Below are 57,671 nucleotides of genomic sequence, written 5' to 3' on the forward strand. Positions count from 1 at the left end.
CCCTTAAAGTGGTGAATAACTCTATTGCGGTTAAGTCTCTGCAAAATGGTGATTTAGATATCGCTACAGTTAATGCTGATCAAATGGATTCTGCGAAAGCACTTAAAAACATAGATGTTTTAGGGAATCTTGAGCTTGCATACACATATATCGGCTTTAAATTAGGCCGCTATGACGCAGAAAAAGAAGTAAGTGTAATGGATCGTCCGAAAATGCAAAACAAAGAGCTTCGTAAAGCGATGGCGTATGCAATTGATAATAACATTGTAGCTGAAAAGTTCTATAAAGGCTTACGTTTTGCTGCGACAAGCGTTATTCCAACCGCATTCCCTAAGTATCATAACACAGAGATGGAAGGCTACAAGTTTGACCCAGAAAAAGCAAAATCATTACTTGATGAAGCTAAATATGTAGATAAAGACGGCGATGGTCTTCGTGAAGATCCTAATGGTGAGAAATTTACAATTAACTTCGCCTCTATGACTGGAACAGATATAGCGGAACCCCTTTCTATGTTGTACATTCAGCAATGGAAAGATGTTGGCTTAGACGTTCAATTAGTTGATGGCAAGTTGGCAGAGTTCAATTCGTTCTATGAAATGCTGCAAACTGACAGCGAAAAAGTTGATATTTATCAAGCAGCATGGGGGACTGGTTCAGATCCCGATCCATCCGGTATTTGGGCTAAAGGAGCAAGCTATAACTATACTCGTTGGGTAAATGATAAAAATGACGAGTTATTGAAACAAGGTATCTCAGAGAAAGCCTTTGACGAAGCCTACCGTAAAGATATCTATAACCAATGGCAAGAGCTTATTCATGAGGAAGTACCTGTCATTCCGACATTATTCCGTTATGAATTTGCAGCAGCTAATAAACGTGTAACTGGCTTTGATTTGAAGTTATTAGAATGGGACAAAGTAGGAGTTACAGAAGCAGACCCTGTAAAATAAGTTATTCCTGCACAGGAATCCAAATAGGATTCCTGTGTTTTTCTGTTTATAAAGGCCTAACGTTTCAACTCCTGCCATTCGGGTTATATACGTAATAGAATAAAATGGAAGGTGTTGGTTGAAATTGAATAAACAAATAGAGGAAACACAGCACGAGCTTGAAATGATGTTCACAGGCGGGTTAGGGCGAACCCTTACAGCAGCGGAACAAGAAATTATATTGGATATTGTCGCTTATCCTGCAGAAAAACGAGTTGCTTTTTTAGAAATGATGAAGGAATTCATTAACCGAAATTAACAAGCGGAAATTATTGAGCCTTTCGAGGCTTTTTTTTGAGTATTCAGATTAGAATTGAATGTAACTGATTCATCCCATTTTCATCCATCCTTGTAAGCTGTATAATAAATAGGTACTTATGAAGAGGGAGATGACGGTGTGTCAGTAATTAATGAACAAGAGATTGTTACCTACATAAAAGAATTGGTTTCTATTCCAAGCCCATCAGGTTATACAGAAGATGTAATAGCTTTTGTCGCGAACATTTTGAAAAGTAAGAACGTACCATACCAGATTACAAATAAAGGGGCACTATTAGCTACACTTCAAGGGGACAATCAGGATAAACACAGATTATTAACCGCACATGTAGATACGCTTGGTGCGATGGTGAAGGAAATTAAACCGGATGGCAGGTTGAAGTTGACCATGATTGGCGGATTCCGATGGAATGCGGTAGAGGGAGAATATTGTAAGATTCATACTGCTGATGGAAAGGTATTTACGGGTACTATCCTCGTTAATCAAACATCCGTACATGTTTATAAACATGCTGGAGAAGCAAAACGGGACGATTCTACCATGGAGGTTCGTTTGGACGAACCAGTGAGGATAAAGAAAGATACCGAAGACTTGGGTATATCTATTGGAGATTTTATTTCTTTTGATCCTCGAGTAGAGGAAACGGAAAGCGGATTTCTTAAATCAAGACATCTGGATGATAAAGCGAGCGTTGGGATTCTTTTGCATTTAATAGGACTGATTAAAGAAAAGAATCTTGTATTACCGTATACAACTCATTTTTTGATATCGAATAACGAAGAAATAGGCTATGGAGGAAATTCGAATATACCAGTTGAAACGGTTGAATATTTAGCTGTTGATATGGGGGCCATAGGAGATGGGCAAGCAACAGATGAATACAGTGTATCCATTTGTGCAAAAGATTCATCTGGCCCTTATAATTATCGTTTGCGTCAGCATCTAGTGAAGCTGGCTAAGGATAATAACGTGGATTACCAAGTTGATATATATCCTTACTATGGCTCAGATGCTTCTGCTGCCATTCGGGCAGGTTATGATATTGTACATGGCTTAATTGGTGCAGGTATCGATGCGTCACATGCATTAGAACGAACTCATATCTCTTCACTTCGCCATACAGCAGATTTACTGTATTATTATCTTCAATCGGATTTAGTTTAAGAAGAAGGCCTGTCCAAAAAACTTGGACAGGCCTTTTTCAATGATATCAAAATTAAAGAGTAAGTTCTTCAGGTGGTTCTCCATTATTGTTCATCAGCCTTATCGTAGAAGGTTTAATCTGTAAAACGACAAACGTCGGATCTTCAGGTCCATCAAACCAGCTTTTTAGATGCTCATTCCAGACCTTTTTCTTTAATTCAGGCGAATCACTTACCTCAGATGTACCGCTGATCTCTACGTATGAATCGCCAAATCCTTCACCGTTATATCCTAATAAGATATGAACATTTCGATTTTTTTCAATTTCATCTACTTTTTCCGTCTCTGCACTTGTAGCGGTATACAATGTTAATTCGTCATTAAAGAAAGTCATATAGCGTGAGTATGGTTTATCATTCTCGACTGTAGAAAGGACGCCAACAAAATCTTCTTTTAATACCTTGAGTATTTTATCTTTTACTTGAGATTGTTCCATAACAGCCACTCCCTTATTTTGTAATACTGTTACTTTTCCTCAATATCTCTAAACCTAAACAAATAAATGTGCTGGTTAAGAAACTTGTCTTATTTTTGGTATTAAAACTCTGTATTTTAAGGGGAAATTGTAAGTTATTGAGAGGTATTGTCTAATGAGTTTTAGTGATGGAAGGAAGTGGTAAACTGGATATACTATTACTCCGAATATGCATCCTCATATCAGAATATAATCGGATTAGTGTATGGGTTAGTCAATAAGCCCTCATAAAATTGAAACGTAAAAGGAGATAAAGTGATGAAGATTAACCGAGTCAACTATTATAAGGGTCCAAGTCTATATTCATTTAAGCCCTCGATAGGTATTGAACTTGATATAGGAGACCTGGAATACCAATCTTCGGATACACTTCCGGGGTTTACTGAGCGCCTCCTTGCCTGTCTTTCACATTCAGAAAAGGACATTTCCCGGAAATATCAAGAGAAATTTAGCAAACGGTTGAAGGGCGGAATCTTAATGGGCCCTATTCTTGAACATCTAACAATCATTATTCAGCAAGCTGCCGGAATCAATGTTAGCAGCAGTAAAACAATAATGACTAATACTACAGGCATTTACGAGGTGATTTTCGAATATAAAGAGCCGCATTCAGGAATCTATGCTTTTAAAGCTGCACTGGAGTTAGCTGATAGGTTAATTAATCATCAGAGCGCTGTTGAGCTTAAGGAGTATATAAATCATACAGCAAGGTTATATCTTACATATAAGCTTAATCATAGTACTGAAGCAATATATAATGCGGCAGAACATGCATTCATTCCGGTTAATCGAATGGACTCAGAGATGCTTCGCTTAGGTACGGGTTCTAAACAGAAATATGTTAAAGGGACTATTACCAGCGAAACAAAATATATTTCTGTTGAAAACGCCTCCAATAGGCAATCTACAAAGGAGTTACTAAGATTGGTTCAACTGCCCGTACCCGATGGACTCATTGTTCATACGATTGAGGAGATATTCAGCGGTGCTGATTATTTAGGATTTCCACTAGTTATCAAGCCGCTTGAGAGACGTTTAGGTAAAACAATCACTAATATAAAAAATCGGCAAGAGCTATTTAATGTGGTTAACTGCCAGGATCCCCGGATTAAGACATATCTATTAGAGCGCCATTATACCGGGAATGATTTTCGTTTGCTTATTATTGATGGTAAGATGGCAGCTGCAAGTCATCGTGTCGCCCCATACATCATTGGAAATGGAAAGGATACGATCCAGCAATTGATTGAAGAAGAAAATAAAAACCCATTAAGAGGAGAAGGACTTTATAAACCGATGTCAAAGATTCCTCTTGATCATAGTATGACCTGTTTCCTAGAAAAAAGTGAACTCTCTCTGCAATCTGTGCCATCGAATGGTCAAGTTATACAGGTAATGGGAGATGTTCATATAGAAACTGGTGGTCATGCAGTTGATGTAACCGACCAAGTACATCCATCTATTGAGAAGCTTGGTATTACCGCTGCTAAGGCTGTAGGTCTTGATATCGCTGGAGTAGATATTATCTGTCAAGATATTTCTGCCCCGCTGGGTGAAATAATCATTAGTGACGTTCATGTAAATCCAAACATTCGAATGCATCATTATCCCGCTGAAGGGAAACCACGGGATGCGGGGAAGGCAATCATCGATTATTTATTTACAAATAGAGAAGATGCCGTGATTCCAGTTATTGCAATGATTGGGGGAAGCAGCGATAACCTAACCACCAAACTGTTAAAATACATCCTTGAAAAGGGTGACGTTAAAGTGGGAGTAATGTTCAAAGACCGATTATTTGATAGAGAACCTCAGCCTGATCAAGACCTTGTCTCGATATTGACTAATCCATTCGTGGATTTAGCAGTAATAGAATTGAATTCGAAAACAATCATTGATGAGGGGCTTCCGTTTTGTAGTTGTGATATTGGTATTATAAGCATGTATTCTACTATTGAAACCCAGAAAAATGAAGATGTAAGAATGAAATCGTTGGTTGTCGAAAAGGTGATCGAAACAGGAACGTGTATTCTGAATGCGAATGATGTGTATATAGAGGAATTATCTCAAACGGCGAAAGCAGAGGTAATCGTGATCTCAACTGAAGAAAACTCAGTCATTGATCGAGCAATTAGTTCTGGGAGGGCTGCTTGGTTTATAGATAAAGAGGGATGGATTATCTATACAAAGGAGCGTACACATCGCCGTTTTTTACCTTTACAGGCGCTTCCTATTGCAGCATCTAAACAGACCGTAGAACAAATGTTACAAGCACTAGCAGCAGCACACTTTCATGGAATATCTTTGGAAGAATTACGTGGAAAACTATTACGGTTTAACCAAAAAGAATCTCCTTCACAATTGGGTAATTCTACTACAAAACATTACAAAGAGTCGACAGTATACACTAGTAAGGCAAAATCGATCTATAAGTTAGTAGAGAATTCGAAGGAACTGCAAGAAATCCCACAAGCAGGATCAAGTAAATAACTATCCCTATAGGTAGACGATCAGTACTTAACAGTACTGATCTTTTTTGTATATAGAACACATTTAGATTAATTAGCCCTAGCATGAAGTTTTCATGTTATAAAACTACGGATAAATAAGTATCGTTTCTCCTATAATTCGAGCTTTGTCTATTCCTAAACCAGCCTTTCTACCTTTTTTATAACAAAAAAACGCAAAAATAAATGAATATTGCGACTTATTGTTATATTCTGTCATCTTACATACAATTAGAATCACACCAAGAGTTTCTACATAGGACAGATAAATTGGGAGGAGAGAACGATCATGAAAAAGGGCAGAAAGTTAGGCAGCGGGTTATTAGCAGCAGCAATGAGTTTTTCCTTATTTACTGGGAGCGGTGAAGCGATGGAGTTAAGTAAGGAACAGGAAGGGAAAGACGAAATTAGGGTCTTAATAAAAGGATCGTCCTCAACCCTGACTAAAGCAAAAAACAAGTATCATCAGAAACAAAACTTCGGCAGTGAGGGTTTTTCAAGTACGGTTAGCAGTGAAGAATACAAAGAATTAACGAAAAACCAAGACCTGACTGTCGAAAAAGTTACCAAGTTTACTATTGCTCAAGCGAAGTCACCCAAAGCGATTGCAGCGGCCGTTCCGTCAGCTAAAATCCCCTGGGGAATTAAGGCCATTTATAATGATCCATCACTCACTAATACTTCAGGTGGAAGTGGAATCAAAGTCGCTGTATTGGATACTGGTACGGCCAAGACACATCCAGATCTAGCGGCTAACGTTGAACAATGTAAAGATTTCACAACTTCATCTACATATATAAATAATTCATGTGCAGATAATAACGGTCATGGAACGCATGTATCTGGTACTGTACTCGCAAATGGCGGGACGAATGGACAGGGTATTTATGGAGTAGCTCCACAGTCAAAACTATGGGCTTATAAGGTTTTAGGGGATGATGGATCTGGCTATTCTGATGATATTGCGGCTGCTATTCGCCATGCGGCTGATCAGAGTACAAGCACCAATTCTAAAGTAATTATCTCCATGTCTTTGGGCTCTAGCAGTAAAGATTCCCTTATAACATCGGCCGTTACGTATGCTGCTAATAAAGGTGTACTTATTATTGCGGCTGCAGGGAACAGCGGATCTTCTGCCAACACGATTGGTTATCCAGGAGCACTGACAAATGTTGTAGCAGTAGCGGCACTTGAAAATGTACAAGAAAATGGCACATACCGTATCGCTAATTATTCTTCTCGAGGAAATCCAAATACTGATGGGGATTACTTTATCCAAGAAAAAGATGTCGAAGTTTCAGCACCAGGATCAGCGATTGAGTCAACATGGTATAACGGTGGTTATCATACCATTTCCGGTACTTCAATGGCTACCCCTCATGTAGCTGGACTAGCAGCAAAAATTTGGAGTAGTAATGGAAGTTTATCTAATACCGGAGTTCGAACACAATTACAAACAAAAGCAAAAACATATGATATTAAAGGAGGAATAGGCGCAACAGCTGGAGATGACTATGCCTCAGGCTTTGGATTCCCGCGGGTAAAATAATTTATTTTTATCTATATAGTACGATAAAGAACCGCTTGGAGAAATCCAAGCGGTTTTTAAATAAGGAATCTAATCGGTTAGTTTTTCTCAAGCGTACCTTTAACGAGTAAGGTTGGTGTATCTCGTTTGTATATTTTCTGTAATAAAATAGTTTGGATAATCATAAACAGGCCTCCAATTGACCAGTATAACGGAAGTGCTGCTGGTGCAGAAAATGAAATGAATAAAATCATCGCGGGCGAAATATAACTCATCATTTTCATCGTTGCTTGTTGTTCAGCAGGCATTTGACGCATAGATACTACGGATTGGAAATAATAGATCACGCCGGCAATGATGGCCATAATATGATCTGCCTGACCGAGATTAAACCATAGAAAGCTGTGAGTTGCAATTTCGTGCGAGCCTTTTATGGCATAATAGAAGCCCATTAAAATCGGCATTTGAATTAATAAGGGCAGGCAGCCCATATTCAAAGGGTTAACGTTATGCTTCTTATAAAGTGACATCATTTCCATTTGAAGCTCTTGTTGTTTAGCTTTATCTTTGGTTTTTTTTATTTTGTCTTGAATAGCGGTTAATTCCGGCTTTAATCCGTCCATCTTTCCCTTCATCAACGTCTGTGTCTTATATTGCTTCATAGTTAAAGGGAGTAGGACAAAACGAATGATTAAAGTCATCAAGATGATACTTAACCCATAGTTCCCACTGAAAAGGTCAGCGTTAAAGTCGAGCATAATCGTCATCGGATGAACTAAAAATGTGTGAAAGAAACCATCATTCTCTCCGGAAGCTTGGCATCCGGTTAAAACGAAGGGTATACCAATTAATAAAAATAATAAAAATTTGTTTTTCAAAATTATTCCTCCTCAGATTGTTAGATACCTTTGTATCAATCTGAGGATTCGATGGGCCATCTGAATCGTCTGGAGATTCTTTTCTGCAAATATATGTGTAAAAACGTTTCACTCCAAAGTGATACGTTTCCCCTGAAACCTTTATGGCAATCTTTCTTTTATGCTCTAAGAAAGCTGCATCTCGTTTGTTAAATGCTACTCCACTGTTGGTGTCAAAGAAATAGACAGCAACTGGAAGAACAAGGGCTAGCAAATACCCCGCCCAGAGTGCATTTCGGAGCGTGAGTAGATCGAGTTCTAGTAAAAATTCCATAAGTAGAAACCCCATTTATTTTAAAATGTACATATACACTATAACAAATGTAGAAAAAAGGTAAATATATAGTTCTCATTTTCCATAAAATAATTTACTTGCAATCACAGAAATTAGTTTAGTAAATTTTATTATTTTTTCCTTTTTTACTGGTATTCAATCATAAAAACAAATTTAAGTATCTAATATTTACTGATATAGACATGATAACTTAATAAAATAGCAAGTCTAGGCATTCACACAGAACCAGTTGAGAGCATATGGATAGAGGAGGCTTATAATAAGAGGTGATAGATCATGTATAATCCGTATAAACAGGATACGAATGATTTAAATCAACAGACAATGTACGATTCTTACGGAATCAATTCTGAGATTAATCCCGATTATTCCAGACAAAAAACGATGCCGGGTGGACCAGGATCTGCTTTCCCACCACCACGACCACCAGGCGGGCCAGGATCTGGAGGAGCACCAGGAGGCGGACCTCCTTCGGCACCGCCCCCGCAGTTTGTTCCAGATTTTCCTGGTGTGTCTGCATTTGCTGTAGATGCTGGTGCACTACAGGGTTGCTTATTCAGGAATACGTATGTCTGGCTTAATAATGGCAGGAGCTTCTGGTTTTTCCCAGTCTTCATTGGCAGAAGGTCTGTAGCTGGTTTTCGCTGGCGTGCTGGACAGCGCCGCTGGGTATATTACGGAATTGATACGAGTAATATTCGATCTTTTCAATGCTAAATGGATACAAACACCCTCTACCAAGGGATGTCCGAATTTCCTAATACTTTGGCACAACCAAAAAAGACTTATCACGAGGATAAGTCTTTTTTGGTCTGTAAATGACCATTAATTAAAGATAGTCTGGGAAATCTGTAATGATTCCATCAAGCTTAATTGCTTCAAAGGCTTTTAATTTTTTTTTGTCATTGACAGTCCACGTAAATGCGCGCATTCCATGCCTATGTATCTTTTGTTTTAGTTTTGCACTCATCATCGTATGTTTTGGATTCACGAATGCAGCAAATTCAGATACTTCATGGAGAAATTTATCCGAAATACCTAAGGGACTGTTTTTAACTAACACCCCAACAGGAATTGAGGGCATTAGTTCATGGCATTTTTTCATGGAAGCTACATCAAATGAATGAATCATAATACGCTTGTGATCTGATTGGTAGTTCTTTAAAACAGTCGTAAGAACCTGTTCAATTCCGGGATTTAATTCAGGATGTTTAATTTCAATTAATATCCCGGCCTGTGGTAGAAACTTATCAAGTACTTCGGTTAGCAGAGGGATTCGTTCGTGACAAAAATCTGGATTAAACCAGCTTCCAGCATCCATTTTCATCAATTGTTCGGATGTATAATCCTTTAATAATCCCTTGCCATTGGTTGTCCGATCTAATTGTGGATCATGGTGAACGATCAGCTTGCCATCTTTCGACATGTGAATATCTATTTCGATAAAATCAACACCTAAATCGATGGCTTTTTGATAAGAGGCCATTGTATTTTCAGGACAATAGCCAGAAGCACCACGGTGGCCGATTTTAATGGGTTTTCGTATGGAATCCATATTCGAGAAAGGGACTGTTTTTCGATTTTGAATCCATAAGATAATGAGTACGGCTAGGATAAAAACAACTAAAATAAGTGCTATTTTCATAATATACTCCTCACTTTTATCTGTTAATCTGTCTCCCTTATAATCATACCCGTTTATTCTTGACTTAAAAATAGTAAATGTAATACTTTGAATTGCCTCCAATAGGACAAATTCATTCTGTGTAATAAATAAGTTTTGGACCGATGCTACTTTCAACCTGGAATTTGGTATATATAGGGTGAAAGGAGGTGAAAAACATGGCAAATGAAATCTTACATTCAAGCTTAATCCGCATTGGTTATGATGCGGGACTAAATGAAAAAGGAGAGGCTATCGTTAAACGCAAATCATACTCCAGCGTAAAAACACAGGCTACACCAGAACAAATTTTCCAAGCAGCAACGGCGATTGCTAGTCTTCAAGTGTTCCCAGTAACAGAAGTAACAAGACAAGATACAGCATTGATTACGGGTTAATGAATACGGGTTAATGAATACGGATTAAGGAGAGGAGGTGAACGAGTTGGCAAAAACACTTGAACTTCAATTTACGACACAGCTGGGGAAAACATCTACAATATCCATTGATTCACCTATTGAGCCGGTTGATGTTACCAAAGTAAATGAAGCTATGGATCAAATTCTTCAGGCAAATATCTTCCTGACTTCATCTGGAGATTTTATCAATAAAAAATCAGCAAACCTTGTTGAGCGAAACGTTAAAGGATATGAAGTAAAATAAAAAACGAGCAGCTTAATTGATTTACCTTCTTTTAGGTCGCTCGACTTAATAGAAATGTGTGGTGATATTCATGGAGGATCTTCTTCCATTCATCAGTGATGTTGGATTCCCAATTATCGTCACCCTCTATCTGCTTCATCGAGTGGAGGCTAAGCTTGATATACTAAATGAGACTATTATTGAACTTCCTATTAGATTGAGGGAAGGATTTTTAGAGAAAATATAAAGGTTGAATTCTTGCGAATAGACAATGCAAAAAAGAGGCTGCCATCTACTGGACAGCCTCTCATTTTTTTAAACAAGATTTAATGTTACGTCTACGTTATTTCTCGTAGCTTTTGAATACGGGCAGAATGCATGTGCTTTCTCGATGAATTGCTGTGCTTCTTCACGGTCCATTTCAGGAATAGAAATGTCTAGTTTTACAGCAAGTTTCATCCCATCGTCCGCCTCATCTTTACCAATAGTAACATTTGCAGTAACTGTAGTATCTGCTTTTTTCTTCGCTTTGCTTAACATAAGATTTAAGGCTCCATCAAAACATGCCGCGTAGCCGCTGGCAAATAGTTGTTCAGGATTGGTTGCCTGTCCTCCCTGACCGCCAAGCTCTTTTGGAGTGGTTACATCAAAGTCAATAATGCCGTCTTCAGATTTTACATGTCCATCTCTTCCGCCTGATGCGGTTACAACTGCAGTATATAATGGTTTCAAATTTTCCAGCTCCCTTTCAATCTAGTCATTTTTTAATTCACTATTACTATATCCCTGTTGCTGGACTGTTAAACAAAAAGAGAGGAACAAGTCAAATTGTTCTATTAAGCTAATGTGGATGAAATTCGAATGCCGTTTTAATTCTTTCAAAAAGGGTAAAGTTATACTATGTAGCTAAAATAGAGAGGATGTTGCTGTGTGAAAAAGACATTGATTAAAAGGGCAGCTGTATTAATTGCTCCTATTGTTATAAAACAAGTTAAAAAATACTGGAATAATCGTAAGCGTTCTAAACGAGTTAACAGCTGAATAGGGTAAAAGCAGAGACGCCGATGGGGCGTCTTTTATTTTTGTTCCTTGTTTAGTCGAATAATTGGAAACTGACTTTTTTCCTTGTATTGTAGCCAAAAAAGAAGTGAATATGATATATTTTTAAACGTATGGATTAATGAGCGTACATATATTGCAAACTACTTTTTAAAATGGCTGGATAAAGATAATCAGGGGAAGGTTGTTACCCATGTAAAAATGCCGGATGGCTTATAGCATAGAAAGTGCTTATATTAATGGAAAGAAAGGAACTCACACATGACAAATTTAAAAGAAGAGGTTCAATCAAGACGAACCTTTGCTATTATCTCTCACCCGGATGCCGGGAAAACGACATTAACAGAAAAATTACTATTATTCGGTGGAGCAATTCGAGATGCCGGAACCGTTAAAGCAAGAAAGACAGGTAAGTATGCAACGAGTGACTGGATGGAAATTGAAAAACAACGGGGAATATCTGTTACTTCCTCAGTAATGCAGTTTGATTATGATGATTTCCGCGTTAATATCCTTGATACACCTGGTCACCAAGATTTCAGTGAAGATACGTATCGGACACTGATGGCAGTCGACAGCGCCGTCATGATTATTGACTCTGCAAAAGGTATCGAGGATCAAACGATTAAGCTTTTCAAAGTTTGCCGTATGCGTGGAATTCCCATCTTTACCTTTGTAAATAAAATGGATCGTCAAGGTAAAATGCCGCTGGAACTGTTGGCTGAATTAGAAGAAGTGCTCGGAATTGAATCTTATCCGATGAACTGGCCGATTGGAATGGGCAAAGACTTTATTGGGATTTATGACCGGTTTAATAACAGAATTGAACAGTTCAAAAAAGAGGGAGAAGAACGTTTCCTTCCACTTGATGAATCTGGCGAACTGATGGATGGGAATGAGTTAAAGGATTCTCAGCTTTATGAACAGACACTTGAAGAAATCATGCTATTATCTGAAGCCGGTAATCAGTTTTCTGAAGAGGCAATTGCTAACGGTACACTAAGCCCAGTCTTCTTTGGGAGTGCATTAACTGCTTTTGGTGTGCAAACATTCTTGGATGCCTATCTTCAATTTGCTCCTGCACCACAGCCTCGAGCTGCGACTACAGGTGAGATTGATCCTTTGGCTAAAGATTTTTCAGGCTTTATCTTTAAAATTCAAGCGAACATGAATCCAAAGCACCGTGACCGGATTGCCTTTTTACGAATTTGTTCAGGTAAATTTGAACGCGGAATGAGTGTGAATTTAAGTAGAACGAGTAAACCGATTAATTTATCTTCCTCTACACAATTTTTAGCTGATGATCGTAATACGGTTAATGAAGCAGTAGCTGGCGATATCATTGGGCTTTATGATACAGGTAATTACCAAATTGGTGATACGATCACTACAAGTAAGGACATGTATCAATTTGAACGTCTTCCTCAATTTACACCAGAATTATTTATGCGTGTTACAGCGAAAAACGTTATGAAGCAAAAACACTTCCATAAGGGAATTAACCAGCTAGTTCAAGAAGGAGCTATTCAGTTGTTTAAAACGGTAAGAATGGAAGAATATCTACTCGGAGCAGTAGGTCAACTTCAATTTGAAGTGTTTGAACACCGTATGCGTCATGAATATAATGTCGAAGTTATAATGGAACGAATGGGAAATAAAATTACCCGCTGGGCCGTTGAAGAAAAAATTGATGAAAACCTTCATAACAGCAGGAGTATCCTTGTAAAGGATCGTTATGATAAATATGCATTCTTGTTTGAGAACGAATTTGCGCTTCGCTGGTTTAAGGATAAAAATCCAGCCGTAGAATTATTTAATCCGATGGATGATGTGGGAAGATAATAAGCTTAATCTGAAAACTGTCTTGTAAGGTCATTGTTTGACCTTGCAAGACAGTTTTTTTATATATGTTAGGAGGGACATATTGGCAAATTTACTAAATATTCCTCCTTGTCGTTTGTAGGACATTCCGCAGTGAAAGCATAGTCATAGCGGCAACTGAGTCACACAATTCCCTTCACGACACTGTTTCTTATAGAGTTGTTAGATTCAGGTGATCCTAGGTAACTCCTCCGGCACTATTTCCTTCCAACATTAAATTGATTCAATATCTGCGCACTCTTATTAAAATATGAAACTAGAGGTTTTACAATTTTTTGTGTAGGTTATTAAAAAAATTACCATTTATTATGAAGAAATAAATATATATAGGTTGCATCTTACAAAAAAGCACTTTATTCTTTAAATGAGTAGTAACCATAATTTTCAATGGTATATTTGTAATATATTGTATAGAAGGTGGAGAGTTGTTACAGTTTCTGATGCTAATGGGCTTCTCTTATTTGTTTGGGAGTATCAATGGAGCATATTATGCGGCAAAATTCATGTCTGGAGACGATATTCGATTAGTTGGAAGCGGGAATGCAGGGGCGAGAAACGCGGGAAGACACTTAGGGAAAAAGGGTTTTTTGCTTACCTTATTTATCGATGTAGGAAAAACACTTATTGTTCTTACCATCGTTAAGAAGGGATTAGAGCTGAATAATATATTGCTGATTATTTCTGCGGTATTTGTACTTGTGGGACACATATGGCCGCTCCATCTGGAATTTCGGGGAGGAAAAGGGGTAGTTGTCTTTTTGGCGGCAACACTTTTCATTATTCCAGAAGCTATTTTAATTGCGGGTGTTGTACTGGGAAGCGGGTACCTGCTTTTTCGTAAGTTCACGATAACCGGCTTATTTGCGATGCTGACCATTCCAATTACTTCTTGGTATGCAGGGCAGACTCGGACTGAGACAATCGGATTGTTGGTTATGCTTATACTTGTGCTATTAGTTCATATTTATCCACGGAAAGGTACTAATCTCTCTACTTCTAACCATGTAAATTGAAGTTGTAATTGTAAGTACCGTAGATTCATTGAAAAGGAGCGTTTTAACATGGGAGATTTGTCCCTAAGCTACAAAATAGCGAATTCAACTGAAGAATTTGAACAAATTTACCAGTTGAATTATGAAACGTTTGTGGATGAAATCCCACAACATAGTAAAAATAGTGAACAGCGATTAATTGATCGCTATGATCAAGAAAACACGTATGTCGTTGCTAAAGATGGCAAAGAGGTAGTTGGGATGATTGCTATAAGGGGGAATCGTCCATTTTCGCTTGATGGCAAAATGGACGATTTGGATTATTATTTACCGCAACATGCAAAACCTTGTGAAATAAGGCTTCTTGCCGTGAAAAAAGAATATCGAAATAGTTATGTGTTCTTTAAATTATGCGATTTATTAGTTTCTCATTGTTTGAATCACGAGTATAATATGGCACTTATTTCTGGTGTGGAACGGCAAATCAAACTGTATAAACGAATTGGTTTTGTTGCGTTCGGAGAGATGACAGGTACAGGAGATGCGAAATTCCAACCGATGTACTTAACACGAGAACAATTTGAGAAATCTAGTAAAGTTTTTAAGAGATTAATGGAGCGAAAAACAGCCGCTGCACATGGGGGAACATTTCTTCCTGGTCCTGTTTCTATGGCTCCCAAGGTGTTACATGCTATTTCTCAGCCGCCCATATCACATCGCTCAAAGCAGTTTAAAGATGAAATGCTTCAAGTGAAAAATGAATTATGCAGACTCGTTCAAGCCAAGTATGCAGAAGTAATCGTTGGAACAGGTACGTTGGCAAATGATATCGTTGCTGCCCAAATTCAAAAACTTCCTGGTAAAGGCCTCATATTGGTTAATGGAGAATTTGGCTGCCGTTTAGTAGATCATGCAAGCCGACTTAACTTAGACTTTTCCATTTGGGAGAAACCATGGAATACAGCTATTAATTTGCAGGAAGTAGACGTATATTTGCTTGACCATCCTGAAATCAAGTGGCTTTGGACAGTTCATTGTGAAACATCAACTGGGTATCTTTATGACTTGACTGGTATACAAGAGATTTGTAAAAAACATGGAATCGAATTATGTGTCGACGCATGCAGCTCTGTCGGAATCGTTCCGGTTCAACTAAGCAACGTTTATTTAGCGGCGACTGTTAGTGGAAAGGGACTTGGGTCATATCCTGGCCTGGCTATAGTATTTCATAGAGAACCTGTACTGCCGGACAGCAGTATTCCGAGGTATCTCGATTTAGGAATGTACCATTGCTCTGAGAGTATCCCTTATACACACTCATCTAATCTTGTAAATGCACTTTATGAAGGCGTCAAACAGGCAAATCCTGAGAAAACAAAACGGTTAGCTGATTTTGTTAGAGCACAGCTGATTGATGCAGAATTTGAAGTGTTAGGCAATGAAGATTATTCGCCTGGCATTATTACACTTAAAGTACGAGATGGATTAAATTCTCGAATTATTGGTGATCAACTGAAGGAAAAAGGGATCTTCTTAAGCTATGAAAGTGACTATTTGATTAAGAGGAACTGGGTACAAATTGCTTTGATGGGCTTTCACAATGAGCAAACGTGTAAGCTGATGATTCAAAGTTTAGTGAAAGTGAAGGGAATGAGCAAGGTAAGGTCGGCACCTCTATGAGAAAGCTAATAACCTCTCAAGCCTTTTTTCCAATCCTTGCAGTAGTAACCTTATGGTTAAAAACCGTTGTAGTTTCTTTTCTTGGTTTCAATTTACCAATCCATTCCTGGATTGATGTACTGCTGATTATTTTTAACCCATTGGGTTCTTTAATGCTTTTACTTGGTTTGAGTTTTTTCTTTTTTAAGAAAATGAATGGTTATGTCCTTATTCTTATTATGCTGCTGTTAACGGGTCTGCTTTACGGCGATTTATTATATTACCGATTTTATATAGATTTTGTAACTGTATCTATTTTATTCCAATTTAAAAACGTTGGCGGAATCGGTCCGAGTACGTTTGAATTAATGAAAATTTGGGATTTATTCTTGTTTATTGATATCGTGATTTTTCTTCTATTGGTTAAAAAACAAAAATTAGTTAAGAAACCGATATCAGTCAGATATAAGAAGGTGTTTGCTAGTTGTGCCATTTTCTTAATAGCTGCTGTGATTGGTATAGGATTCCTTCAATCACAATCCAATAAAACGTTCTACAGCCGAACGCAGATGGTGAAGGAACTGGGTCCATATACTTATCATTTATATGATATTGTTCTTAGTTTCCGACCCCCAATCAGCCGGGCAATGGCCGATCAATCGGATACGGCAGTTATTAAAGATTTCGTCTCAAATAAAAATGAGGAAACAACTGATTTATTTGGGATAGCAAAAGGGAAAAATGTCGTTCTTATTAGTATGGAGTCGACACAAGATTTCGTTATCAACCAGAAAATTGATGGGAAAGAAATTACCCCTTTTTTAAATGATCTAATTAAAGAAAGTTATTATTTCAGCCATATATATGATCAAACTGCGCAAGGAAAAACGTCCGATTCGGAAATTATGGTTGATACTGGTCTGTATCCCTTGTCTGGTGGATCCGTATTTGTAAGAAGGCCAGAGAATACGTTTATTAGTATGCAAAAGTTATTAAAGGAAGAAAATTATTATTCCGCTGTCTTCCATGGGAATGACCCATCTTTTTGGAATCGTGAGAACATGTATAAGAACTTAGGCTATGAACGCTTTTTTTCTAAAGGTGATTATACAGTGACCCCTGAAAACTCTATAAACTATGGAATCAAAGATATTCCTTTTTTTCAGCAGTCGATTCCCTATCTGAAGAGTCTGCCTAAGCCGTATTTAGCCAAGTTTATAACGCTGACTAACCATTTTCCATTTTTGTTAAATGAGGAGGATCAGATGATTAACCTGGCAGATACAGATGAAGGGGTCGTGAACCGGTATGTGACGACCGTTCGTTATCAAGATGAAGCCATAAAACAATTCTTTCAGCAATTAAAGAAAAAAGGGATGTACAAAGACACAATATTTATTTTATATGGTGACCATTATGGTATATCAGAAAAATATGAAGATGCCTTAACTGATATGCTTGATCGCGAAAAGAGGGCAGTCGATCACACAGAGTACCGCCAAGTTCCGCTTATTATTCATATTCCTGGTCAAAAAGGGATGACCATATCAAGTCCAGGTGGTGAAGTAGATATTCAATTGACGTTGCTTCATTTGCTTGGAATAAAAGATAAAGCAATCACATTCGGCTATGATTTATTTACTAGACCTAAGAATCACCCAGTTATTTTTCGTGATGGCGGGTTTGTAACGGAAAAGTATATCTATCAAGATAACACCTGTTATCACAAAGGCAGCGGTGAACAAACGAATGCTGAAGCGTGTATGCCTTTCCAAGAAACGGTTAGTAAAGAATTGAATCTGTCAGACGATATTATTAATGGAGATCTTTTAAGATTTAACTATTGAATGTGATTAAATGAATAGTGAAGAAGCGTTATATTTTTTACTTATTTGTGTACAGTTTAAGGGGAAGGTAACCATGAGTCCATGTGCATGCGGCGTGAATTTTACAATCTATACACCTGGTTTTTTGCATATCCAAGGAAAGGTTGTATTGAAAGGTTTTAACGGGCTGATCGAGGACAGTGAAGGTATCTATTTACCCTATAATTCGAAGGAAGAATTAGAAGCAATTGTAAGGGAAATTCTTACTTTACCAAATGCTGCTGAAATCAAGGGTTCGATTCTAAAATCTATTCAAAAAACCTATCATGTGTATTCGCTATTGGAACTAGCCAATCGAATTACTCATCATGAAGTAATGACAATCATTCAAGAAACGGAATTCAACTCTATTTTTCAACCTATTTATTCTTTAGAAAATGACCAGCTTTTTGCATATGAATCACTTTTACGTGACCCGCTGGCAAGAATATCACCAGGAGAATTATTTGAAACAGCCCAAAAAACGGGTATGCAAAGTATGCTTGACCAAAAAGCTAGACAGGCCGCGATTAAGAACCGAGCAGGCTTTGTTCCAAGCGGCATAAAAAGCTTTATTAATTTTCTTCCGTCAACGATATACAATCCGGAATTTTGTCTAAGACATACTTTTGAAGCTGTAAAACGCTATCAGGTTAATCCAGCGGACCTTGTATTTGAAGTAGTTGAAACGGAAAAAATTCACGATATTGATCATTTAAAGAACATATTTACAGTGTATAAACGAGAAGGAATTGGTGTGGCTTTAGATGATTTTGGAAGCGGCTTTGCTACCTTAGATGTTCTTATTAAACTTGCTCCTAATTATGTGAAAATAGATCGTTCTAAAATTGATTATTGTGATCAACTTATTGAAAAACAACAATTTTTAAAACAAGTGGTTGCGTTATGTAAGGAGCTAGGGATTATAACTCTTGCAGAGGGCATTGAGCGCAAGGAAGAACTTCAGTATTGTAAACAGATAGGGATTTCATTAGCTCAAGGCTATTATTTAGGAAAGCCAGGGAATTTACCTGCTTAAGAGTTGACCATCTTCCTAATTATGTTATAATATTGTAACAATTCAGAAAAATAGAAAGCGATGATAGGAATAAGTAGCAGCGAATCTCCCTGTTTCAGAGAGCCGGTGGTTGGTGTAAATCGGTACAAAGATTTAGGTGAATTACCTCCTTGAGCTTCCTTTGTGAACGATAGTAGCAAAGGACGGACGAACCGTTATTCGATTGAGCGGAAGAATGAATGTTCTTCAACAAGGGTGGTACCGCGTGCAAGATAAAAGATAACCACGTCCCTTTTTTAGGGGGCGTGTTTTTTTATGGAGAAAATGGGGGAGAGACGAATGATGAACTATATGGAAGTATTAACAGAAAATCAAATGGCGGAGCTGGAAAAGCAATTTGAAGAACTTTCGAGCGGGGTACAGGAGATTCTCCCGGCTGGTGAATTTAAAGAAAAACTTGCCAAGTCCATTGTACTTGGTAAACCGTTAAAGGTTAAGTTGGGACTTGATCCATCTGCTCCTGATGTTCATTTGGGGCATACGGTTGTTTTAAATAAACTGCAAAGATTCCAAGCGTATGGACACCGTATTCAATTAATCATTGGTGACTTTACTGGAAAAATTGGTGATCCCACTGGAAAGTCGGAAGTAAGAAAGCAGCTTACGGACGAGGAAGTGAAACGTAATGCAGAAACGTACTTTAAACAATTTGGCAAGGTTTTGAATATGGACGAGGTAGAGCTTCACTATAATTCAAGTTGGCTCACGGAGTTGAATTTTGAAGATATTGTTCGTTTAGCGGGAAAAATTACTGTCGCGCGAATGCTTGAACGGGATGATTTTGAGAAACGGCTTGCAGCTGGGAAACCAGTATCTTTACATGAGTTCTTTTATCCGCTGATGCAGGGTTATGACTCAGTAGTACTTGAAAGCGATATTGAACTGGGAGGGACGGATCAGCATTTCAATGTTTTAATGGGGCGACATCTACAAGAGCATTATGGTAAGGAAAAACAGGTAGTCATAACGATGCCCTTGCTTGAAGGACTGGATGGTGTCGAAAAAATGTCAAAGTCTAAGGCTAATTACATCGGCATTGATGATACGCCGGCTGACATGTATGGGAAAACGATGTCAATCCCAGATGAACGAATGGTTAAATACTTTAAGCTGCTAACGAATCTGCCAGTTGAGAAAATTAACGAAATCGAGCGTTCACTGAGCGATGGCCGTTTACACCCGCGTGATGCGAAAATGCTGCTTGGCCGCACCCTTGTTTCTATGTATCATGATCATTATGCTGCTGAACAGGCAGAAACAACTTTTAAGTCGGTGTTTCAAAAGGGAATTCTACCGGAGACAATACCCTCTGTTTCCTGGGAAGGACCCCTTCAGACAGGGGTTTTAGATTTATTGGTTGAACTCAAGCTGCAAACATCTAAAAGCGAAGCAAGAAGAATGATTAAAAATGGCGGTATTCGATTAAATGGGGAAAAGGTGGCGGATGATAACCTTCTGGTCATCATAGAAGATGGTTTAGTTGTTCAAGTCGGAAAGCGAAAGTTTGTAGAATTGAAAGTGAATCAAAACACGTAATGGACAGAATAAGGTTTTATACTGCCTCAAGCTTCCAAAATATACAGGATGTTAACTATCTAAATCAGCGTTTGGTTGAAAAAGGATATGAATTGTCCTATGATTGGACACAAAATGGGCGAGCCTCATCATTAGCAGAATTAAGTGTGATTGGTGAAGAAGAGATGCAAGGTGTTAGAAACGCTGACTTTTTAATCGTGCTGCTGCCAGGAGGGAAAGGCAGTCATATTGAAATGGGAATGGCTCTTGGTCTTAGAAAAAGGGTCTATCTTTTCTCTCCTGAGGATCGAGTGTATGAGCTGGACTCAACTAGTACATTTTATCACGTATCGCTGGTTTCCATTTATGTTGGGGAATTAAATGACTTTATTCAAACATTCTGAAGCGGCATCTTGCTTATATAGAAGGTGCCTTTTTAGCTAAGATCAGCGAGCAAAAAGAGTAACTGCACACCTATTACACATGTAAATAAGCAAGAGCTAAAATGAAGCATTGACAGAACGTAAATTTTATCATACATTTAATCCTATACTTTAGTGCTTAAAAGCGTTTAAGTGCGAAGTGATTCGTTTTTACATCTTACTTAAGGTCTTTCTGCTAGTACAACTTTGAGAGTGAGGAATTGCTATGAAACTAGAAGATACGAACCTAAAGCTTTCAACCATAGAAGCGATGCTAATCTTATCTTGTGTTTTACTCATGATTGGAACAGGGATAATCTATTATGGAATGAATCCGCATTTACCAATTATCGGAGCTATTTTATTATTGTTTGTATACGGAGGTTGTAAAGGTCTCTCGTTTCGTGTAATGGAAAAGGCATTAATACAAGGAGCGATTTCGGGACTCGGGGCTATTTATATTTTCTTTTTCATAGGACTGTTAATCGCCGGCTGGATCGTCAGCGGTACCATTCCGACGATGATGTATTATGGATTTGAACTAATCTCAAATCAGTCTTTTTATGCGGTTACTTTTTTAGTGACTTCATTATTAGGGCTTTGTATAGGAAGCTCATTAACAACAGCTGCTACCTTAGGCGTAGCTTTCATTGGAATGGCTTCAGCCTATGGTTTGTCCCTTCCGATAACAGCTGGTGCGATTATCTCAGGTGCATTCCTTGGCGATAAAATGTCTCCATTATCTGATACAACGAACCTAGCGTCAGAAACAGTCGGGGTTTCCTTATTTGTCCATATCAAAAACATGTTGTGGACAACCATACCAGGGTTTATTATTACCTTTACGATTTTTTATTTCTTATCACCAAATGTAGCTATCGGAAATGATAATGAAATAACCAATCTTATTCAAGCTTTAGAGAAGCATTCATTTATAAGTTTGTGGAGTTTGCTGCCGTTTATTGTAGTAGGAATATTGGCTTTAAAAAAGACGGCTGCTATTCCAACGATTGCTGCCGGAATTATTTCTTCCGTTGTCATTGCTTTTATTGGTCATCCAGAACTGACGATTACAGAAATGGGTACTATTTTGTTTTCCGGATTTGTTATGGATAGTGGTGTCGAACAATTAGATACAATTCTAACAGCAGGTGGTCTTGAAAGTATGATGTTCTCGATTTCTCTTGTGCTGTTAGCACTTGGAATGGGCGGGCTCTTATTTGGTCTCGGTATTATTCCTTCTCTATTACATTCAATTGCGGAAAAGTTAAATTCCACGGCTCGCCTTGTTTCTGCTACTGTAATGACAGGAATTGGCGTAAACTTTTTGGTAGGTGAGCAGTACTTATCAGTCCTTCTGCCAGGCAATGCTTATAAAGAATCATACGATAAGCTAGGTTTAGCCGCTAAATCGTTGAGCAGGACTCTTGAGGATTCTGGTACCGTAGTCAATCCGTTAGTTCCATGGGGCGTATGCGGCGTCTTCTTAACACAGGTACTAGGTGTTTCAACGCTAGATTATGCACCGTTTGCATTCTTTTGTCTGCTATGTCCGCTTCTAAGTTTAATAAGCGGCTTTACGAAGATTGGACTTCATACAAAGTAATGTTCATGTTATTCATAACCAGCTAATCTTCACATAATCATGAAAAAACAGGCTGCCAAAATTGGCAGCCTGTTTTTTCTAGTTACATAGATTCATGATTAGTAAGTGTCGTTTCCTTTTCTTTTTGTGCGTTTAAGTTCATACGCATAATGACATTTTGGAAGATTCCAATTGAGATCATCATCATTAAGAGAGAGGACCCTCCATAACTAATAAAGGGAAGGGTAATACCTGTGATTGGGATCAGGCCGGTAGCTCCTCCAACATTGATAAACACTTGAATGCCGATCATGGAAGAAATGCCGATTAATAAAAGACTGCCAAAGGGATCTTTGCATCTTGAAGAAAGACTGAATCCTCGTAACACAATAAATCCTAGGGTTAATAAGACAAACAGTACGCCTAGAAGACCAAGTTCTTCTGCAATAATGGCAATAATGAAGTCAGTGTGTGCTTCAGGCAGGTATCCGTATTTTTGAACACTATCGCCAAGACCTACACCGCTTATACCGCCAGAGCCGATTGCAAATAAAGAGTTGACTAGTTGGTATCCATCATCTGCAGCAGTTCCAAATGGATCCATAAAACCAGTGAAACGGGATAATCTTTCCGGAGATAGGATGGATGTTAATTTACCTGTAATCAACATGATAAAAGCAGGAATAAGAGCGAAGCCTGCTGAAATCACAGCTAATTTACCTATACTCTTGATTGTCATTCCAGATGAAAGAATAATGGATCCAGAAATAAGAAAGATGATCATCGCACTACCGTAATCAGGCTGCAGGATAATTAAACTACAAATGAAGATGAGAAAAAAGATTGGCGGCATAACCGCTTTATCAATATTATTAATCCGGTCCTGACGTTTCCCATAAATGGCGGATAGATAGATAATCAAAGCCAATTTGGCAAACTCTGCCGGTTGAACCGAAGTAGCTCCAATTTGAACCCAGCTGGTTGCATTATTAGATGTGTAGCCAAACATGGTAACGAAGGCTAACGCTGCCGATATACCAATCATCATAAACATCAAAAATTTTACATTTTTATACGCTTTGTAAGGGATTATCATGGCAGCCAACATAGCGACGAAGGAAATAATGAGTGCGGTTCTTTGTTTGACAAAAAAGAAATCCGATCCTAAGGTTTTATATTTGCCTGCTACTGCTATAATCATGCTTGAACTGTAAACCATAACAAGTCCAAATAGAGTGAGCAGCACCACTGCGATGAAGATAGGATAATCATATGCTTTTAATACTCGTTTCAATTGTGCCTCACCTCTAATATGTATATGCCATTTGTCGGCGTCTTCTTATATAGTAACGGAAAATCAGACGAATGGATAATATAAATTTTTTTTTTACTCGAAGCTATCAATCGTTCTTCTGCATTATCATTCTAATACCCCTAAAAATCCTCTATTAAGCTCTTAGAATCCTTTTAAAAGAGTAGTAAAAGAAAATATAAAACCGATTTTATTGACAGAATATTACAAACTCTATTTTTTTTGGTAGAATGATAATCATAACGATACAGGGGGAAAAATTTTGAGAATGAAGCATATTTATTTTTTTACTGGGTTTCCGGGCTTTATCAGCCACCAATTAATTAAAGAACTTCTAAGAAGAGATGCTAGCGTAGATAAAATTTATTTGCTTGTTCTCCCGCATCAGGTAAAGAAAGCTGAAGACGATATAAAGAGTATTCAACAAACTATGGCTGGGAGTGCTGTTCAGTTTGAAGTCGTACAAGGGGATATCACTAAGACGAACCTAAACATATCACCACAGCAAAATGTGAAATTGCGTAGTGAAATAACTCATGTCTTCCACCTGGCAGCGATTTACGATTTAGCTGTCGATGAAAAGACTGCACAGTTGGTCAATGTGAAGGGAACAGAAAATGTGAATAATTGGGTGAAAGACCTTGCCCAACTGGATCGTTATATCTATTTCAGTACTGCTTATGTGGCTGGAACAAGAGAAGGGGTACTCTATGAGAATGAGCTAGTAAAACCTTCTTCTTTTAAAAACCACTATGAACGCACTAAATACGATGCTGAAGTGCTTGTCGAGCGCCTGAAGAGTGATGGGGTTCCTGTGACGATTATTAGGCCGGGAATCGTTAAAGGGCACTCCAAGACTGGAGAAACGGTGAAATTCGATGGTCCTTATTTTATCCTGAATTTTTTAGACCGCATGAGATTTTTGCCTTTCAATCCCTATATTGGTTCAAAAACCGATAGTGTCGTAAATCTTGTTCCGATTGATTATATTATACAGGCGACAGCCTATCTGGCATTATATAAAGAAGGAACTGGGAAAACCTATCATCTTACCGATCCTGAGCCGTCAACGGCGACTGAAATCTATGAATTGTTTGTAAAAGAATTGTTTAACCGGAATCCTCTCGGGATGATTCCAATGGGAGTCAGTAATCTATTCCTTTCTATTAAATCTGTGCGAACCTATTTAGGTATTGAGAAAGAGGCCATGGAGTATTTTACCTGGAAAGGACGTTTTGATTGTTCGATTGCTCAAGCCGATTTAACAGGGTCTGGGATTGTTTGCCCAAGGTTTCGAGATGGAGTTCCAGCCATGGTTGAATTTTATCTAAAGCATAAACAAGAAAAGAACTATCAAATAAGTATTAAGTAAAGGAAGTATAAATATGGAGGAAGTTAGTAATTCACGTTGGAAAGTCTATTCACCAGCCACAGGGAAAGAAATTGCAGAAATTGATGAAACCCCTCTGGCGGAAATAAATTTTTTATATGACCGAGCTCATGATGCATTTACAGACTGGTCTAGTCTTACCGTGTCAGAAAGAATGGTATATTTTAAAAAGCTTAGATTAATTATGGTTGAACAAATGGATAAAATTGCTGAGGTTATTGCAATGGATACAGGCAAGCCAAAGACAGAAGCAATTGTTGCTGATATTATGCCAACACTTGATGCAATTCGTCACATAGAAAAGCATGCTGTCAAGTCACTGTCAAGGAAGAAAGCATCGACCCCCCTGCTGTTAATTGGTAAGAAGTCATATGTAGAATATATGGCTAGAGGGACAGTTTTGGTTATTTCACCCTGGAATTACCCATTCCAATTAGCGATGGTTCCCATACTAAATGCAGCAGCTGCGGGAAACACGGTGATTGCAAAACCATCAGAAGTTACCCCGCTTGTTGGAAAGTGCATGGAAGGGCTGTTTAAGGAAGCGGGTTTCCCTGATGGAGTGATTGGTTTTGCCCATGGTGGCAAAGAACTAGGAGCTGCGTTGACGGATCAGAATCCAGATTATATTTTCTTCACAGGCTCAGTTCGTACGGGAAAAATAATCGGTGAAGCTGCGGCAAAAAAATTAATACCTGTCACCCTGGAACTAGGCGGGAAGGATCCAATGATTATCTTTAAGGATGCGAACCTAGAACGAGCGGTCAATGCAGCGCTGTGGGGGGCATTCACGAACAGCGGTCAGGTTTGTATGAGTGTAGAACGTGTGTATGTTGAAAGAGCCATGTATGAGCCCTTTTTAACGCTTTTGAAGGAAAAGGTAAACGAGCTGACTCAGGGAACAGAGCTTTCAGATGATATTGGTTCAATGACCTACCCTGAACAGCTTACAATCGTGGCTGATCATCTTGAAGATGCACTGAAGAGGGGGGCTGTTTTAGAAGCAGGCATACCGCCAGATAAGTGGGAGCGTGGTGACACATACTTTTTACCGCCTGTCGTTCTTTCTCATGTTAATCATTCAATGAAAATAATGAATGAGGAGACCTTTGGACCGGTTTTGCCAATTGTCGCCTTTGATACAGAAGAAGAAGCGATTAGCCTGGCTAATGATAGTCAATTCGGGTTAAATTCAAGTGTTTGGACGATGGACCAAGTAAAAGCAGCAAGAGTTGCCTCAAAGCTCGTATCTGGTGCTGTCATTATCAATGATGTCTTAATTTCCGTAGCCAATCACTATCTCCCGTTTGGAGGAGCCAAACAAAGTGGCATTGGCCGCTATCATGGGGAAAATGGATTGCGGATTTTCTGTCATGAAAAATCAATCATGACTGATTCAGGTAAGAAGAACACAGAAATTCAGTGGTATCCATACAAAGGGAAATATCCGAAGTTTTTGTCTATGTTCCAGAACTACTTTTCTGCAAAAACTAATTGGGGTGTTTTTGCAAAAGAATATCTCAATTTAGTAAAAATGGCTAAGAAAAAGAAATAATAATCACTCGTGCAAGAAATTTGAATACAATAGTTGTATGCGGATTAGGAATCTAGTATACTTAAGATAAATTAAATGATTTTCCTTTTAACAAAGGGGAGTAGCGTTAGGGTTTACCCTAAAACAAAGTCGTCATTTCGTGGATGAACGTCCACCGGCTTTGTTGGCACATACATTGTGCTCAGCAAGACCTTTGCCTATATGGCAGAGGTCTTTTTATTTGCTTCAAAAGCCTGATGCCTATAGGGTAAAGGAAGATACTATATAGGAGGTTACCATTAATGGATGCATCATTGCTATTGGAGTATGGTTGGGTATTACTAGTTTTAATTGGGTTAGAAGGTATTTTGGCAGCAGATAATGCGGTTGTCATGGCCGTCATGGTTAAACATTTGCCATTAGAACAGCAGAAAAAAGCGTTATTTTATGGTTTGTTAGGCGCTTTAGTCTTTCGTTTCCTCAGTCTTTTCTTCATTTCGTTCTTGGTTGATGTATGGCAGATACAAGCGCTGGGAGCTGCTTATCTCTTATTTATTGCAATCCATCATATTTTTAAGAAGTTTAAGGGCAAAAGTAATGAAGGTAAAGCTAAAGAAAAGAAAAAATCTGGTTTTTGGATGACTGTTCTTAAGGTGGAGTTAGCGGATATTGCATTTGCAGTGGATTCAATGCTTGCTGCAGTAGCCCTAGCAATTACACTTCCGGCAACAGGCTGGTTTAAGATCGGCGGCATCGATGGAGGACAATTTACCGTTATGCTTTTAGGCGGTATGGTTGGATTAGTCATTATGCGTTTTGCCGCATCGTCATTTGTTAAACTACTGCGCCAACGTCCTTCACTAGAAACAGCAGCTTTCTTTATTGTAGGATGGGTTGGGGTTAAGCTTGCGGTACTCACACTTGCTCATCCATCAGTTGGAATTCTAGACCACCATTTCCCTGAATCGGGACCATGGAAGTTGACATTCTGGATCGTGCTGATCGGCATTAGCGTAGGCGGTTTCTTCCTTTCAGGTAAAAATACAGAAAAAGAAGTTCAAGAAATTTAACTGTACTAACAAAATGGAGCTGGAGCTAATGCAGACATAGGCATTAGCTCCAGCTTTTTTTGAATTACATTAGTTAAATATTCAAAAAATTGACTGGACAATGGACTTGAATCCGATTAATATATTTAGGGATGCGAAATATATGATGTGACGAGGGTGAAAAAATTACTTATGTTAAAAAATAAAAATGTTTGGATATTAATTAGTGGTGAATTTATTGCTGGTTTAGGAATGTGGCTTGGCGTCATTGGAAATCTTGAATTTTTGCAAGCATTAGTACCGTCAGACTTATATAAATCTTTAATTCTATTGGCAGGCATGTTTGCAGGTTTATTGGTTGGGCCGATGGCTGGACGGATTATTGATGTAACATCGAAGAAAAAGATTTTACTTTATGCAGGAGCAGCACGTATCTTATCTACAGGGTTTATGTTTTTAGCCCTGCTGCAGGAGAACATCTGGTGGATGGTAGCCTATATGGTTGGGATTGGCTTAGCAGCTGCTTTTTATTTTCCAGCTTTGCAAGCATGCATCCCTATGATTGCAAAAGATGGAGATCTTTTGACATTGAATGGAATTCACATGAATGCAGGAACAATAGCAAGAATACTTGGAACGGTATTAGCGGGTATCCTTTTGGTTTATATTTCTCTGTATAGTCTGTATAGTTTAGCAATTTTATCTTATATAATTATTTTTTTCTGTACACTTTCACTTAATTTTGAAGAAAAAATAACTCCCCAAAGTAAGGGTGCTAGTAAAGGGAGCTTTAAGGAATTAATGCCTTTGTTGAAGACACTACCTCAAGTTGTAATGGGACTCTTTTTATTCTTAATTCCTACTCTCTTTCTGGGTAGCTTTAACTTAATGGTGCTTAAAATAAGTGAATTACAAAATGATCCGCAAATTAAAAGCTGGCTGTATACTGCAGAAGGGATCGCATTTATGCTAGGCGCTTTTCTTGTTAAACGTTTTTTTGATGGTAAAGACCCTGTGAAAATTATGATGACTTTCTCAATTGTGATAGCATTTACGCACCTTTCTTTATATTTTGCAGATTTACGAATTCCTGCCATTATTTCTTTTGCAGTCTTTGGCTTTTCAGCAGGTGCTTTTTTTCCGGTCGCAGCAACGATGTTTCAAACCACTGTACCGAGAGAATTCCACGGACGATTTTTCTCTTTTCGCGGCATGTTAGACAGAATATCTTTTCAGGTCGTTCTGGTCTGTTCAGGGTTCTTTTTAGATACAATTGGCTTTAAGAACATGGTTTTATGTTTTGGCATTGTTTCCATTATTCTCGTAGCCTACTTTGCTGCGAAGCAATACAAAGGAACTAGTCAAAAATCAAAACTATCACTCTAAATCGATTTTGCTTTCCTTTATGAGGAAAGCTTTTGTTTTGTGTAAAAAGTACTTTTGAGATGTGATGGATGTCTATAAGTTAACCATAAACATACACCCCCGCAAGAAACTAGATTGTTTCGTATCTTCTAATAAAGAACGGTATTTTGTGTAAAAACAGAATAAAATCGACATTTTTCTGTAGGTTTCAACAAAATATGTAGAAAATAGGACTTTTGGAACTGTCTTTTAGTCCACCTCTTCTAAAGAATAAGGTTGTTAAAGCTTTATTTTATTAGGAATGGAACGAGGTGAACCAGATGCTGAGTGTCTTATTTGCAGCATATAAAAAAAGACGTTCTTTAGAAGAAAAAGTACTAAAAATTCAGAAGGGTGACAATATCCTTCGAAATGAATTAATCCAATCTTTTCAGCCTTTTGTTGCGAAGACAGTGTCTTCGGTTTGCAAACGTTATATAAATGATTCAGATGATGAGTTCAGTATTGGCTTAATTGCCTTTAATGAAGCGATAAATAAATATTGTCCTAAAAAGGGCAGTTCACTGTTGGCTTTTGCGGAAGTTATGATTAAGCGCCGAGTGATTGATTATATACGGACCCAATCAAAAGGACCTGATGTATTTTTAGAAGGAGCCGCTTCAGAGGAGGAAAGGGGAATTCCTGAATTCGGAGATGAAAAATCCATCGAGGAATATGAACAGCAGTTAGAATCAGAGAAAAGACGTGAAGAAATCAAGGCATATACATATCGCCTTCAAGAGTTTGGAATTACTTTTTCAGAACTAGCCAAAGCCTCTCCAAAGCATACTGATGCACGAATGACGGCCATCCATATCGCGAAGCTTTTGGTCCAAAATGAGAATTTGAATAATTTACTACTAACAAAAAAGCGGCTGCCGGTCAAACAATTGGAAGAGTTGGTTACTGTCAGCAGGAAAACAATCGAACGAAATAGAAAATATATTATCGCTGTTGCAATTATATTAAACGGAGAGTATTTATTTCTAAATGACTACGTAAAAGAGGGGATGGCGGAATGAAGAAGGGTGTCATTCTATCTGTGGATAAGCATTTTTTAACGTTGTTAACTCCTGAAGGTGAATTCCATCGCTCTAAGAAGGAAAAGGAATTATATGAAATTGGTAAGGAAATATACTTTTCTCCTTACGAAATTAAGAGGTCAAAGCCCTCAATGCGTTTCTATACAAGATCTGCTCTTGTTTCGGCAATTGTTAGTATCCTGCTGATCCTTTCATTTCTGCCAAGTTATTTTAATGAAAAGGTATTTGCATATGTGACCATCGACATCAATCCGAGTATAGAATTAAGTCTTAATGAAAATCTAAGAGTAGTGGACTTATACGGAATTAATAAAGAAGGCCTCATCGTGATAGAAAAGATAAAGGATTGGAAAGATACTGATGTTACGCTTATGACTAATAAGATTGTTAAAGCAACAAAGGATTCTGGTTATACGAAGAACAAGCAACAGATTCTTGTGACAACTACATTACTTGAAGATAATGAAGTACTAACACAGAAACTCGATAAAAAAATTGAAAGTATTTCCCAGCAGAAGATCGTACCAGAAGCTGACGTTAAAGTAATGAAAGCAACAGTTAAAGAACGCTCTAAAGCAAAAGAGCAAGGAATATCAACGGGTACGTATATTGAAAACAAGAGAAAGAAAGAGCAGAAAAAAGAACTAGATTCTGAAGAATCTACGCCCAGCAGTCTAAAAAAGACTCCAAGGCTAAGCGAAAACCGTGCCGCTGTCGAGAGAAAAAGTTTTAAACCAAGTACTGAAACTCCAACTAAACGAGAGAGTGTAAAAGTAGTCCCAAGTTCTAAAAGTCCATCTAAAACAAAGAGTGCAGATTTAGTCCCAAGTTCTGAGAGTTCAAGTAAAACAAATAAGGAAAAATCTAAGAATCCTGTTGTGAAGACAAAGAATACTAAGGTAGTGAAAGTCAAAAAGGTTGATTCTACTGCGAAACAGAAAGGTAAGCCTGAAACAAAGAAACAAAAAGCTGTGATTCAACAGAAAAATAAGAATCAGCAGCCAAAGGCAAACCAAAGCCAACAAATAAATAACCAAAAGACGAAAGAAAATACACGGTCCAGCCAATCAAATCAAAAGAAAAAAGAAACACCTGAAATGTTTATAAATGTAAAAAAAGAGCATCAACCTGACAAGAAAGAAGAGCAAAGAAACAAACCAATTCATCCTAAGAAACAGAGTGACTATGCCCCTGATAAACGGATGAAAGGGGAACATAATCAAAATGAAAGAGGAAATGAAAAACGAGAATATCGAACGCCGCATTAACATTTCTAATGAAAATAAAGCCAGGGCCATAGGGCAGCCTGGCCAAACTTAAAGTCCTATAAAGGACTTATGATTCGTATTTTATCCAATTTGATATGAAATTTTTATTTTCCTTTGAGTTGTTGTTGTGCTTGTTGGACAAGGCGTTTTGTAATTTCACCACCCACTGATCCATTAGACCGTGCGACTGTATCAGATCCAAGTTGAACACCAAATTCTTGAGCAATCTCGTATTTTATGGAATCAAGAGCTTGTTCAATTCCTGGGACTAAAAGTTTGTTACGGCTGTTAGCCATGTTGATCTCTCCCTGCTTATTTTTGTTACAGTAGTTAGCTACTGTCTTTTTATTATGGGAAGAATATAGTTTTTTAACCTGTGTTTGAATTGATTTTCAATGGAAACACATCCTTATTAAAGCAAACCTTAATCATTACTTGATTCAATCCATTCTTCTTTTAAAAGAACATTAGACAAATCTGGATAGGAACAGTAAAATGTAAGTGATTTGCTGCTAGGAAAAAATGAATAGATCAAACCTTAGCAGATGGAAAGGAACATCCTATGTGGGTTAAATTTAAAAAAAGATTGGCTAAACTGAGCCCGGTCCAAATCATTACTGGTTATTATTTTGCAGCAGTAAGTATTTCTACCATCTTGTTAAGTCTGCCGGTTGCCACCAAGTCTGGGGTTCAATGGACCTTTATAGATGCACTCTTCACGGCTGTCAGTGCGGTCAGTGTAACGGGTTTAAGTGTTGTGAATACAGTTGATACATTTAGTGTTACTGGAATATTTTTCCTTATGTTTATTCTTCAGTTTGGCGGGATTGGAATCATGTCTTTAGGGACATTTTTTTGGCTCCTATTACGCAAAAAGATTGGATTAAAGGAACGTCAATTAATCATGACGGATCAGAACCAAACACAACTTTCCGGTTCAGTAAAGTTGTTGATCGAATTAATTAAAATATTTCTAATCATTGAGTTTATCGGTGCAATTGTTTTGGGTATTCATTTTCTTAGTTATTATGTTGATTGGCGGGAAGCATTTCTTCACGGATTGTTCTTATCCATCAGTTCGACAACGAATGCTGGGTTCGATATTACTGGGTTATCCATGATACCCTATCATGGAGACTATTTTATTCAGTTTGTCTCTATCCTACTTCTAACATTAGGAGCAATAGGTTTCCCGGTCTTAATTGAAATAAAGGATTTTCTTTCAAGCCGTGATCGAACCTATAAGTTCAGATTTTCTTTGTTTACAAAAATCACATCAGTGACTTTTTTGTCCCTTGTTGTTGCTGGTACAGTACTCATTATATTACTTGAATTTAAAGGGTTTTTTGTTGGTAAAAGCTGGCATGAAACTTTCTTCTATTCGTTATTTATGTCCTCCAATACAAGGAGTGGTGGGCTGGCCACAATGGATGTGAGTGAATTTTCAGAAGCAACACTGCTTGTTATGAGTGGGATGATGTTTATTGGGGCTTCTCCGAGCTCTGTTGGCGGCGGAATTCGTACCACAACTTTCGCTGTAATGGTTTTATTTCTTTGGAATTATGCTCGTGGAAGAAAAACCATCAAAGTATTCAATCGTGAAATATATGAAGATGATATACATAAGGCAACGGCTGTTATGATGGGGGGGATCGTCCTTTGTACGGTTTCTACTTTTATCCTCTCTATTACAGAACAATTATCTTTAACAGACATCTTATTTGAGGTGTGTTCTGCCTTTGGATCCGTCGGATTATCAACGGGTGTTACGCCTGATCTAAGTAATATTGGGAAATTTGTTATTATGGTTTTGATGTTTATCGGACGGGTAGGGATTACCTCTTTTCTCTTAATATTAGGAAGACGGGAGAAAACAGATAATTACCATTATCCAAAAGAAAAAATCATTGTTGGATAGTAAAGGTCTAAAGAAAAAGATTGCTTTTCTCCAGTCCAAGTTTGGATGGGGAAAAGCAATCTTTTTTTATAAAGCATACCCAGAAAAAGAGTCAATTTAAATAATTCCTTTAAAATAAAGGAAACGCTTACATTAAGAGAGAATTATAATCTAACTAGTCTGTTAGTAATAGAAGGGGGAGAAATTGTTGGATTTTTTATATTCAGAGAAAACGCTTAAATTACGGGAAAAACTCGAACAGTTTATGAATGAGCATGTTTATCCAAATGAAAAAACGTATCTTGATCAGTTAAATCAAGGAGATTCTCGTTGGAATAGTATTCCGCCTATTATGAGTGAATTGACAGAAAGAGCGAAAAAAGCCGGATTATGGAACCTGTTTTTACCAGAAAGTGAGTACGGAGCAGGACTTACTAACCTTGAATATGCTCCACTATGTGAACTTATGGGTCGGTCCATGATTGGACCTGAGGTCTTTAATTGCAGTGCACCTGATACAGGGAATATGGAGGTTCTTGTTCGGTATGGGAGTGATAGGCAGAAGCTTCAATGGCTTCAACCGCTATTAAATGGGGAAATACGATCTTGTTTTTCAATGACTGAACCAGATATTGCTTCCTCAGATGCTGCGAATATTGAAGCACGCATTGAGAAAGAGGGCGATGAGTATGTAATAAACGGACGTAAGTGGTGGTCGTCTGGTGCTGGTGATCCGCGTTGCAAAATTGCGATCGTGATGGGTAAAAGTGATCCCAATGCTAGCCGTTATGAACAGCAATCCATGATTCTTGTTCCTTTGGATACACCTGGTGTGACAATTGAAAGGCTTCTCCCTGTTTTCGGTTATGATCATGCACCACATGGACACGCTGAAATATCTTTTGAAAATGTGAGAGTTCCAGCAGAAAATATTATTTGGGGAGAAGGAAAAGGTTTTGCTATCGCACAAGGCAGATTGGGACCTGGACGAATTCATCATTGCATGAGGTTAATAGGTGCTGCAGAACAAGCTCTAGAAACTTTATGTAAGCGGATACAAAAAAGAGAGGCCTTTGGAAAACCTTTGGCTAAGCAAGGTGTGATTCTTGAATGGGTGGCGGATTCTCGAATTGAAATTGAACAAGCAAGACTGTTAACCCTCAAAGCAGCTTATATGATGGATACAGTAGGTAATAAAGAAGCAAAAGCAGAAATTGCTATGATTAAAGTCGTTGCTCCATCGATGGCCCTACGGGTGATTGATCGAGCTATTCAAGCACTAGGAGGTGCAGGTGTATCAGCGGACTTCCCGCTTGCTGCTCAATGGGCAAATGCGCGAACACTGCGCCTCGCAGATGGACCAGATGAAGTGCATCGTGCACAAGTGGCTAAACTTGAGCTTAAAAAATATGATTCGTATAAGAAAGTTGAGGCCTAAGAATAAAGGGGTGATTGAAGATGAAAAGTCTCGAGTTATTTAATTTGACAGGTAAGACAGCCATTGTAACGGGGGGAGGCAGAGGTTTAGGGGAACAAATAGCGATGGGGTTGGCTGAAGCTGGAGCAAATATTGTCCTTTGCTCCCGCAAAAAGTCCGCTTGTGATGAAGTTGCCATAAAAATTGAAGAGCTTGGTGTAAAAGCATTGTCACTAACATGTGATGTGACTAAACAAGAAGATATCCAGCAAGTCATTGAAGAAACCAAAAGAGTTTTTGGTTCAATCGATATCTTAGTTAATAACAGTGGTGCCTCATGGGGAGCTCCAGTTGTTGATATGCCCCTAGAAGCTTGGCAGAAGGTACTGAATACGAATGTAACGGGAACGTTCTTAATGTCTCAGGCTGCAGGAAGAGTCATGATTGAACAGGGCGGAGGGAAAATCATCAATATCGCTTCTACTGCAGGTTTAGGCGGATCCCATCCAGATATCTTGGATGCGATTGGCTATAACACATCCAAAGGAGCAATTATTACGTTTACAAAAGACCTGGCTGTAAAATGGGGTCAATATAACATTAATGTTAACGCGATTGCACCTGGATTTTTCCCAACAAAAATGTCTAGGGTCATCATTGAACAAGAAAAAGATACGCTGCTTCGTTCTACTCCATTAAAAAGATTTGGAGGAGATGATGATTTAAAAGGCGCCGCATTATTTTTAGCATCCAATGCATCCAATTATATTACCGGAGATTGTCTTATTGTGGATGGGGGCAGTCACGCGGGATGATACTCATTACATTCTCACCTTTTAAAAAATAGAAATGGTGGAGGTATCAGTAGCAATGAATGAAAAAGTATGGTTATCAAAGTATACGGATTCTATTGAAAAGGAAATAAACATCCCTGACATCAGCTTACCTCAAATTCTCCTAGATCGAGCTCAGAAATATCCTCAAAATGCTGCAATCACTTTTTATGGCCGGAAAATTACCTATAAGGAATTATACACGGCTTCCATTGCGTTTGCCGCTTCCTTACAGCGTAAGGGCATTCAAAAAGGAGATAGAGTTGCTATTATGCTTCCGAATTGTCCACAGTATGTCATGGCTTATTATGGTGCTTTGGCAGCAGGGGCAATTATTACACAAATTAATCCGATGTCCGTTGAACGTGAGCTTGAATACATGTTAGAGGATTCAGGTGCCGAAACAATCGTTGTTTTGGACGGATTTTACCCTCTGGTTAAGAAGGTACAGCCTAATGTAAGTTTGAAAAATATAATTGTCGTAAGTCTCCAGCCTTCAGATCGTGATAGTAGTCCAGATCATTCTTTTGACGAATTTCTGAAACTTGGTCTTGGAAATTTCACACCTGTTGAACTAGATACGGAGCACGATATTGCTGTTTTGCAATACACAGGCGGGACAACAGGCCGCTCAAAGGGTGCTATGCTAACACATCGTAATATCTTTGCGAATGTTTTACAGACTTATGAGTTTTTCAAAGAGAGTACCGGAATTGGGAACGAACGATTTCTAACCATTATCCCTCTTTTTCATGTCTTTGGGATGAGCTCTGCTATGAACTATTCTATCTATACAGCCAATGATTCCATTATGCTGCCGCGTTTTGATTTAGAAGAGGTATTGAATACCATTAAGAAGGAGCAGCCAACGATCTTCCCAGGTGTTCCTACCATGTATGTAGCAATCAACAGTCATCCACGCGCTGAGGAGTATGGAATAAATTCAATTAGAGTCTGCAATAGTGGAAGTGCGCCAATGCCGATTGAGCTGCTTCGTGAGTTTGAGAAGAAGACAGGTTCAAAAATTTATGAAGGATACGGACTGACTGAAGCTTCTCCAGCTACACATTGTAACCCTATGTTCGCGGAAAGAAAGCCTGGAAGTGTAGGAATTGGATTTCCATCTACGGATTATAAAGTGGTTGATTTGGCCACGGGTACAGAGGAAGTCCCTGTTGGTGAACTAGGAGAATTAATTATTAAAGGACCGCAGATTATGAAAGGATACTGGAATATGCCTCAAGAAACTGCCGTGAGCTTGAAAGATGGATGGCTGTACACAGGTGACATCACTCGTGTTGACGAAGAAGGGTACTTATATATCGTCGATCGGAAAAAAGATCTCATTATTGCGAGCGGTTACAATATTTATCCGAGAGATGTAGAAGAAGTTTTATATGAACATCCTGCTGTACAAGAAGCGGTAGTCATTGGAGTTCCCGATAAGTACCGGGGAGAAAATGTGAAGGCGATTCTCGTTTTGAAATCCGGCCAATCGGTTGATGAAGTAGAACTAATCGAATTTTGCCGGCAAAACCTTGCTGCCTATAAAGTACCAAATTCTATAGAGTTCCGTTCGGAGCTTCCAAAAACGAATGTAGGAAAAATACTTCGAAGGGCTCTGCGTGAGGAAGTTATAAAGTAGTATAGACGAACTGTGCATCTAGGAGAGATTCTCCTGGATGCTTCTTAATCTCTCCATTTTCAGCTAATGGTTTCATGCCGAAGAGACTTCTTCAAATCGAGAGAGTGTCACCTATTTCTAATGGGGGTTCTGGGATAAAAGGAGGATAGCGATATGAATGAAATTCAGGTAAGTGTACGATTTAGTGAAACTGATGCGCTTGGACATGTGAACAATACTAGTTACTTTATCTATTTAGAGGAAGCTAGGATTAAGTTCTTTGAAACGGTTCGTGCAGGACTAGATGAAGCCGATTGCTCCTTTATTCTTGCATCAATAAAATGCGATTTTATTAACCAGGCATATTTTAATCAATTATTGACGGTAAAAACATGTGTGAACAGAATAGGGACAAAAAGTTTTGATTTGGAACAAGATATCGTCTGTTCGCAAACAAATCAGCTGATAGGCAGGAGTCAGTCCGTATTGGTGAATTTTGATTTCAAGAAACAAAAAAGCATCGTTCTATCCGATTCTTTAAGAGAAAAGCTGGATAAAAAAATCGTAATTAAGAATTGATTGTACAGGAGGAGAAAATGTATGCAGCATCCGCTTACGAGTGATACAGCAGCTGTTCGTTTGGGAGAAGAGCTGCCGTATAAAGAGTTAGAATTGTTTTTAAGAAGCAAGCTTGAACATCTGCCTGCCGATATACTCGAAGTTCAGCAGTTTCCAGCGGGCCATTCGAATTTGACGTACCAGTTGAAAATGGGTAAATGGGAAGCTGTGTTAAGAAGACCGCCGCATGGTCCAGTTGCACCAAAGGCACACGATATGCAAAGAGAATATAAAATTATATCGAGTCTTCAACCCCTTTTTTCACCTGCGCCTAAACCCATTCTTTTTTCTAATGATCAATCAATTATCGGGAGTCCCTTTTTCTTAATGGAAAGAAAAAGAGGCTTGGTAATAGACGGAACATTTCCCAAGGGTATAGAGCCAACCGCTGAAATGAATAGGCGGATTTCAGAAATTATGGTATCCAAATTAGTTGAACTACACGCTATTCCCTTTCAACAAACTTCTTTGCTTGAAATTACTAAGCCTGAGGGATTTATGGAACGCCAGGTGCACGGCTGGATTAGACGCTATGAACGGGTGAAAACGGATGAAAATCCCGCTGTTGTTCCACTTGCAAAGTGGCTGACAGCTAACATTCCTAAACGGCATGAATTTGCGGTCATTCATTATGATTATAAATTGAATAATATGATGTTTAACGAAGATTTCACCAGTATGGAAGGGCTTTTTGATTGGGAAATGGCAACAATTGGCGACCCCCTCGCTGACTTGGGAGTCGCACTGGGTTACTGGATCGGTAAGAGTGATCCAACAATTATTCAAAATGGACCCGGCAGATCGGTTACAATGTTGGATGGTTTTCTTGACCGAAGTGAATTTATCAATCTGTATGCAAGAAAAAGCGGTCGGGACGTCACACATATTAATTTTTACCTAGCCTTTGCTTTCTTTAAGTTGGCTGGAATTTGTCAACAAATTTTTTATCGATATAAATTGGGGCAAACAGATGATCCGCGATTTGCCTCGCTCAATGAATATGTAAATAGTCTGATGATTCATGGGTTATCGATTATTGAAGGTGAGCTTTGATATGGCTGTAAGAAAGGTACATGTGTTAATGAAAAAAGAGGACATTCACGCAGAAAAGATCGCATGTAATAAGGTGGTAGTAGTCCTCGATATCCTTTTAGCTACTACTTCTATTGTCAGCGCACTAGATAATGGAGCTATACAAGTCATCCCCGTCATCGATGCAGAGGAAGGGGTGCGGATATCTCAGCAAATTGCAGCCGACCGTTTTATTTTAGCTGGAGAACTAGATGCAAAACCACTTGAAGGATTTAGGTATCCTAATCCGCTTGAACTCAATAAAGAGGTGAAGGGGAAGACATTAATCCTTTCTACTACGAATGGTACGATAGCACTTAGGAAAAGTAATGCAGCTGGAAAAGTATATATTTCAAGCTTGTTAAATAATTTTTTTGTAGCCCAAACGACTTTGAAAGAAGATCCTGAACAAACCATTGTCATTGTTTGTTCAGGAAATGCGGGTGAAGTAAGCCTTGAAGACTTCTATGGTGCTGGTCACTTTGTCTCTTGTCTGCTTGAACAGACATCTGTTAGCCTGAAACTTTCGGATGCCGCACTTTCCGCACTGTCTTTTTATCGTGGTTGGCAGGGAGACGCAGCTCATGCCTTGCAATCGTCTAAGGTAGGCAGGCTTTTGTATAAACACAGCCGTGAAGTATTGTCCTTTGCAGCTGATAAGGGAAGCGTACATATGGCTCCTATGCTCATCAATGGCGTGATTACAAATACGTCAGGTGTTGAGTTGCGTACAGATCGTTTATAAAAGGGGATCAGTCCTCGGTCTCCAGATTAGGTAAAGGAGGAAAAAGGTATGAAAGCTATTCAATTCAGTAGATACGGTGGTCCAGAAGTATTGGAATATATTGATGTAGAGAAGCCAAAGCCGGCTGATCATGAGGTGCTTATATCGGTTCATACAGCAGGTGTAAATTATGCAGACACAGCCAGACGCCGTGGGCAATATGTTGTTCCCACATCTTTGCCATTTATTCCAGGAGCAGAAGTTGCAGGAATTGTTACGGAAATTGGTGCTAAGGTTACGAGGGTTCAGACCGGTGCGAGAGTAGTCAGCTTAATTGAATCAGGCGGGTATGCGGAATATGCTGTGGCTAATGAAGACACGGTTATAGAATTGCCGAACAGTACTGATTTTTATCAAGCGGCTGCACTGCCTTTACAAGGTTTAAGTGCTTATCATATTCTAAAAACGATGGGACGTATTGAGCCTGAGGAAACGGTATTAATTCATGCCGCTGCTGGAGGTCTTGGCACTATTGCCATCCAGTTAGCTAAACTATTTGGAGCAGGTAAAGTAATTGCAACGGCAAGTTCACCTGAAAAACTTCAACTGGCAGAGAGCATGGGGGCAGACGTACTGATCGACTATACCAAAGCTGATTGGGATAAGAAAGTTATGGAGGCAACAAATGGACGGGGTGTTGATTTAGGGTTGGAAATGGCTGGTGGAGATACCTTTAGACATACACTTAAATGCTTGGCACCGATGGGTAGAGTTGTGGTCTATGGTAATGCCAGTGGTGTGCCATATCAATTTGACCCTACGAAGCTTATGCGTCGAAATCAATCAGTGATTGGCTTTTTTCTGCCGCAGATTATGAAAAATCAAGAACTGTTAACGTCGAGCATGAATGAATTGTACACCTATGCAGCTTCAGGGAAGCTAAAACTGACAATTGGCGATGTGTATTCCTTAGATCAAGCTGCAAAGGTCCATGAGGCATTCCAATTAAGAAAAACACTAGGCAAGCTAATTATAGAAATAAAAAAATAGTGAAGCTGTCTTGTAGTGAGTAATCAGGACTTTAATTTTTGACCGTATAAATTCTCCTCCATTCGCCCCATTCTAATATAGGCGGTGTACCGCTTAAAGCAATAGATCAGTAAAGAAAGGGTGTTCTGAATGAAGAGAAAAGCCAATGTAGACGGTGCAGTTAAAACCAGCAAGACACCAAAGCGTAATCAAGGAGAAAATGAATTCTCTAATGAATTTGCCGCAGATGAAAACCCGATGAAGGGTGCAAATCGGAATTCTAAACATGGACGAGAAGGCAAATGAAGAAGAAGCAGAAAAATAAAGAAGATGACAAAAAGACAGAAATGCTTAGTAAAAGTAGAGAAGACTTTGGTATGGAATTTTCAGGAGATTTAAATGCCGCAAAGATCTATGATTTGCTCAGTTCTGATAAGCCAAAAAAATAAGGAATCCGGCCATACTCTGGCCGGTCCCTTTATCTTATTTATTTATTGAGAAAACGGCTGTTCCAATCCCTGACGGATCAAAATAAGCAAGCATTGTACATTGGCTTCTGTTTAATTCACCAGTATTTAAATACTGTGATAAATTGAAAGGTACTTCTTCTAGCATGGTATGCTTATACATCTCTTTCTCTGTTAAGCCGAGGTTGAGAAAATCTGTTCCAAGCCTGTTGGGATGTTCTAATACAGTAGAATAAACTGCTGAACGCTCCAGCTTATTGTAGGATTGTTCCCACCAAGGTTTTCTAGGTTTATACTTATGCGTTTTGAAATAGTCATATTTCATTAGTCCGAGGACCACATCTAAATCTTCAATTTCTTTATCCTCTAAAAATTGATAGAGCCTCTTGAATAAATCTTCTAATTGGTGACCAATTCTCGACCAGCCTCTCTCTTCCCAATATGTTCCGAATTCTTGGAAGAAATCAAATGGTGACGAAAAGACATTTGTGACGAGATACTCTACAGCAGCATTCATTCGATGATCGTTCCAGTATTTCTCTAACACATCTTCAACCTGTTTTATACGGATAATGTCATCAAATGATAGAACATTATTCGCTAAAATTTCATAGGGTGCGTGATCACTGTATATATACTGATGATCGTTGGCACGAATTCGTAAACCAGTGCCCCGAAGCATTTTTAAAAAGCCTAGCTGTAGTTCTTCAGGACGCATGGCAAACACATCGTTAAAGGTTTTACGGAAAGAATGGTAATCTTCTTCAGGAAGGCCGGCAATTAAATCCAAATGCTGGTCAATTTTTTTCCCTTCTTTAACCATCGTAACCGTACGAGACAGTTTATCAAAATTCTGTCGGCGTTGAACCAGTTCATTTGTTTGATCATTGGTCGACTGAACACCAATCTCAAAACGGAACAATCCTGCAGGTGCATTGTCATTCAAAAATTGGATGACCTCTGGCCGCATGATATCAGCGGTAATCTCAAATTGAAAGACGACGTCTTTGCGGTGCTCATCAATTAAAAACTGAAACATTTCCATGGCATAACTACGACTGATATTGAAGGTCCGGTCAACAAATTTAATGGTTTTTGCTCCATTATCCATTAAGTAACGAATATCTTCCTTAATCTTTTCCCTGTCGAAGTAGCGGACACCTACCTCAATAGACGACAAACAGAATTGACAACTGAATGGGCACCCTCTGCTCGTTTCAATATAGGTGACACGTTTACCTAATTCAGCTCGATCTTCTTCAAAGCGATATGGTGAAGGAATCGATTTCAAATCAAGTTTACCATTCTGTGGATGAACAACGTTTTTCCCATCGCGTCGGTAGGCGATTCCACCAATTTTAGAAAAATCATTCTCTCCATAAATCGCAGCTAAAAGGGACTTAAAGGTAATTTCACCTTCACCAACTACGATGAAATCTACTTCCGGTATCCGCTCGAGCCACTCTGTTACGTCATAGGTAACTTCCGGTCCACCAAGAATGATACAAAGGTCTGGTTGAATTTTTTTTAGAGCTTGGATAACTTTAATGGTTTCTTCGATATTCCAAATGTAACAGCTGAACCCAATAACATCCGGTTTTTTAGAATAGAGGTCACTGACGATGTTTAAAATGGGATCCTTAATAGTATATTCTGCTAGCTGAACAGGGAATTCAGGTTCTGCATAGGCTTTTAAATAGCGAATGGATAAACTAGTGTGGATATATTTAGCATTTAACGTACACATAATGGTTTTCATAAACGTTAAAAAGACTCCTTTCAAACCGTGAAAAACTTTGGATCTAACGGTTTATTTTACCATAGTATTGTCATAAAGAAAGCTAAACTAACTTCCAGATAATCGAAAAAAGTGTGATATTTATCCAATGCTTATATAATAAAAAGATAAATGGATAGAGTGGGGAGAAATTGGAGATGGATTACAAGAAAATTAAATCTAAGAAAATATATGAGCAGGTTGCCGACGCAATTTTTGAAAGTATCAAGAACGGACAGCTTAAACCGGGAGAAAAGATGGATTCAATAGAGCGGTTGGCGGAAAACTTTCAGGTCGGTCGTTCTGCCATACGGGAAGCGCTGAGTGCGCTGCGCTCGATGGGGTTAATTGAATTAAAGCAGGGTGAAGGGACCTATGTTAAGGAATATGATTCTACTATAGCCTTACATACATCGATCTTAATGACGAAACAGGATATCCTGCATTTATTAGAAGTGAGGAAAATTCTTGAAACAGGTGCGGCTGCATCTGCTGCTGCTAAATACGAAATAGGTGATGAAATTCCAATTGAACAGGCTTATCGTGACATGAAAAATGCGAGAGGAAATCAAGCGCTCGGAGAAGAAGCTGATTTATTATTTCATCTGGAAATTGCTAAAGCATCGAAAAATCCACTATTAGTAGATTTAATGCATCAGGTTTCTGGAATGATGATTGAAACAATGAGAGAAACAAGAAGAATTGCCCTGTTTGGCACAGAAACAACTATTAATCAAATTAATGAGGAACATGTAGAAATCATCAAGGCAATTAAAGCTAAGGATTCACACGCTGCAAGGTCAGCCATGATGGAACATTTAGAGAATGTGGAGAAAGTACTGACTCACTTTCTTGATACCCAAAAATAAGTCACTTTATGAGGGTTGGCATATTTTCCAAAATTGTAAAAAATGGTATAGTTTTACTAGATAAAAAATAATCTAAAGAGGATTGAGTGTTTTTTATCTAAGTCATCTGATGACCTGTTGAATTATATGTACAATCAGGATTGGAGGAATGAGAATGAAAGTGACCCTGTTTTCTACATGCCTAGTTGATATGTTTCAGTCCAATGTTGGGAAAGCAACAGTAGAGTTACTTGAACGCTTAGGATGTGTGATCGAGTTTCCAGAATCACAGGTTTGCTGTGGACAGCCAGCGTATAACAGCGGATATGTTAATGAAGCTAAAGAACCTATGAAGCGGATGATCGAAACCTTTAAGGATGCTGAATATATTGTTACTCCTTCAGGGTCATGCGCAGCGATGTTTAAGGAATATCCGCATGTTTTTAAAGGTGATGAAAAGTGGGAGCAAAAGGCGATATCAATCGCTGAACGGACGTATGAACTATCACAATTTATTGTAGATGTATTAAAAATAGAAGATGTTGGAGCAAGACTAGAGGGGACAGCCGCCTATCATACATCCTGTCATATGACTCGTCTTCTCCATGTGACAGACGCTCCGTTTACCTTGCTTAAACATGTGAAGGGGCTTGAAGTGGTTCCATTGCCTGGTGCACATAATTGTTGTGGATTCGGAGGTACGTTTTCAGTGAAAATGGGACAGATTTCCGAACAGATGGTTGATGAGAAGGTGATGAATATCAGTGGTACAAAAGCAGATTATCTCATTGGCGGTGATGCCGGCTGCTTAATCAATATTGGCGGACGTATTGAGCGAAAAGGAATGCCAATCAAGTCTATGCATCTCGCTGAAGTACTGAACAGTCGTTGATAGATAAAAAGAAAAGGAGTGTAGCATATGCCAATGAAAATCGGCTCGGATAATTTTAAAGAACGGGTGGATTCCGGGATTCAAAATGATTTTATGCGGGCAGCCGTATCAGGTGCTCAAGAACGTTTGCATGGGCGGAGATTGGCTGCTGCCGAAGAACTCGGTAACTGGGAGGACTGGCGCTCTCATGGTGAAGAAATCAGACAGCATGTGCTGGAGAACCTTGATTTCTATCTAAATCAGCTAGCTGAAAACGTTGCCAAACTTGGAGGCCACGTATTTTTTGCCGAAACTGCAGATGATGCAAACGCATATATTAAAGAAGTGATTCAAAAAAAGAATGGCAAAAAAGTAGTTAAATCCAAATCCATGGTGACAGAGGAAATTAATTTAAATGCAGCACTTGAAGAAGTTGGCTGTGAGGTACTTGAAACAGATCTTGGTGAATATATTCTTCAAATTGATGATCATGATCCACCTTCCCATATCGTTGCTCCGGCACTTCATAAAAATAAAGAGCAAATTCGCGATGTGTTCAAGGAAAAGCTGGGCTATACGAAAACGGAAAATCCAGATGAGCTGACTGCCCATGTTCGGGAAATTCTTCGAGAAAAGTTTCTGCAAGCTGATATTGGGATAACCGGCTGCAATTTTGCAGTTGCTGAGACGGGATCTATTTCGTTAGTAACAAATGAAGGTAATGCTGATCTTGTCACAAGCCTCCCTAAAACACAGATTACTGTAATGGGAATGGAACGGGTGGTTCCAACTTATGAGGAACTTGAAGTCCTTGTCAGTCTTTTAACAAGGAGCGCCGTAGGCCAAAGACTTACGAGCTATATCACGGTATTGACCGGACCTAAACAAGTTCATGAGGTAGATGGACCAGAAGAGTTTCATTTAGTCATCGTTGATAATGGACGTTCTAAAATTCTTGGTACAGAATTTCAATCCGTTCTACAATGTATTCGTTGTGCTGCTTGTGTGAATGTTTGTCCGGTATACCGGCATGTAGGAGGGCATGCATACGGCTCAATTTATTCAGGACCAATTGGAGCGGTTTTATCACCTCTTCTCGGCGGTTATGAAGATTATAAAGAACTTCCATATGCTTCTACCCTTTGCGCCGCGTGTACGGATGCCTGTCCAGTTAAAATTCCTCTTCATGAACTTCTCTTACGCCACAGGCAGGTAATCGTTGAAAAAGAGGGGAAAGCCCCCATATCAGAAAAGCTGGCAATGAAGGCGTTTGGTTTAGGTGCTGCTTCACCTATGCTCTATAAATTTGGTTCTAAAATTGCGCCATCTGCAATGAGTCCGTTTACAACGGGGACAAGTATTTCTAAAGGACCGGGTCCACTAAAAGCGTGGACGGAAAGCAGAGAATTTCCAGCGCCTAATAAGGAACGATTCCGTGACTGGTTCAAGAGTCGTGATAAGGAAGGGGAAAAATCATGACAGGTATAATACAAAATCGAGATGTGTTTATGAAAAATATAGCCCGTCAATATGGTAGAACTTTTAAAAAAGAAGTGAAACGGCCGGATTGGGCGTATCGACCACAAGATGAGGTAATGAAATCAGCATCCACCGAAGATCTCTTATTCGTTTTAAAGGAACATTGTAAGCGGATTCACACAGACTTTTATCAAACAAGTGTATCCGATCTTCCAACTACACTACGGTATGTGATCAACGAATTTGGCGGAGGACGGATTATCCTCCCAAAAGATAATCGATTTATGGAATATGGACTTTCAGAGTCAATGGCCGATCATCATGTGGATGTATGGGACTATACAAAGGGAAGAGAAAATATCAAGCTTGCTGAAAGAGCCAATATCGGTATTACATTCAGTGAAATAACACTAGCCGAATCAGCTACGGTCATATTATTCAGTGACCTTAATAAGGGAAGGTCGGTTTGTATGCTCCCTAGAACTTATATCTCTATTATTCCAAAAAGCAGTATTGTTCCAAGGATGACTCAAGCAGCACAACTTATTCGGAAAAAAGTTGAAAATGGTGAAATCCTTCCTTCCTGTATAAACTTTATTACAGGACCGAGCAATTCAGCTGATATAGAAATGGACCTCGTTGTCGGTGTACATGGACCTGTTAGAGCAGCTTATATTATAGTTGAAGATAAATAAAGCCAACAAAAAAAACCTCAAAATCTTGAGGTTTTTTTCTGTGATTAATTGTTTGCCAATTTATCAATCTGTTTTTTAACTGTGTGGAACGAGTGACGAATATTCTTGACTAATCCGATGGTGCGACTGACTTTCAATTCAATAATAGGCTGTGCCAGTGAGGCTGTTAAACGGCTAGAGAGAATCATTGTAATAATCAATGATAGGCATCCAAGCAGCAGGAAGCTCTCGACATTTGTGAAGTAGCTTTGCATCTCACTTTCACGGAATGTACGAACAAGAAAACCGTGTAATAAGTAAACATAAAGTGTCTGTGTTCCCCAATTAGTAAAGAAGTGTTTTTCTTTAGGGATAAATGAAAGGAAACAAAAAGTCATTAAGACACTTAACCCATAAAATCCGAGTCGTTTGAACATAGAGATTAAACTTGCTTGTTCAAGCTCCGAATAGGGTTTAGAACCAAGGAGCCATTTGTAGTTAATATCAGGCATTAAATAAAAGAAAGCAAAGACAATGACCATAATCAATAGTGAGGTAACTCGTATCTTAGTAGAAAAAAGTTTTTGTAAAGAATTTTTACTAAGATGGTAGCCGATTAAGAACATTGGAAAGAAAACGAACGTTCTAGATAGACTTAAGTAATTACTTACCCAATCAACATACCCAATCAACAGGGCAATAAGAATCGAAAGTGTAATAGCTAACAAAGGTTTCAGTTTGGCAAAGCCGAGCAGCATGATGTTCCAGCAGAATAAACTAATGAGGAACCATAAAGCCCAATTGGGATCAAATAAATCAAGCTGGAATGTATCTTTTCTATATAAAAAATAATAAAAAACCGTATAGATTACTTGAAAAATGATATAGGGAAGAATTAATTTCTTAGTTATTTTTGCTAAATAACCTTTCTTATAATAGCCTTTTGCAAAAAATCCTGAGACTAGAATAAAGGCAGGCATATGAAAAGTATAGATGGTTTTATAAAGTGCATAAATGAGTTCATTATCATTAATAAAGCTGTTTAATAGATGTCCAAAGACAACAAAGCCCATTAATATAAATTTAGCATTATCGAAATAATAGCTGCGCTTATTCATGATTGCCTCCTTTGTATAGATAGCCGATGAGAAGTCTCTCCTTCATTACCCGATTTAATAGTTAAAAAACCTTTACGCTAAAAAAACCACGTTAGACCTATGTATTTTGCTTTAAACAAATCAACCTAACAAATTATAGCGAAATTAAAATGAAGATTAAACTAAACCTATTTTCCTATTTTTAGCTATTAGGTAGGAATAATATGGTATTTTGTTGAATTATGGAAATGAATTGAGCATTTTAGGGGATGAATAGAATGGTGGGAAAAACTGAAGATTTTCTTCGGATACAGCAGGAAAATCATACGTTATTGAGCCTTATTCAACAATATAAAGCGATTTTTGATCAAGCTTTTGAACCGTTTATTCTTACTGATGGTGAAAATCAAATTTGTTTTGTTAATCAACCAGCATGCAGTCTTTTTCAAGAAACAGAAGAAAATTTATTAGATGCTAAAATAACCGACCTGTTTACTGGAGCGGTAGCTTCTACGCTTTCTGCAGAAGATATTTATCCTTATACAGAAGGTAAGTACCAATGGAAGATACAACTTAGAGATGGTGCGATTAAGTCGATTGAATGCATCGTTCTGACGCTTAATATAGAGGGACATAAGTTATATAAAATAAAAGACATTACATCCGAACATCTGGCAGAACAGGAGAAACAAATGTCGATGAAAATGTTTAAAGATATGTTTCATCAGGCAGTCGACTGTATTGCAATCTATGACAGCAGTGGAATGGTAATGGATGTTAATGATGCTTTTTGTCAAGCTCTTCAATTAGAAAAACGACAAATTGTCGGAAAAAAAATCAACACATTGGTCACTGCTGCGTACATAGAAGAGTGGCATAAAGGAATTCTTCATGTACATCATTCAGGTTCGTATAAGGGCGATGTAGAAATGGTTTCAAAAGGAAAAGTGATAAGTTTTGATTATACAACCAGCTCAAATAACATGAATGGGTTATTTATGTCTATTTTTAGGAATGTTACGGAAAGACGATTAATGGAACAGAAACTTAAGAAAAGTGAACGAATTACTCAAGAATTATTAGAACAATCGATGGATGCCATCCTTTTCTCGGACAAGAACAATATTATTTTCAGGGTAAATGATGCTGCCTGTAAAATTTTCGAAAACAACAAGGAAGATCTAATTGGGGGGAAAATCAGTCATTACATTTATAAAAAAGATGAGAAATACAATCAATTACTAGAGCATTTTGCAAAAGAAGGTTCAGTTCGTGGAGAACTATTTTTTAGAATGCCTAATAAACAGATTAAACTCCTTGAACTAACATCAAAGAAGCATGGAGATGAAGGTTATAATTTGACGATTCTTCGGAATGTGAGTGAACGCTGGCGGATTGAAACGGAGCTCAGAGATAGTGAACGAAAATTCCGCAAGATATTTGAAGGTTCCTTAGATGGGATGATTCTGTGGAAATCATCCGAATTTATCGATATAAATGAAGCCGGTTTAAAAATACTTGAAATGTCAAAGCAGGAGTTGCTTCAAATTTCTATTCATTCACTAGTGGAAAAGAACTCGGTAAATAGAAAGTCAATACAAAATCATTTGGAAATGGTCTTCCGAAATGGGTCAGAAACTTCAGTTATGCCCTTAGTGATGCGAAATGGTAAAACGAAACATTTAGAGATATCAACCAGAGAAAATTTATACTCTGGCTTGCACCTTACCATCATTAGAGATGTTACCGAAAATCTTGTCATGCAGGAACAAATTCGTAAATCAGATACTTTGAGTGTAGTGGGAGAGCTCGCTGCAGGAATTGCACATGAAATAAGAAACCCGATGACTGCAGTAAAAGGATTTATTCAATTACTGCAGACGAGTGTTAAAGAAGATTTTAGTACCTATTTTCATGTAATCACGACTGAACTGAACCGAATCGAGACGATTATTACAGAATTTCTAGTTTTGGCTAAACCACAAGCTGTACATTATTTTAGTCAAAACATTAATAGCATTATGCTAGAAACACTTGAATTGATGGGCGCACAGGCACTGCTAGAAAATATTCAGTTTGAGAGTGATTTTGAGGAAAAGGAATTCCCAGTTTTTTGTGAGGCAAACCAACTTAAACAGGTGTTCATTAATATTTTAAAAAACGCTATTGAAGTGATGCCTTCTGGAGGCATTGTTCGGGTGAAATCAAGAAGGTGGGGGACTAACCAAGTTCAAATTACGATAACAGATGAAGGCCAAGGAATCCCAGAAGAAAAAATTAAAAAGCTAGGCGAACCTTTTTATACCACAAAGGATAGGGGAACGGGTCTGGGGCTTATGGTGAGTTATAAAATTATTGAAGAACATTCAGGTGTGATTAAAGTGGAAAGTGAAATAGGTAAAGGGAGCAGCTTTCATATTCGTCTCCCTCTTTATAAAGAAAAAAATACGTAACATTTTAAAAAAAGGCTGCGGACGCAGCCTTTTTTGTCATTCCTGATGCCATCTTTTCAGCACAGTATCAGAAGGAAGAAGGAGAGTGAAAATACCTAACAAAGGCAGAAATCCAATCCATTTAATAGTTGATGTAATACCTACAAAATCAGCTGCCATACCAAGTACCACGGATCCAACCGCTCCCATGCCAAATGCAAATCCTACCGTCAGCCCAGCCATGGTTCCGACTTTTCCCGGAAAGAGTTCTTGAGCGTATATAACTGTTACGGAAAAGCTAGTCATTATAACGAATCCTGCAAGTAATAAAAGGATGATGATGACTGAAGAAGATACATACGGCAGAATAATGGTAAAGGGAGCACTGCCTGCAAGAGAAAAGAAAATGATGTTTTTTCTGCCAAATCGGTCTGCTAAAGGACCTCCTAAAAAGGTTCCTAAAGCTCCAGCAGCCAAAAATGCAAAAAGATAAAGCTGTGAGGAACGAATAGTAAAATGATAATCGTGAATTAGATAAAACGCGTAGAAGTTAGTCATACAAGATATATACCATGATCGAGCAAAGATCAAAAAGAGGACAATACCTAACGCTTTGTAGATTTTTTGTTCAGGTTTTTTTGTCTGTTGTTTAGTAACCTTTTTTCCTATTGGAAAAGAAGATAGTCGTTCTTTGTACCAATTGGCGATTAAAACTAAAAGAAAGACAGCGAGTAAAGCAACCGGTACAAACCATAGGGCTCCTTTTTGCCCATATGGCAGCAGGATAATCGCCGTTATTAAAGGTGCCAGTGCTTGGCCAGTGTTCCCGCCAACTTGATAGATTGATTGAGCAAGCCCTCGCCTTGTTCCACCCGCCATAAAGGCAACACGTGATCCCGCCGGGTGAAAAATGGCAGAACCAATTCCAATTAACATGACCGAGAACAAAATAACGGTATAGGATGGGGCTAGTCCTAAAAGGAGCATTCCGCATAGTGTACTTCCCATACCAAGAGGCAGGGCATATGAAAGAGGAAATGAATCCGTGTACCAACCAAAAATCGGCTGCATAACTGAAGCTACCATGTTTAAGGAAAAAGCAATCAAGCCAAGCTGGGTATAACTGAGTCCAAGAGATGTTTCAAGAATAGGAAACATGGCAGGCACAACAGCTTGGAGTGAATCATTGAGTAAGTGGCAGATGCCCATAATTATCAGAATTCCATACGAAGTCTTAGAAGGAAGTTGTGCAGCTGTAGTCGATGATTCCATATGCTGCTCCTTTCTGACAAGTGGTGATGGTATTTTCCATTATATATTAAAATAAACAGTAAAAGGGAGAGATAATGGAGTGAATTGACAAGGTAGATTGTTTTTATTATAATTAATTTGAATTCGAGATATTTTAAAAAAGGATGTGAAAACAATGGGAAATGACAGCATCCAGCAGTCTCTAAAATTATTTATCGTCCTTTCCAGAGCCCACAGATCAATGAATGATGTTGTGAATAAATATATTGCAAAACAAGGATTAAATCCGACTGAATTTGCAGTACTAGAGCTTCTGTACCATAAAGGAGAACAGCCACTTCAACAAATTGGGGGTAAAATTCTCCTTGCCAGTGGAAGTATTACGTATGTAGTAGATAAACTTGAGCAAAAAGAATTTCTTGAGCGAATTGCCTGTAAAAATGACAGACGTGTCACCTTTGCCAAAATTACTGAAAAGGGCAAAATCTTTATTGAAAGTATCTTCCCAGACCACGAAAAGAAAATTGATGACATTATGAATGTTTTGACTTCTGAAGAAAAAGAAATGGCTACTGAACTAATCAAAAAGATTGGCTACAATGCCTTAGATCAAGAACAATAATAACCTTCCTATATGGAAGGTTTTTTGTTCTTCACAGGAAGTATTGCTGGGAAATAACTATGCCCTAGGTGGTATTTATTGACTGTAAATAGTGCCCAGACGGGAATACGCTGCCTCTAGACGGGAATATACAAGAACCAGACGGGATTAACGAGGTCTCAGACGGGAATAAGGGCAGTCCAGACGGGATTAACGACATAAATGGGTAAAAAAAAGAGAAATACCCCCTATATAAATAGGAGTCATCTTGATTTCAAAATTAGATTTACAATTAAACACCTAATTTTTCAATGAAGCTCGATTGAACTAATCAATACAGTAATGAAATCCAGCTCAATTATGCTAAACTTTACATCTCTAAGAAGGGATATCACTAGTTTAATAGAATACATAGTATGATGCATTATATGTAAATTAAGAGAGTGGAGTGAATAGAATGAAATTCGAAACATTTGAATACAAACGGCCTGTGTTGGCTGAAGTGAAAGAGTCTTTTACTCAAGCTCTGAATACATTTATGGAAGCAGAGAATGTAAAAATGCAGGGACAAGCGATGAATGAAATAAATACTTTGCGAAATAGTGTGAACAGCATGTTTGCCCTTTGTTCCATTAGACACTCAGTTGATACAACCGATTCTTTTTATAAAACGGAAATGGATTATGTAGATGAAGTAGGTCCGGAGTTAGAAGATCTAGAATCACAGTTTTATCAAGCGTTAGTAAGCTCTCCTTTTCGAAAGGAACTTGAAGCGGAGTACGGCAGTCAATTATTTGCTTTGGCAGATGCACAGCTTAAAACGTTTTCACCGGAAATTATTCCGTTACTTCAGCAAGAAAATCGTCTGACGACACAATACTCACAGCTAATTGCTTCAGCCAAAATAGATTTTGAAGGGGAAGAAAGAACGCTTGCTCAGCTTCAGCCTTTCACAGAGTCTTCTGATCGGAATATTAGAAAAGGCGCGAGCCATGCTTATTTTGGTTTTTTTGAAGAAAATGAAAAGCAGTTGGATGATATCTATGATCAGCTTGTAAAGGTCCGGCACGAGATGGCATTGAAGCTAGGTTATAAAAACTTCGTTGAACTAGGGTATTATCGAATGGCCCGGACTGATTACAATGCTGAGAATGTTGCGAACTATCGTAAACAAATCAAGGAATCGGTTGTTCCGCTGGTTAGTAAGTTGATGAAACGCCAAGCCAATCGTCTGAATCTTGACCATCTTACCTATTATGATGAAACTTTTGAATTTCAAACAGGCAATGCTGTACCTAAGGGAGATGCAGATTGGATTATTGAAAATGGCAGAAAGATGTACCAGGAGCTTTCACCTGAAACAGCTGAATTCTTTGAATTTATGATCGAAAATAACTTGATGGACCTTGTTGCTAAAAAAGGAAAAGAAGGCGGAGGGTATTGTTCGTTTATTGAGGATATGCAAGCACCGTTTATCTTTTCCAATTTCAATGGGACTTCAGGGGATATTGACGTGTTGACCCATGAGGCGGGACATGCATTCCAAGTATATAGCAGCCGTTCGTTCACGGTTCCTGAATACTACTGGCCAACCTTTGAGGCTGCTGAGATTCATTCAATGAGTATGGAGTTTTTAACCTGGCCATGGATGGAGTTATTTTTTAAAGAAGATACAGATAAATATAAGTTCTCACATTTAAGTGGTGCGCTTACCTTTTTACCATATGGAGTGGCTGTAGATGAATATCAGCATTTCGTTTATGAAAATCCTGAAGCCTCACCTGCTGACCGTAAGCAAGCATGGAGAGATATAGAAAAAATCTATCTTCCGAATCGTGATTATGAGGGGCAGGAATTTCTTGAAAACGGCGGATATTGGCAGCGCCAAGGCCATATTTATTCTACACCTTTTTATTATATTGACTATACGCTAGCCCAGCTATGTGCATTCCAATTTTGGAAACGTTCAATTGAGGGAGACGAAACAGCTTGGGAGGATTATATCCGTTTATGTAAGCTTGGAGGCAGTCAGTCTTTCTTGGAGCTTGTTGAATCCGCACATCTTGTATCACCATTTGAAGAAGGAGCTGTTCAATCAGTAACTGCCGTTATTGACAAGTGGTTGTCTTCAATTGATGATGAGAAACTGTAAATAGGATAAGGTTGAAGAGAAGCTGTTTCTTTTTCTGGACAGCTTCTCTTTGTCGTTCAAAAGAGGGAAAGCCTGTCTTAAATATCCTCCCTGTCACATATACTCTTTAGGAGGGGGGATATAATGCGTGCAAGGTGGACAGGCGCCTTCCAAATTGCTGCAGTTTATGTAGGAACGGTCGTCGGTGCGGGGTTTGCAACTGGAAGAGAAATAGCAGAGTTTTTTACTAAATATGGATTTTTAGGCTTTTTGGGAATCTTAATTGCCGGATATATATTTATTTATACGGGTTCAAAAATGATGATCTTATCGGCACGTGCTCAAGCACGGACGTATGAAGAATTTAATCGTTTTTTATTTGGGAGAAAATTAGCACCCTTTGTTAATGTTTTTTTTCTTGTTATGTTGTTAGGTGTCACAGCTGTTATGATTTCTGGGGCAGGAGCTGTGTTTGAAGAGCAATTAGGTCTCTCGAGGCTGATTGGTGTAACGGTAACCATTATCGCCGCTTCGGTTATTTTAATGCTTGGGTTAAAAGGCTTATTCCTAGTTAACTCTTTCGTTGTGCCCATTATGGTTTTCTTTAGTGTGATGCTTTGTGTTTTAACGCTCGCTGATGGCAGTATACAGCCTAGTATGCTTTTCATGCCGAGTACAGTATCAATGGACGCTGTATTTTCTCCCTTCGCCTATGCGGCGTTTAACTTGGCTTTAGCTCAAGCCATCTTAATACCAGTGGCCTATGAAGTTAAGGATGAAAAGGTTATACGTGAGGGAGCCGTTTTGGGAGGGCTTTTTTTAACACTTATTCTGCTGGCTGGGCATATATCTCTTTTGGCACTTCCCAACGTATTAACGTATGAAATACCAACAGCTGAACTGATGAAGAAAGCTGCTTCGGGATTGTACTGGGTTTTTATTTTAGTTATTTACTGCGAAATTTTCACCTCAGTTATCGGCAATATTTTTGGACTGCAGAAGCAGATAAATTCTTATATAAAACTCCCCAATTTATTGGTAACATTACTAATCTGTACGCTGTCTGTTATCATTGGTCAATTTGAATATGGTGCTCTTCTTAGTTATTTATATCCGATATTTGGTTACATTAGTTTATTATTTTTATTCTTGATTTGGCTGGCTAAATTAAATAAACCGATGCATTAAAAAAAACGGAAGACAAGTAGGTCTTCCGTTTTTTGTATTATTGTTTAATAATTGTACTGGCCATTTTAATGAAGGGATCACGATGATCTTCATCTTTGGTAGTAAATAAGGTAAGACGAGCAGGATTATTTTTATCCTTGATTAAGACGGAGGTGACGACGTCATTTCCGTTTTTTGCTTCAAATATTGAACCGTTAGGTATTGAAAAATCCCCTGCATTCAAGGTTTCTATACTTTCGGAGACGGAGCCAAGCTGGGCTTTTGCATTTTCTTCGGTTTCGTCCCAGTTTATATCAGCAGGGAGAATTTCAATTCTCATGAATACATCTTCTTTCCCTGATAATAGAAGGACATCCTTCATCGGTTCTTCAGCAGACAGTTCATATTCAGGCAATACAAACATCGTGAAATGCTGATTATCGCTTGTGTTTAGAAAAGCAGTGTTTTGTTTATTTTCCCCATTCACGCTATAGTCAATATTTTGTTCGAGAATTCTAACTTTTTCTTTCTCAGTATCTTCAACTTTTTCTTTTGTTGCATCTTCCTCTTTTTCAGTGGTTTTATCTGATGAATCCGTTTCATTACTAGAATCGGTTGATGAACCATTCTTGGTTTCGTCCGAGGATTGATTACTTTCAGTCTCTTGAGGTGTAGAATCATTGGCTGTATCCTCTTTATCGCTTGTCCCACAACCTGTTAAAATAATCATTGACAGTAACGCGCCAGTAAATAAAAAACTAATTTTTCTCATGTTTGTTTCCCCCTTGATATTATTGGTTGTCATAGAATCTGAATAAAAGCATCTCTAAAATCAATCGATTTCTGGGGAATGCTTTGACAATAATGACGCATATAAAAAGAAAAAGTTACACATTTTGCGACTTTTTCTTTTTATTTGGTATCGTGCAGAATCTAAAAACTTCTCTCAACTAGCTATCAAAGGGAAGGATAGATGTACGTAACCGTTATCATTTCATTGTTTGATAATTTTATAGTTTTTATGATTAACAACTGTTTTTTGCTCCAGATCGTAATCACGGTAATTCTCCATATAGGTAACGTCCACAATTACCGAATTTTCGTTAACTTTTTCGACAATACCTTGTAATCCTTCGCGAAATTCAATAATATTTCCCACTTCAGCCTTTTTCATCTCGACCACCCTTTACTTTTCCATTTTCTAAGTTATCGATGATGAGATCAAAAGCACCTCATCATTTGAAGACATACACTAGACAATGATTCGATTAGTCAGCTTACGTTTGAATACAGCCTAGAAACTAAATAATTTATAATACAGTTTGCACTATTTTTATCTATACGTAAAGAATTTAATTGATAATCTTGTAATTTTTACCTTAATGGCAGCCTGAAACTATTTTTTTAGACATACGGATGGATTGCTTGTCTTTCAAGGATGGCTTAAAATAGTAAAAGTGTTGGATAAGGATCTACGCACCAAAAGGAGGATCTTTGATGGAAAACCAAGAAATAGAACGAATACTGGATCAACTTGCAAATAAAGAAATCTCCGAATATAAGGTGAGTAAAGAACAGTTTATGGATTTTCGACAATTATTAATTAAACGTCCGGATTTCAAACATTTTAGAGGAATTGCCGAACACAATGCTGATATTATCTATCAGTATACAGATACGGCAAGAAGTTAATAGAAGCAGCCATTACGCTAAAATGGCTGCCCAGGCTGTCGAGACATACTCGACGGCCTTTTTATCGGTTGAACATCACCGCACAATAGTTGGGATCGTATAAGACAGACCTCCAGTTTTATTTTAGAGAGGTCCTCAATTTTTTAAGTGTTGACCTCCTCCAGGATTTGACTGCCGCGATCGTCACATTTTGTTGTTCAGCGATTTCTGAAATGGTCAACTGTGCATCAAAGGTCAAAAGCACCCAGTTTTTTTGTGATTCCGTTAACCCTTCACAATAAGCAAGAAGATATTCATGCTGAAAGGGAGTATCCTCCGTAATTAATGTATTTTCAATTTGTCCTGATCCAGGTTCAAAGGGAGATACGAGTAAGTTTGTTTTTGTTTCATCCCTCAGTCCATGTAGAATTCGG

55 protein-coding genes, 1 riboswitch and 1 other annotated feature (2 of these 57 cut by a window edge) are annotated in these 57,671 nt (G+C 38.3%); of the genes, 42 read left to right on the forward strand and 13 right to left on the reverse strand.

Annotation, left to right across the window (positions count from 1 at the left end):
• From opp4A to MHI18_RS17615, 3 genes are all read left to right on the forward strand, one after another.
• On the forward strand, positions 1–953 hold the 3' portion of the coding sequence (opp4A, locus tag MHI18_RS17605; RefSeq protein WP_340850319.1) for an oligopeptide ABC transporter substrate-binding protein. 793 nt of this gene lie to the left of the window's left edge; 953 of the gene's 1,746 nt are visible here — the last part of the coding sequence; the start codon falls outside the window, past its left edge; its stop codon occupies positions 951–953.
• Positions 954–1,077: 124 nt separating this feature from the next.
• Positions 1,078–1,251, forward strand: coding sequence for a hypothetical protein (locus MHI18_RS17610; protein ID WP_340849243.1), 174 nt, complete (start codon positions 1,078–1,080; stop codon positions 1,249–1,251).
• A gap of 147 nt (positions 1,252–1,398) precedes the next feature.
• Positions 1,399–2,436 (forward strand): M42 family metallopeptidase, encoded by a 1,038-nt coding sequence (locus MHI18_RS17615; RefSeq protein WP_445670045.1) that lies wholly within the window; start codon positions 1,399–1,401, stop codon positions 2,434–2,436.
• Between the two features lie 52 nt (positions 2,437–2,488).
• On the opposite strand, the gene MHI18_RS17620 is transcribed toward MHI18_RS17615, so the two are convergent.
• Positions 2,489–2,911: a pyridoxamine 5'-phosphate oxidase family protein gene (locus MHI18_RS17620; RefSeq protein WP_340849247.1), complete on the reverse strand. Its 423-nt coding sequence runs from the start codon at positions 2,909–2,911 to the stop codon at positions 2,489–2,491.
• Positions 2,912–3,208: 297 nt separating this feature from the next.
• On the opposite strand from MHI18_RS17620, the gene MHI18_RS17625 reads away from it, so the two are divergent.
• Positions 3,209–5,440 (forward strand): cyanophycin synthetase family protein, encoded by a 2,232-nt coding sequence (locus tag MHI18_RS17625; RefSeq protein WP_340849249.1) that lies wholly within the window; start codon positions 3,209–3,211, stop codon positions 5,438–5,440.
• A gap of 306 nt (positions 5,441–5,746) precedes the next feature.
• Positions 5,747–7,006 carry a S8 family peptidase gene (locus MHI18_RS17630; protein WP_340849251.1) on the forward strand — a complete coding sequence of 420 codons (1,260 nt, stop codon included), beginning with the start codon at positions 5,747–5,749 and terminating at the stop codon, positions 7,004–7,006.
• 77 nt (positions 7,007–7,083) lie between these two features.
• On the opposite strand, the gene yidC is transcribed toward MHI18_RS17630, so the two are convergent.
• Positions 7,084–7,863: a membrane protein insertase YidC gene (gene yidC, locus MHI18_RS17635; RefSeq protein WP_340849253.1), complete on the reverse strand. Its 780-nt coding sequence runs from the start codon at positions 7,861–7,863 to the stop codon at positions 7,084–7,086.
• Entirely contained in the window at positions 7,784–8,176 is a 393-nt protein-coding gene (locus tag MHI18_RS17640; protein ID WP_340849255.1) for a hypothetical protein, read from the reverse strand. The genes yidC and MHI18_RS17640 overlap by 80 nt, the downstream gene beginning before the upstream one ends.
• 297 nt (positions 8,177–8,473) lie before the next feature.
• Here MHI18_RS17640 and MHI18_RS17645 point away from each other — a divergent pair, with 297 nt between their 5' ends.
• On the forward strand, positions 8,474–8,914 hold the full coding sequence (locus MHI18_RS17645) for a hypothetical protein (protein WP_445670011.1): 441 nt from the start codon (positions 8,474–8,476) through the stop codon (positions 8,912–8,914).
• A 112-nt stretch (positions 8,915–9,026) separates the two neighbouring features.
• Here MHI18_RS17645 and MHI18_RS17650 read toward each other — a convergent pair whose 3' ends face one another.
• Positions 9,027–9,842 (reverse strand): glycerophosphodiester phosphodiesterase, encoded by an 816-nt coding sequence (locus MHI18_RS17650; RefSeq protein ID WP_340849257.1) that lies wholly within the window; start codon positions 9,840–9,842, stop codon positions 9,027–9,029.
• A gap of 197 nt (positions 9,843–10,039) precedes the next feature.
• On the opposite strand from MHI18_RS17650, the gene MHI18_RS17655 reads away from it, so the two are divergent.
• The 3 genes from MHI18_RS17655 (at position 10,040) to MHI18_RS17665 (ending at position 10,749) form a co-directional block, all read left to right on the forward strand.
• The gene (locus tag MHI18_RS17655; protein ID WP_340849259.1) at positions 10,040–10,258 is read left to right on the forward strand and encodes a DUF1659 domain-containing protein; all 219 of its coding nucleotides are present in this window, start codon (positions 10,040–10,042) and stop codon (positions 10,256–10,258) included.
• A gap of 46 nt (positions 10,259–10,304) precedes the next feature.
• The gene (locus MHI18_RS17660) at positions 10,305–10,523 is read left to right on the forward strand and encodes a DUF2922 domain-containing protein (protein ID WP_340849261.1); all 219 of its coding nucleotides are present in this window, start codon (positions 10,305–10,307) and stop codon (positions 10,521–10,523) included.
• 70 nt (positions 10,524–10,593) lie between these two features.
• Complete coding sequence (locus tag MHI18_RS17665) at positions 10,594–10,749, forward strand: YvrJ family protein (protein ID WP_340849262.1); 156 nt, start codon at positions 10,594–10,596, stop codon at positions 10,747–10,749.
• 68 nt (positions 10,750–10,817) lie between these two features.
• Here MHI18_RS17665 and MHI18_RS17670 read toward each other — a convergent pair whose 3' ends face one another.
• Positions 10,818–11,234 carry an organic hydroperoxide resistance protein gene (locus tag MHI18_RS17670; RefSeq protein WP_340849264.1) on the reverse strand — a complete coding sequence of 139 codons (417 nt, stop codon included), beginning with the start codon at positions 11,232–11,234 and terminating at the stop codon, positions 10,818–10,820.
• A gap of 588 nt (positions 11,235–11,822) precedes the next feature.
• Between MHI18_RS17670 and MHI18_RS17675 the strand changes: the two genes are divergently transcribed.
• From MHI18_RS17675 to nhaC, 8 genes are all read left to right on the forward strand, one after another.
• Positions 11,823–13,403 carry a peptide chain release factor 3 gene (locus MHI18_RS17675; protein ID WP_340849265.1) on the forward strand — a complete coding sequence of 527 codons (1,581 nt, stop codon included), beginning with the start codon at positions 11,823–11,825 and terminating at the stop codon, positions 13,401–13,403.
• A gap of 464 nt (positions 13,404–13,867) precedes the next feature.
• Positions 13,868–14,455, forward strand: a complete 588-nt coding sequence (locus MHI18_RS17680; protein ID WP_340849267.1) for a glycerol-3-phosphate acyltransferase — start codon at positions 13,868–13,870, stop codon at positions 14,453–14,455.
• A 48-nt stretch (positions 14,456–14,503) separates the two neighbouring features.
• Complete coding sequence (locus MHI18_RS17685; protein ID WP_340849269.1) at positions 14,504–16,114, forward strand: aminotransferase class V-fold PLP-dependent enzyme; 1,611 nt, start codon at positions 14,504–14,506, stop codon at positions 16,112–16,114.
• Complete coding sequence (locus tag MHI18_RS17690) at positions 16,111–17,940, forward strand: LTA synthase family protein (RefSeq protein WP_340849271.1); 1,830 nt, start codon at positions 16,111–16,113, stop codon at positions 17,938–17,940. Before MHI18_RS17685 ends, MHI18_RS17690 begins: the two co-directional genes overlap by 4 nt.
• Before the next feature lie 73 nt (positions 17,941–18,013).
• Complete coding sequence (locus MHI18_RS17695; protein ID WP_340849273.1) at positions 18,014–18,997, forward strand: EAL domain-containing protein; 984 nt, start codon at positions 18,014–18,016, stop codon at positions 18,995–18,997.
• Between the two features lie 51 nt (positions 18,998–19,048).
• Positions 19,049–19,272, forward strand: a binding site (T-box leader).
• Positions 19,273–19,315: 43 nt separating this feature from the next.
• Entirely contained in the window at positions 19,316–20,572 is a 1,257-nt protein-coding gene (tyrS, locus tag MHI18_RS17700) for a tyrosine--tRNA ligase (RefSeq protein WP_340850321.1), read from the forward strand.
• Entirely contained in the window at positions 20,572–20,955 is a 384-nt protein-coding gene (locus MHI18_RS17705) for a nucleoside 2-deoxyribosyltransferase (protein WP_340849275.1), read from the forward strand. Before tyrS ends, MHI18_RS17705 begins: the two co-directional genes overlap by 1 nt.
• A gap of 244 nt (positions 20,956–21,199) precedes the next feature.
• Positions 21,200–22,579, forward strand: a complete 1,380-nt coding sequence (nhaC, locus tag MHI18_RS17710; RefSeq protein ID WP_340849277.1) for a Na+/H+ antiporter NhaC — start codon at positions 21,200–21,202, stop codon at positions 22,577–22,579.
• Positions 22,580–22,661: 82 nt separating this feature from the next.
• Here the strand turns inward: nhaC and MHI18_RS17715 are convergent, their stop codons facing one another.
• Positions 22,662–23,852, reverse strand: coding sequence for an FtsW/RodA/SpoVE family cell cycle protein (locus MHI18_RS17715; protein ID WP_340849279.1), 1,191 nt, complete (start codon positions 23,850–23,852; stop codon positions 22,662–22,664).
• A 286-nt stretch (positions 23,853–24,138) separates the two neighbouring features.
• Between MHI18_RS17715 and MHI18_RS17720 the strand changes: the two genes are divergently transcribed.
• The 6 genes from MHI18_RS17720 to MHI18_RS17745 all read left to right on the forward strand — a co-directional run bounded on the left by MHI18_RS17720 (position 24,139) and on the right by MHI18_RS17745 (position 31,558).
• Positions 24,139–25,242: an SDR family oxidoreductase gene (locus MHI18_RS17720; RefSeq protein WP_340850322.1), complete on the forward strand. Its 1,104-nt coding sequence runs from the start codon at positions 24,139–24,141 to the stop codon at positions 25,240–25,242.
• Between the two features lie 13 nt (positions 25,243–25,255).
• A complete protein-coding gene (locus MHI18_RS17725) occupies positions 25,256–26,815 on the forward strand; it encodes an aldehyde dehydrogenase family protein (protein WP_340849280.1) in 1,560 nt (519 codons plus the stop codon).
• 83 nt (positions 26,816–26,898) lie between these two features.
• Positions 26,899–26,998, forward strand: a riboswitch (yybP-ykoY riboswitch).
• A 98-nt stretch (positions 26,999–27,096) separates the two neighbouring features.
• On the forward strand, positions 27,097–27,864 hold the full coding sequence (locus MHI18_RS17730; protein ID WP_340849282.1) for a TerC family protein: 768 nt from the start codon (positions 27,097–27,099) through the stop codon (positions 27,862–27,864).
• A 171-nt stretch (positions 27,865–28,035) separates the two neighbouring features.
• Positions 28,036–29,229 (forward strand): MFS transporter, encoded by a 1,194-nt coding sequence (locus tag MHI18_RS17735; RefSeq protein ID WP_340849284.1) that lies wholly within the window; start codon positions 28,036–28,038, stop codon positions 29,227–29,229.
• 290 nt (positions 29,230–29,519) lie between these two features.
• Positions 29,520–30,269, forward strand: a complete 750-nt coding sequence (gene sigI, locus MHI18_RS17740; RefSeq protein ID WP_340849286.1) for an RNA polymerase sigma factor SigI — start codon at positions 29,520–29,522, stop codon at positions 30,267–30,269.
• Positions 30,266–31,558, forward strand: a complete 1,293-nt coding sequence (locus MHI18_RS17745; protein WP_340849287.1) for an anti-sigma factor domain-containing protein — start codon at positions 30,266–30,268, stop codon at positions 31,556–31,558. Before sigI ends, MHI18_RS17745 begins: the two co-directional genes overlap by 4 nt.
• A 104-nt stretch (positions 31,559–31,662) precedes the next feature.
• On the opposite strand, the gene MHI18_RS17750 is transcribed toward MHI18_RS17745, so the two are convergent.
• Positions 31,663–31,854, reverse strand: coding sequence for an alpha/beta-type small acid-soluble spore protein (locus MHI18_RS17750; protein WP_040374223.1), 192 nt, complete (start codon positions 31,852–31,854; stop codon positions 31,663–31,665).
• Positions 31,855–32,120: 266 nt separating this feature from the next.
• On the opposite strand from MHI18_RS17750, the gene MHI18_RS17755 reads away from it, so the two are divergent.
• The 10 genes from MHI18_RS17755 (at position 32,121) to MHI18_RS17800 (ending at position 41,220) form a co-directional block, all read left to right on the forward strand.
• On the forward strand, positions 32,121–33,476 hold the full coding sequence (locus tag MHI18_RS17755) for a TrkH family potassium uptake protein (protein WP_340849289.1): 1,356 nt from the start codon (positions 32,121–32,123) through the stop codon (positions 33,474–33,476).
• 187 nt (positions 33,477–33,663) lie between these two features.
• Complete coding sequence (locus MHI18_RS17760; RefSeq protein ID WP_340849291.1) at positions 33,664–34,893, forward strand: acyl-CoA dehydrogenase; 1,230 nt, start codon at positions 33,664–33,666, stop codon at positions 34,891–34,893.
• A 20-nt stretch (positions 34,894–34,913) separates the two neighbouring features.
• Entirely contained in the window at positions 34,914–35,687 is a 774-nt protein-coding gene (locus MHI18_RS17765) for an SDR family oxidoreductase (RefSeq protein WP_340849293.1), read from the forward strand.
• A 55-nt stretch (positions 35,688–35,742) separates the two neighbouring features.
• Complete coding sequence (locus tag MHI18_RS17770; protein ID WP_340849295.1) at positions 35,743–37,350, forward strand: long-chain-fatty-acid--CoA ligase; 1,608 nt, start codon at positions 35,743–35,745, stop codon at positions 37,348–37,350.
• A gap of 153 nt (positions 37,351–37,503) precedes the next feature.
• On the forward strand, positions 37,504–37,908 hold the full coding sequence (locus MHI18_RS17775) for an acyl-CoA thioesterase (protein ID WP_340849297.1): 405 nt from the start codon (positions 37,504–37,506) through the stop codon (positions 37,906–37,908).
• 21 nt (positions 37,909–37,929) lie between these two features.
• A complete protein-coding gene (locus MHI18_RS17780; RefSeq protein ID WP_340849299.1) occupies positions 37,930–39,000 on the forward strand; it encodes a phosphotransferase family protein in 1,071 nt (356 codons plus the stop codon).
• A 1-nt stretch (position 39,001) separates the two neighbouring features.
• A complete protein-coding gene (locus MHI18_RS17785; protein WP_340849301.1) occupies positions 39,002–39,763 on the forward strand; it encodes a 2-phosphosulfolactate phosphatase in 762 nt (253 codons plus the stop codon).
• Positions 39,764–39,811: 48 nt separating this feature from the next.
• Entirely contained in the window at positions 39,812–40,792 is a 981-nt protein-coding gene (locus MHI18_RS17790) for a quinone oxidoreductase family protein (protein ID WP_340849303.1), read from the forward strand.
• A gap of 129 nt (positions 40,793–40,921) precedes the next feature.
• On the forward strand, positions 40,922–41,077 hold the full coding sequence (locus MHI18_RS17795) for a hypothetical protein (RefSeq protein WP_340849304.1): 156 nt from the start codon (positions 40,922–40,924) through the stop codon (positions 41,075–41,077).
• Positions 41,074–41,220, forward strand: coding sequence for a hypothetical protein (locus MHI18_RS17800; RefSeq protein WP_340849308.1), 147 nt, complete (start codon positions 41,074–41,076; stop codon positions 41,218–41,220). Before MHI18_RS17795 ends, MHI18_RS17800 begins: the two co-directional genes overlap by 4 nt.
• A gap of 34 nt (positions 41,221–41,254) precedes the next feature.
• Here the strand turns inward: MHI18_RS17800 and MHI18_RS17805 are convergent, their stop codons facing one another.
• Positions 41,255–42,997: a B12-binding domain-containing radical SAM protein gene (locus tag MHI18_RS17805; protein WP_340849310.1), complete on the reverse strand. Its 1,743-nt coding sequence runs from the start codon at positions 42,995–42,997 to the stop codon at positions 41,255–41,257.
• A 176-nt stretch (positions 42,998–43,173) separates the two neighbouring features.
• Here MHI18_RS17805 and MHI18_RS17810 point away from each other — a divergent pair, with 176 nt between their 5' ends.
• The 4 genes from MHI18_RS17810 to MHI18_RS17825 all read left to right on the forward strand — a co-directional run bounded on the left by MHI18_RS17810 (position 43,174) and on the right by MHI18_RS17825 (position 46,908).
• Positions 43,174–43,884 (forward strand): FadR/GntR family transcriptional regulator, encoded by a 711-nt coding sequence (locus MHI18_RS17810; RefSeq protein WP_340849312.1) that lies wholly within the window; start codon positions 43,174–43,176, stop codon positions 43,882–43,884.
• A gap of 154 nt (positions 43,885–44,038) precedes the next feature.
• Positions 44,039–44,755, forward strand: coding sequence for a (Fe-S)-binding protein (locus tag MHI18_RS17815; RefSeq protein ID WP_340849313.1), 717 nt, complete (start codon positions 44,039–44,041; stop codon positions 44,753–44,755).
• A gap of 27 nt (positions 44,756–44,782) precedes the next feature.
• Positions 44,783–46,213 carry a LutB/LldF family L-lactate oxidation iron-sulfur protein gene (locus tag MHI18_RS17820; protein ID WP_340849316.1) on the forward strand — a complete coding sequence of 477 codons (1,431 nt, stop codon included), beginning with the start codon at positions 44,783–44,785 and terminating at the stop codon, positions 46,211–46,213.
• Positions 46,210–46,908 carry a LutC/YkgG family protein gene (locus tag MHI18_RS17825; RefSeq protein WP_340849318.1) on the forward strand — a complete coding sequence of 233 codons (699 nt, stop codon included), beginning with the start codon at positions 46,210–46,212 and terminating at the stop codon, positions 46,906–46,908. The genes MHI18_RS17820 and MHI18_RS17825 overlap by 4 nt, the downstream gene beginning before the upstream one ends.
• Before the next feature lie 44 nt (positions 46,909–46,952).
• Here the strand turns inward: MHI18_RS17825 and MHI18_RS17830 are convergent, their stop codons facing one another.
• On the reverse strand, positions 46,953–48,005 hold the full coding sequence (locus tag MHI18_RS17830) for an acyltransferase family protein (RefSeq protein WP_340849320.1): 1,053 nt from the start codon (positions 48,003–48,005) through the stop codon (positions 46,953–46,955).
• 257 nt (positions 48,006–48,262) lie between these two features.
• Between MHI18_RS17830 and MHI18_RS17835 the strand changes: the two genes are divergently transcribed.
• On the forward strand, positions 48,263–50,437 hold the full coding sequence (locus tag MHI18_RS17835; protein WP_340849322.1) for a PAS domain S-box protein: 2,175 nt from the start codon (positions 48,263–48,265) through the stop codon (positions 50,435–50,437).
• 36 nt (positions 50,438–50,473) lie between these two features.
• On the opposite strand, the gene MHI18_RS17840 is transcribed toward MHI18_RS17835, so the two are convergent.
• The gene (locus MHI18_RS17840; protein WP_340849323.1) at positions 50,474–51,688 is read right to left on the reverse strand and encodes an MFS transporter; all 1,215 of its coding nucleotides are present in this window, start codon (positions 51,686–51,688) and stop codon (positions 50,474–50,476) included.
• Positions 51,689–51,842: 154 nt separating this feature from the next.
• On the opposite strand from MHI18_RS17840, the gene MHI18_RS17845 reads away from it, so the two are divergent.
• From MHI18_RS17845 to MHI18_RS17855, 3 genes are all read left to right on the forward strand, one after another.
• Complete coding sequence (locus tag MHI18_RS17845; protein WP_340849325.1) at positions 51,843–52,289, forward strand: MarR family winged helix-turn-helix transcriptional regulator; 447 nt, start codon at positions 51,843–51,845, stop codon at positions 52,287–52,289.
• A 436-nt stretch (positions 52,290–52,725) separates the two neighbouring features.
• On the forward strand, positions 52,726–54,420 hold the full coding sequence (locus MHI18_RS17850; RefSeq protein ID WP_340849327.1) for a M3 family oligoendopeptidase: 1,695 nt from the start codon (positions 52,726–52,728) through the stop codon (positions 54,418–54,420).
• A gap of 123 nt (positions 54,421–54,543) precedes the next feature.
• Positions 54,544–55,587 (forward strand): YkvI family membrane protein, encoded by a 1,044-nt coding sequence (locus MHI18_RS17855; protein WP_340849328.1) that lies wholly within the window; start codon positions 54,544–54,546, stop codon positions 55,585–55,587.
• Between the two features lie 37 nt (positions 55,588–55,624).
• On the opposite strand, the gene MHI18_RS17860 is transcribed toward MHI18_RS17855, so the two are convergent.
• Positions 55,625–56,338 carry a hypothetical protein gene (locus tag MHI18_RS17860; RefSeq protein WP_340849330.1) on the reverse strand — a complete coding sequence of 238 codons (714 nt, stop codon included), beginning with the start codon at positions 56,336–56,338 and terminating at the stop codon, positions 55,625–55,627.
• 222 nt (positions 56,339–56,560) lie between these two features.
• On the reverse strand, positions 56,561–56,740 hold the full coding sequence (locus tag MHI18_RS17865) for a YkvS family protein (RefSeq protein ID WP_040375992.1): 180 nt from the start codon (positions 56,738–56,740) through the stop codon (positions 56,561–56,563).
• A gap of 323 nt (positions 56,741–57,063) precedes the next feature.
• Between MHI18_RS17865 and MHI18_RS17870 the strand changes: the two genes are divergently transcribed.
• A complete protein-coding gene (locus MHI18_RS17870) occupies positions 57,064–57,258 on the forward strand; it encodes a hypothetical protein (RefSeq protein WP_340849332.1) in 195 nt (64 codons plus the stop codon).
• 118 nt (positions 57,259–57,376) lie between these two features.
• Here the strand turns inward: MHI18_RS17870 and MHI18_RS17875 are convergent, their stop codons facing one another.
• Positions 57,377–57,671, reverse strand: partial view of a sigma-70 family RNA polymerase sigma factor gene (locus tag MHI18_RS17875; protein WP_340849334.1) — the 3' portion only. Its footprint extends 188 nt past the window's final position; the window shows 295 of its 483 coding nt (coding positions 189–483); its start codon lies off the right edge, out of view — the gene reads right to left on this strand; it ends in the stop codon at positions 57,377–57,379.

This window comes from Peribacillus sp. FSL H8-0477 (assembly GCF_038002765.1).
In the GTDB taxonomy this organism is placed as follows: Bacteria; Bacillota; Bacilli; order Bacillales; family DSM-1321; genus Peribacillus.

What these genes read in the sequence shown, in the direction of transcription:
- MHI18_RS17805 (WP_340849310.1), bottom strand. Translation starts at nt 42,997, where the DNA reads ATGAAAACCATTATGTGTACGTTAAATGCTAAATATATCCACACTAGT.
- MHI18_RS17640 (WP_340849255.1), bottom strand. Translation starts at nt 8,176, where the DNA reads ATGGAATTTTTACTAGAACTCGATCTACTCACGCTCCGAAATGCACTC.
- tyrS (WP_340850321.1), top strand. Translation starts at nt 19,316, where the DNA reads ATGATGAACTATATGGAAGTATTAACAGAAAATCAAATGGCGGAGCTG.
- MHI18_RS17790 (WP_340849303.1), top strand. Translation starts at nt 39,812, where the DNA reads ATGAAAGCTATTCAATTCAGTAGATACGGTGGTCCAGAAGTATTGGAA.
- MHI18_RS17845 (WP_340849325.1), top strand. Translation starts at nt 51,843, where the DNA reads ATGGGAAATGACAGCATCCAGCAGTCTCTAAAATTATTTATCGTCCTT.
- MHI18_RS17780 (WP_340849299.1), top strand. Translation starts at nt 37,930, where the DNA reads ATGCAGCATCCGCTTACGAGTGATACAGCAGCTGTTCGTTTGGGAGAA.
- MHI18_RS17775 (WP_340849297.1), top strand. Translation starts at nt 37,504, where the DNA reads ATGAATGAAATTCAGGTAAGTGTACGATTTAGTGAAACTGATGCGCTT.
- MHI18_RS17685 (WP_340849269.1), top strand. Translation starts at nt 14,504, where the DNA reads ATGGGAGATTTGTCCCTAAGCTACAAAATAGCGAATTCAACTGAAGAA.
- MHI18_RS17855 (WP_340849328.1), top strand. Translation starts at nt 54,544, where the DNA reads ATGCGTGCAAGGTGGACAGGCGCCTTCCAAATTGCTGCAGTTTATGTA.
- MHI18_RS17650 (WP_340849257.1), bottom strand. Translation starts at nt 9,842, where the DNA reads ATGAAAATAGCACTTATTTTAGTTGTTTTTATCCTAGCCGTACTCATT.
- MHI18_RS17800 (WP_340849308.1), top strand. Translation starts at nt 41,074, where the DNA reads ATGAAGAAGAAGCAGAAAAATAAAGAAGATGACAAAAAGACAGAAATG.
- MHI18_RS17825 (WP_340849318.1), top strand. Translation starts at nt 46,210, where the DNA reads ATGACAGGTATAATACAAAATCGAGATGTGTTTATGAAAAATATAGCC.
- MHI18_RS17665 (WP_340849262.1), top strand. Translation starts at nt 10,594, where the DNA reads ATGGAGGATCTTCTTCCATTCATCAGTGATGTTGGATTCCCAATTATC.
- MHI18_RS17770 (WP_340849295.1), top strand. Translation starts at nt 35,743, where the DNA reads ATGAATGAAAAAGTATGGTTATCAAAGTATACGGATTCTATTGAAAAG.
- MHI18_RS17835 (WP_340849322.1), top strand. Translation starts at nt 48,263, where the DNA reads ATGGTGGGAAAAACTGAAGATTTTCTTCGGATACAGCAGGAAAATCAT.
- MHI18_RS17620 (WP_340849247.1), bottom strand. Translation starts at nt 2,911, where the DNA reads ATGGAACAATCTCAAGTAAAAGATAAAATACTCAAGGTATTAAAAGAA.
- MHI18_RS17765 (WP_340849293.1), top strand. Translation starts at nt 34,914, where the DNA reads ATGAAAAGTCTCGAGTTATTTAATTTGACAGGTAAGACAGCCATTGTA.
- MHI18_RS17795 (WP_340849304.1), top strand. Translation starts at nt 40,922, where the DNA reads ATGAAGAGAAAAGCCAATGTAGACGGTGCAGTTAAAACCAGCAAGACA.
- MHI18_RS17735 (WP_340849284.1), top strand. Translation starts at nt 28,036, where the DNA reads ATGTTAAAAAATAAAAATGTTTGGATATTAATTAGTGGTGAATTTATT.
- MHI18_RS17785 (WP_340849301.1), top strand. Translation starts at nt 39,002, where the DNA reads ATGGCTGTAAGAAAGGTACATGTGTTAATGAAAAAAGAGGACATTCAC.
- MHI18_RS17695 (WP_340849273.1), top strand. Translation starts at nt 18,014, where the DNA reads ATGAGTCCATGTGCATGCGGCGTGAATTTTACAATCTATACACCTGGT.
- MHI18_RS17840 (WP_340849323.1), bottom strand. Translation starts at nt 51,688, where the DNA reads ATGGAATCATCGACTACAGCTGCACAACTTCCTTCTAAGACTTCGTAT.
- MHI18_RS17690 (WP_340849271.1), top strand. Translation starts at nt 16,111, where the DNA reads ATGAGAAAGCTAATAACCTCTCAAGCCTTTTTTCCAATCCTTGCAGTA.
- MHI18_RS17750 (WP_040374223.1), bottom strand. Translation starts at nt 31,854, where the DNA reads ATGGCTAACAGCCGTAACAAACTTTTAGTCCCAGGAATTGAACAAGCT.
- MHI18_RS17745 (WP_340849287.1), top strand. Translation starts at nt 30,266, where the DNA reads ATGAAGAAGGGTGTCATTCTATCTGTGGATAAGCATTTTTTAACGTTG.
- MHI18_RS17675 (WP_340849265.1), top strand. Translation starts at nt 11,823, where the DNA reads ATGACAAATTTAAAAGAAGAGGTTCAATCAAGACGAACCTTTGCTATT.
- MHI18_RS17725 (WP_340849280.1), top strand. Translation starts at nt 25,256, where the DNA reads ATGGAGGAAGTTAGTAATTCACGTTGGAAAGTCTATTCACCAGCCACA.
- MHI18_RS17870 (WP_340849332.1), top strand. Translation starts at nt 57,064, where the DNA reads ATGGAAAACCAAGAAATAGAACGAATACTGGATCAACTTGCAAATAAA.
- MHI18_RS17655 (WP_340849259.1), top strand. Translation starts at nt 10,040, where the DNA reads ATGGCAAATGAAATCTTACATTCAAGCTTAATCCGCATTGGTTATGAT.
- MHI18_RS17730 (WP_340849282.1), top strand. Translation starts at nt 27,097, where the DNA reads ATGGATGCATCATTGCTATTGGAGTATGGTTGGGTATTACTAGTTTTA.
- MHI18_RS17830 (WP_340849320.1), bottom strand. Translation starts at nt 48,005, where the DNA reads ATGAATAAGCGCAGCTATTATTTCGATAATGCTAAATTTATATTAATG.
- MHI18_RS17815 (WP_340849313.1), top strand. Translation starts at nt 44,039, where the DNA reads ATGAAAGTGACCCTGTTTTCTACATGCCTAGTTGATATGTTTCAGTCC.
- MHI18_RS17860 (WP_340849330.1), bottom strand. Translation starts at nt 56,338, where the DNA reads ATGAGAAAAATTAGTTTTTTATTTACTGGCGCGTTACTGTCAATGATT.
- MHI18_RS17850 (WP_340849327.1), top strand. Translation starts at nt 52,726, where the DNA reads ATGAAATTCGAAACATTTGAATACAAACGGCCTGTGTTGGCTGAAGTG.
- MHI18_RS17865 (WP_040375992.1), bottom strand. Translation starts at nt 56,740, where the DNA reads ATGAAAAAGGCTGAAGTGGGAAATATTATTGAATTTCGCGAAGGATTA.
- MHI18_RS17645 (WP_445670011.1), top strand. Translation starts at nt 8,474, where the DNA reads ATGTATAATCCGTATAAACAGGATACGAATGATTTAAATCAACAGACA.
- nhaC (WP_340849277.1), top strand. Translation starts at nt 21,200, where the DNA reads ATGAAACTAGAAGATACGAACCTAAAGCTTTCAACCATAGAAGCGATG.
- MHI18_RS17625 (WP_340849249.1), top strand. Translation starts at nt 3,209, where the DNA reads ATGAAGATTAACCGAGTCAACTATTATAAGGGTCCAAGTCTATATTCA.
- MHI18_RS17755 (WP_340849289.1), top strand. Translation starts at nt 32,121, where the DNA reads ATGTGGGTTAAATTTAAAAAAAGATTGGCTAAACTGAGCCCGGTCCAA.
- MHI18_RS17820 (WP_340849316.1), top strand. Translation starts at nt 44,783, where the DNA reads ATGCCAATGAAAATCGGCTCGGATAATTTTAAAGAACGGGTGGATTCC.
- MHI18_RS17705 (WP_340849275.1), top strand. Translation starts at nt 20,572, where the DNA reads ATGGACAGAATAAGGTTTTATACTGCCTCAAGCTTCCAAAATATACAG.
- MHI18_RS17720 (WP_340850322.1), top strand. Translation starts at nt 24,139, where the DNA reads ATGAAGCATATTTATTTTTTTACTGGGTTTCCGGGCTTTATCAGCCAC.
- MHI18_RS17630 (WP_340849251.1), top strand. Translation starts at nt 5,747, where the DNA reads ATGAAAAAGGGCAGAAAGTTAGGCAGCGGGTTATTAGCAGCAGCAATG.
- MHI18_RS17810 (WP_340849312.1), top strand. Translation starts at nt 43,174, where the DNA reads ATGGATTACAAGAAAATTAAATCTAAGAAAATATATGAGCAGGTTGCC.